Here is a 56,228-nt window from a genome sequence, read left to right on the forward strand (position 1 = left end):
GGCATCGTGCCAGCGCAACGCCATGCGCAGCCGCGCCGGCGAGAACGCCGCGCGGTAGCCCACCTTCTCGAACACCGCGTGCACGGCGCCGTGGCGATCCGCGCGCGGCAGGTGGAAGGCCACCATCAGCGGCCGCACCGGGCGTTGCAGGGTCTGCGCGAGCGGCTCGCGCCGGCCATCGGCCAGTTCGGCTTCGGCATCGAGGGCGAGCAGCACCGGGGCGGCGTCGCCCATCCCCCAGCCGATATTGCCGCCGAGCGTGCCGAGATGCCGCACGCCGAGCGCGCCAAGCTGGGCGATGGCCTCCGCCAGCAGCGGCGCGTGGGTGCCCACCAGCGGGTGCCGCCGCACCGCTTCGAGCCGCGCGCCGGCGCCGATGCGCAGGGTGCCCGCTTCCAGCGTGATCGGCCAGGTCTCGGGCCAGTGCTGGATATTGATATAGCAGACGTCGCGCGGCGCCAGCCGGGGCTCGTCCCATTCCTGCTGGATCAGCGTGCCGCCGGCGATGAAGCGCGCCCGGGGGCCAAGCTGGTCGGCCAGTGCCTGGGCGGCTTGTGGCGAGGCGGGCGTGACGAGTTCCATGACGATTGGCGGCCGGCGATGGGCAGACTATCGGCCAGCCCAGAAGCGGCGCTGCGCCTCGGCAATCTCGGGCTCCATCTCGGGCACCGGGCCGATCAGGTCCACGGCCTTCTGGCAGTGGTCGAACACATAGCGCGACGGCACGCTCATAGTCGGGTTCTCGGCGTGGCTGCCCGTGCATTGCAGCAGCGCGTGCTCGGTCATGCCGAACACCACCCGGCCGATATTGGCCCAGTAGGCCGTGCCGGCGCACATGCAGCACGGCTCCACCGTGGTGTAGAGCGTGCAGCCCCACAGGTAGTCGGCCGGGAAGTTGGTGGCGGCCACGCGCGCGAGTGTGGATTCGGCGTGGTTCACCGTGTCGATGTTGCACTGCTCGAGCAGCACGGTTTCCTGGTCCGGGCCGACCAGGATGGCGCCGAACGGGTGGTGACCCAGCGTCACGGCGCGCTCGGCCACCTGCTGGGCGCGGCGCAGGTGGCGGCGGATCTGTTCCGGCGTGGGTGGCAGGCCCTGGGCGGGCAGGGTGGTGGGTTCGGACATGGTCAGGGTCTCCGTGAGGGGATGGATCGTCGCTCAGGCCCGGTTGCCCTGGCTCCAGGGGAACAGCCGCTGGTACGCCAGCTGCACCAGCCCGTAGAGCGTGAGGCTGCTGATGACCAGCAGGATCAGCGCGGCAAAGGCGACCGGCACCTTGAACGACGAGGTGGTGAACAGTATGAGGTAGCCCAGCCCCTTCTCGGCGGCGACGAACTCTGCCACCACGGCCCCGACGATAGCCAGCGTGATCGACACCTTCAGCGCCGCGAACACATACGGCACCGCGAACGGCATGCGGATCTGCCAGTACTGGCGCGCGGTGGTGGCGCGCAGCGAGCGCGACAGCTCCACCAGCTCCGCCGGCACCGACGCCAGCCCCAGCGCCGTGGACACCACCAGCGGGAAGAAGGCGATCATCGTCGTGATGACCACGCGCGGCAGCACCCCGGCGCCGAGCGTGACCACGATGATCGGCGCCACGGCCACGATCGGCGTGGACTGGATCACCACCAGCCACGGCATGACGATGCGCGACAGCAGTGGCGAGCGCGTGATGGCCACGGCCAGCGGCAGCGCCAGGCAGATCGCCACGACATAGCCGGCCAGCGCCGCCTCCAGCGTGGCGGCCAGATGCTCGAACCAGCGCGCCGCGCCGAGTTCGGTGGCGGCCCGCGCGATCACGCTGGGCGCCGGGAGGATGTACTCGGGCACGTGCAGCAGGCGGCAGCCCGCCTCCCAGAGGATCAGCACGAGCACGAAGACGCACAGGCTGGCGTGGCGGTTCAGGAACGCTGTCATGGCGGGGGCGGGTTTAGGAAACCAGTTACTGGGGCTTGTGGCTGAAGACCTGCACGCGGATGTCGTTGGCCATCCGCGTGAAGACCGGGTCGGCCAGCGTGGCGAGGTTGCGCGGGCGCGGCAGCGGCACGTCGATGATGTCTGCCACGCGCCCGGGGCGCGCGCTCATGACCACGATGCGGTCCGAGAGCAGCAGTGCCTCCTGGATCGAATGGGTGACGAAGACCACCGTCTTGGGCCGCTCGTTCCAGATCCGCAGCAGCTCGAAGCTCATTTCGTCGCGCGTGAGGGCGTCCAGCGCCGAGAACGGCTCGTCCATCAGCAGGATGTCGGGGTCGTGCAGCAGCGAGCGGGCAATCGACACGCGCTGCTGCATGCCGCCGGAGAGCTCGTCCGGCCGCTTGTGGCCGAAGTCGCCCAGGCCGATCATCGCCAGCAGCTCGCGCGCCCGGGCCTGGTCGCGCGCATCCACGCGGCCGTACTTGTGGCGCATCGGGAAGGTGATGTTGTCCAGCACGCTGAGCCACGGCAGCAGCGTCGGCTTCTGGAACACGATGCCGATCTCGTCGCGCGGCTCGGTGACCGGCATGCCGAAGATCGACACCTCGCCGCTGCTTGGCCGCAGCAGCCCCGCAATCAGCCGCAGGATGGTGGACTTGCCGCACCCGGACGGCCCGATCAGCGAGACGAACTCGTGCCGGCGCAGGTGCAGGTCCACCCCTTGCAGCGCCGTGACGGGACTGCCATCGCTGGAGACAAAGGTTTGCGTGACCGTGTTCAGGTCGATGACAGTTTGCATGGGCCTCGGCGGTTGCCTTTACTGGGTCAGGAAGCGGCGGTCGACCAGGGTCTCGGGGTCTACCTTGGCCGGCGCGTACTGCATCGACTGCGCCACCCAGCCCCAGGTGGCGGCGAGCAGCTTGGGGTTGAACCTGCCGACGCCATCGCGCTTGCTGATGTCGTTGCGCAGCAGCGGGATCGACGATTCGAACTCGGCCTTGACCACGGCCACGTCCGCCTCGGGCACGGCTGCCTTGAGCGCCTCCGCCGCCTGCTGCGGGTGCTGGATCGAATAGTCGAGCGACTTGCTCAGCGCGCGCAGGTAGCGCTTGAGCACGTCCGGGCGCTCGGCGATGGTCTTGTCGCTGGCCAGCACGGACCAGCCGTAGCCGTCGAGGCCGAAGCGCGTCCACGGCAGCACCGACAGTTCCTGGTTGGCCTGCTTGAGCACCGCGCCGAAGGCCGGCGCCACGGTCACCCAGTTGATGGTGGCGTCCACGCGGCGCTGGGCCAGCATCGGCGCCAGCGTGGCCGGGTCGGCCTTGATGACCTTGATCCTGGCCGGGTCGATGCCGTTGCGTTGCAGCACCACCGGCCACAGCGCGTTGGAGGACGAGAACGTCGGCATGGCCACGGTCTTGCCTTCCATGTCCTTGAGCGACTGGATCTTGCTGTCCGCGCGCGTGAACAGCGCGTCCGGCTGGTTGGAGTAGAGCGACATCACGGCCTTGACCGGGATCTTGCCCTCGGCGGCGGCCGTCATCAGCGCGGCGATGCCGCCGAAGCCGACATCGGCGGCGCCGGAGGCGATCTTGGTCACGGCGTCGGCGGAGCCACGGCCCGGGAGGATCCTGACCTCCAGCCCTTCCTCCTTGAAGAAGCCCTGCTGTACGCCGGCATAGACGAAGGACTTGTCGCCGCCGGGCAGCCAGTCGAGCTGGACCGTGAGTTTGTCGGCGGCGTGGGCGGCGCCGGCACAGGCCAGCAGCAGCGAAGCGATCAGGGGGCGCAGGGTCATGGTCGAACTCCGGGGAACGGCATTGAGGAAAGGCGGGGCAGCAAGGCGTCGGTCAGGGCCTGGGGGCAGGCCACTTGCGGCACGTGGCCGCAGTCGAGCGAAATCCGGTGGGCGCCCGGCGTGAGCGCCTGCATGTGCCGCTGGAGCGGCAGCGTGACGGAGCGGTCCTGCAGGCATTCGACATAGACACGCGGCACGCGGCCGAAGCGCGCGGCGCTGAGCGTGTTGCGCATGTCGCGGCCTGTGTCGGGCTGGGGGCACAGCCGCGCGGCGGCGGCTTGCGCGGCCTCGGACGGGCAGTCGTGCAGGAAGATCTCGCGCGCGGCGGCGGGCGGCACGCGGCTGGTGGTGCCATCGGCATCCCATGCGAGATGCGGCACGATGCCGGTGTAGTGGAAGCCGGCATCGGCGGCGCGGCATTGGGCGATCACGTCGCCGAAGCTGATGCCGGCGGGCAGCATCATGCCGGCGAGGTAGACCAGCGCGCGCACGCGGTCCGGCAGGGCTTCGGCCACCTGCGAGGCGGTCAGGCCGCCGCCGCTGTGGCCGAGGACGACGGCCGGGGCGTCCAGCGCGGCCAGCCGTGCGCACACGTGGGCGGTGTAGCCGGCGAGGGTGGCATCGGCCCGCCTTTCGGGGCTGCGGTCGTTGCCGGGCAGGTCCACGGCGTGCACCTGCCAGCCGGCGGCTTCGAGCATCGGCTGCCAGGCGGCGAAGGCCCAGCTGCCTTGCCAGGCGCCATGGATCAGGACGATGTGGGGGCGGGGCATCGACATGACCGGCTCAGCCGTAGGTGCGCCGGTAGCAGTCCATCAGATGCTGCTCCACGGTCACGGACGGGTACTTGGCGGTCTCGCCTTCGGCACGGCAGGTCGGCAGGCAGGCCACCTCGTGCAGCGGGTTGCCGGTGAAGAAGAACGGTACCGAATAGCGCTCCCTGCCCGAGCGGTTGATCACCCGGTGCAGCGTGGAGACGTAGCGGTCATTGGTCCAGCGCGCGAACAGGTCACCGATATTGACGACGAAGGCGCCGGGCACGGGCGGGGCATCGATCCAGCTGGCCTGGAGGGCGTCCCAGACCTGTAGGCCGCCGGTCTCGTCCTGGAGCAACAGGGTCACGCCGCCGAAGTCGGTATGTTCGCCGCAACCCTTCTCGCCGGGCTGGGGCTGCGCGGGTTGGGGCGGGTAGTGCAGCAGCCGCAGCGTGGCGGAGGCGTCGTGCAGGTAGCCATCGAAATGGTCCTCGGGGAGGTCCAGCGCCAGCGCCAGCCCGCGCACGACGGTGGCGCCCAGCGCGTACGCCTGCTGGTAATACGCCTCCATCACGTCGCGGAAATCCGGCAGGGTGGCGGGCCACTGGTTCGGGCCGGTATTGAAGCGGCCGGCCAGCACGCGCGGGTCATCGGCGGCAATCTCGGCGCCGATATAGAAGCTCTCTTTCAGGTCGGGCGGCGCGCCGGCTTCCAGCGTCTGGGCGCGCAGCGGCTCATAGCCCCGGTTGCAGGGCGAGAGGCGCTTGTCCACGGCGAGCTTGTCGGCCATGCTCAGGTCGAAGAAGCGCTGGCTGGCCGCGAACACATCGCGTATCAGCACCGGGTCGATGCCGTGGTTCGTCAGGTAGAAGAAGCCGCGATGCGCGCAGGCATCGTGCAGCTGCATGGCCACGGCGCGGCGCGCGGCGGGGTCCGCGCTGCGCAGTCCGGCGATGTCGATCAGGGGCAGGCTAAGCGAGGCGGAGGAGGCGGGGGCGGTGGCAGTCACGGTGAGCGGCGGGCCTCGAAGGCTGGGCGACGGATGCAGCCCAGTCTAGAGACGCCCCCCTGCGCTGGATAGCGCCGATTTTTGCGCGGGGCGATGCCGAAGTTAGAGCACCCCGGCGGGTAGCGCGGCGGGGGACGGGGCGGCTATCCGCTCATGCACTCAAGGCGTGCGCGAACGGCTCCGGGGATGCCTCGCTTTGGCGCGCCGGGGCACGGTCGCGGTGCAGCGCGGCGGGCTTGCGCAGCGCGAGGGCTTCCTCGCGCTCGCGCGCCTCGATGGCCTCGGCGGCAATCCGGATAAAGGCGTCGAGCGCTGGCGGCGGCGTGCGGCCGGCGCGCACGTAGACGCCGAGTTCCGAGCAGATCGGCGCCGGGGTGTCCAAGGGCACGTGCACCAGCCGCCCGTCGCGCAGTTCGCGCTCCAGGCCCAGCCGGCTCTGGAAGAAGATGCCCACGCCACGCTCGACAAGGCCCTTCGCCAGTTCGATCGACGAGGTTTCCAGCAGCACCTGCAAGGCGCGCTTGTGATGGGCGAGCACGGGCTGGAGCAGCGCGTGCATCGACAACTCCGGCCGGGGCAGGATCAGCGGATAGGCCGCGCATTCGGCAAAGTCCACGTGTGGCAGGCCGGCCAGCGGATGGCCGGGCGGCACGATGGCGCCCAGCGCGAAACGCGACACCATGCACTGGCGCAGGCCGTCGTGGCGGCGGATGGAGAAGCCGATGCCAAGGTCCGCCTCGCCATCGATCACGGTCTGGGCGGCCTGTTCGGAGCCGCAGATGCGCACGTCGATCTGGATGGTGGGGTAGCGCCGGTGCATCTGCGTCAGCATGGCGGGCATCAGGTCGGCATTGAGCCCTTCCACGGCCGCCACGCTGAGCGAGCCGCGCCGCACGCCGCGCAGCAGCTCCAGCTCGGTGGCCAGGCGCTGCTCGTCCTGCAGCACGGTAATCACGTGGCGCGAGAACACCTCGCCGGCCGGGGTCAGGCGCAGGCCGGTAGCCATGCGCTCGAACAGCGGGCTGCCGATCTCTTCCTCGAGCTGCAACAGCTGGCGGTTGATGGCCGACGAGGCCACGTGCAGCCGCCGCGCGGCCTCGCGGATGGAGCCGCAGCGGCGGATCATGTCGAAATACTTGATGGCGCGGGCGTGGATGTGCATGCCCGGATCGAGCATGCACCGTGCCAGCACCAGGGGGCGGCGCGCGCGTCCGGTTCGCCCCCCTCCCTCCCGATCAGCGGTCGGCGCGGATCGGGCTGTACTCCACCGGCACCCAGCTGTAGCCGCGCGCATCCTTGCGGATGTGGCCCAGGCCCGGGAACGGCATGTGCGCGCCGGCAATCAGCCAGCCCTTGGCGGCGGCCTGCGCGAAGACGGCCTTGCGCGTCTTGATGGCCTGCTGCTGGTCCGAATCGAACTCGATCGACACCTCGGGGTGCGCCATCTGCACCGAATGGCTGTGGACGATGTCGCCCCAGAGCAGCAGCGTCTGGCCCTTCGACGTCACCAGGTAGGAGCTGTGCCCCGGCGTGTGGCCCGGCGTGCCGAGCACGCTGAAGCCGGGCAGCGGCTGCGCGCCGTCGGCGTAGGTGTGGAGCGCGCCCTTGGCCTTGTAGGGCGCCACGGCGTCCTGGGCCATCTTGAAGAACGGCTTGTTGTCCGCGGGGGCCTGCTGCGCGACGGCCTCGCTCAGCCAGTAATCGGCATCCTTCTGCGAGGCCCAGACCGTGGCATTGGGGAAGACCGCCGTGGTGCCCTGGGTCAGGCCGCAGGCGTGGTCGGGGTGCAGGTGGGTCAGCAGCACCGCGTCCACGTCCTCCGGCTTGTAGCCGGCGGCGCGGATATTGTTGACCAGCCCGCCCATGGTCGGGCCGAAGCACTGCGCCGCGCCGGCATCGACGAGCACGAGCTTGTCCTGCGTATGCACCAGGAAGCCGTTGACGGCGGTCTGCACGCCGTTCTTGTCGACCACGAACATGCGCGCCATCAGCGACTGGAGATCCTTGGCCTGCATGCCCTTGAGGAGCTTGCTGCCGATATCGATATAACCGTCATAGAGCGCGGTCACGACCACGTCGCCAACCTGCTGGCGATAGAAGCCGGGCACCTGCTCCTTGACCTGCGCGGGCGCGGCCGTGGCGGCAAGACTGGCGAACATCAGGCTGGCCAGCGCGGCACGAACCAGCCGGCGTGTGGCCTGGGGGGCAAAGGCGAGGGATTTCATGGGAGACAGATCCTTCCTGGATGGGAGTGGAAGCGAATAGGGCAGGGAAGTTGCCGGAGGCCCATTCTAATGATCTGTCGGAAAATGCGCGCTGAGGGCCACGCGGGGAGAGGAAGGCCAGGATGGAAGGCCGAAGGGCCGCCCAAAGCAAAAAGCCGCAATCCCGTGAAGGACTGCGGCTTTTCTAATAGATGGTGGCGAATCAGGGATTCGAACCCCGGACCTGCGGATTATGATTCCGTCGCTCTAACCGACTGAGCTAATTCGCCAACGAAGACCGCAATTATACCCACGCTTTGGAGCCTGTCAACACCCTCGTGACAGTTTTATGCAAGCTTCCGCAGGACCCCGGGCGGCTGCCCAAAAAAATGGCAGATCCGTGGATCTGCCTGAGAAGGAGTGACCGGCCGTGTACTGCCTTGCGGTGCCGGTCTATCCTGAGCGCGGTTGCGTAGCGCTGAACCTGAACTTGGCTCAGTCGTTGGCGTAGATATCCACGTCCTTGGTTTCGCGGACGAACAGCGCGCCGATCACGAAGGTCATGGCGGCGATGATGATCGGGTACCAGAGGCCGTAGTAGATGTTGCCGTTCTGGGCCACCAGCGCGAACGAGATGGTGGGCAGCAGGCCGCCGAACCAGCCGTTGCCGATGTGATATGGCAGCGACATCGACGAGTAGCGGATCCGCGTCGGGAACATCTCCACCAGCATCGCCGCGATCGGGCCGTACACCATTGTCACGTAGATCACCAGGATGACCAGGATCACCAGCACCATGATCGTGTTCATCTGGGCCGGGTCGGCCTTGGTCGGGTAGCCATGGGAGGCCATCGAGCCGGACACTTCCTTCTTGAACGCGGCGATCTTCGCCTTGCTCTCGTCGTCGAAGGCGCCCTTCACGACCGTGGCGTCGAACGCCTTGATCTCCTTGTCGCCGATCTTCACCGAGGCAGGCGTGCCGGCCGGGGCGTTGACCACCTCATAGCTGGCCGATGCCTGGGCCAGCGTGCGCTTGACGATGTCGCAGGAGCTGCGGAAGTCGATCTCGCGGGCGATCGGGCTGCCCTGGAACGAGCAGCTCTTCGGGTCGGCCGTGACCACGATCTGCGCGGACTGCTGGGCGCGCTCCAGCGCCGGGTTGGCGTAGTGCGTCAGCGCCTTGAACAGCGGGAAGTAGGTCAGCACGGCGATGGCGCAGCCGAGCATGATGATCCACTTGCGGCCGATCTTGTCCGACAGCGCGCCGAAGAAGATGAAGAACGGCGTGCCGATCACCAGTGCGCCGGCGATCAGCAGGTTGGCCGTCTTGGCGTCCACCTTCAGCACCTGCGTGAGGAAGAACAGCGCGTAGAACTGGCCCGTGTACCAGACCACAGCCTGGCCGGCGGTCAGGCCGATCAGCGCCAGGATCACGATCTTCAGGTTGCGCCACTGGCCGAAGGCCTCGGTCAGCGGGGCCTTGGAGGTCTTGCCCTCGGCCTTCATCTTCTGGAAGGCCGGCGATTCGCTCATCGACAGCCGGATGTAGACCGACGTGGCGAGCAGCAGGATCGAGAGCAGGAACGGGATACGCCAGCCCCAGGTGTCGAAGTTCGGGCCGGTCAGCTCGCGCGTCAGCAGGATCACGATCAGCGACAGGAACAGGCCCATCGTCGCAGTGGTCTGGATCCAGGCCGTGTACGCGCCACGCTTGCCGTGCGGGGCGTGCTCCGCCACGTAGGTGGCCGCGCCGCCGTACTCGCCGCCGAGCGCCAGGCCCTGCAGCATGCGCAGCGCGATCAGGATGATCGGGGCCGCCCAGCCGATGGTGGCGTAGCTGGGCAGCAGGCCCACCAGGAAGGTGGAGAAGCCCATGATCAGGATGGTGACCAGGAACGTGTACTTGCGGCCGATCATGTCGCCCAGGCGACCGAACACCAGCGCGCCGAACGGGCGCACCAGGAAGCCCGCCGCAAAGGCCAGCAGCGCGAAGATGAACGCCGAGGTGGGGTCCAGGCCCGCGAAGAACTGCTTGGCGATGACCGCCGCCAGCGAGCCGTACAGGTAGAAGTCGTACCACTCGAATACCGTGCCAAGCGACGAGGCCACGATGACCTTCCGCTCCTCGCGTGTCATTGGCGTGTTTTGTGCACTGCCCCCCGGCATTGCCACGTTTTGCGCGTTTGCCATTATTGTCTCCTCCGTCTCATCGAAAGGTTCCCCGTTGTCAGCGGCCACGCGTGTGCGGACCTCTGCATCGAAGTTGAGGAGGATTGTGGGAGGTGAAACTTACTGCGTTCTGACAGAAATGACGGGAATGGTGCCTAAATCGTCGGGGTATACGCTAGCGGGTGGCGTGGCTTGCGCGCCACCCCGTTTGCTGCACTGCGGCCCGGCGGAGCGCCGGGCGCGCCACGCAGCAGGTTACGCGGGCTTCTTGCTATGCAGCATCGGCCCCTGCAGAGCGTTGAGGGGTGGGCGGCGCGTTCCGTGGAGCGGCATCGGCATCGGCGCCGGCATCGGCGCCGGCTGTCGCGGCAGGGTGGCCGTCAGGCTCGAACTCATGGTCGGCGCGGTTCATGCGCCAGGCGTAGAGCGCGGCCATTCCCACGTAGACGATCAGCGCGCCCTGGGCGCCCATCCAGAACGAGAAGGGCCAGCCGAAGAAGTCGAAGCGCAGTTCCCGCGCGTACCAGCTCACCACGAACGACACCACGAACCAGACCACCAGCAGCGCGGCGATCCAGCGCCGGTTGTGCCGCCACGCGCGCCGCTCCTGCGGCGTCATGCGGTCGCGCGGGGTACGCCTCATGCCGCCTCCCCGGCGCCGGCGCCGGCGCGGCGCAGCGTCACGCGCAGCCGCGTGCCGGCCAGGCGGGGTGACGTCTGGTAGACGTGGTCGTCGATGGCCACCTCGCCGCCATGCTGCTGCACGATCTCGCGCACGATGGCGAGGCCCAGCCCGCTGCCCTCGGTATTGGTGCCCAGCACGCGGTAGAAGCGCTCCATCACCCGTTCGCGCTCGGCCGGGGCGATGCCGGGGCCGGTGTCCTCCACATCGAGATAGGCGAACGGCTCGAACGGATCGGCCGCCACGCGCACCGTGGCATGGCCGCCGGACGGCGTGTAGCGGATGGCATTGTCCAGCAGGTTGTTGAGCATCTCGGTCAGCATCAGGCGATTGCCGGTGATGGTCACCGGGTGGTCATCGGCTTCCAGCCCGAGGTCGATGCGGCGCGCCCAGGCCTGCGGCAGCCAGTCCTTGACCACCTCGCGCGCCAGCGCGGTGAGGTCCAGCGGCGCCATCCCGCCTGCGCCGGCCAGGTTCTCCATGCGCGCCAGCGAGAGCAGCTGCGTCACCAGGTGCGCGGTGCGCTCGGAACTGCCGGCGATCTGCGCCAGCGAACGGCGCAGCTCCTCGGGCGACTGCTCGCGCTGCGCCAGCTCGGCCTGCATGCGCAGCCCGGCCAGCGGCGTCTTCATCTGGTGCGCGGCATCGGCGATGAAGCGCTTCTGCGTCTGCACGGACAGGTCCAGCCGCGCCAGCAGGTCATTGAACGACGCCACCAGCGGCGTGATTTCCTGCGGCGCGGCGGTCTCGTCGATGGGGCTGGTATCGCCCGGGTTGCGCGCCCGGATGCGCTGCTGGATCGCCGTCAGCGGCGCCAGCCCGCGCGTGAGGCCGAACCAGACCAGCACCACGGCCAGCGGCAGGATCACGAACTGCGGCAGGATCACGCCCTTGATGATCTCGTTGGCCAGCCGCGCGCGCTTGTCCAGCGTCTCGGCCACCTGCACCAGCACCGGCTGGGAGCCGGCGCTCTTCAGGTCCACATAGGTATAGGCCACGCGCACGTCGTTGCCGGCCACGCGGTCGTCGCGCAGGGACACCAGCCCGGCATGGCCCTGGTCGTCCTCGGACGGCAGCGGCAGGTCGTGGTCGCCGGCCACGTACTCGCCGCGCTTGCCCACCACCTGGTAATAGATATTGTCGGTCTCGTCGGCACGCAGGATCTCGCGCGCGGAGAGCGGCAGCTGCAGCGTCACGCGCCCGTTCACTTCGCGCACCTGCTGGGAGAGCACGATGGCGCTGGCCTCCAGCGCGCGGTCGAACGGGCCGTTGGCGATGGACTTGGCGACGAGGTAGGTGACCGCGATGCTCATCGGCCAGAGCAGCAGCAGCGGGGCGAGCATCCAGTCGAGGATTTCGCCGAACAGCGAGCGCGGCGAGGGATGGGCGGACGATTCCTCCAGGTGCGGCAGGGCGTCCGCCAGCGCGGCGTCCTCGGCGGCGGCATCGGCCAGGGTCGGCAGAGGCGGTGGCGGTGGCGGGTCCGGAAGGGCAGGCGGGCGGCCCCAGGGCAGTTTCAGCAGGCGCATGCCGCCACCGGATCAGCCATGCACCGCCGCCACCGGCAGGAACTTCTCCAGGCAGTAACCCAGGCCGCGCACCGTGGCGATGCGGATGCCGCCCACTTCAATCTTCTTGCGCAGCCGGTGCACGTAGACCTCGATGGCGTTGTTGCTGACTTCCTCGCCCCACTCGCAGAGGTGGTCCACCAGCTGTTCCTTGGAGACCAGCCGCCCGCAGCGCGTGAGCAGGATCTCCAGCAGGCCGATCTCGCGCGCGGACAGGTCCAGCATCTGCTCGTTCAGATAGGCGATGCGGCCGACCTGGTCGAAGGCCAGCGGCCCGTGGCGCATCAGCGTGGCGCCGCCGCCCGCGCCACGCCGCACCAGCGCGCGCACGCGTGCCTCCAGCTCGGACAGCGCGAAGGGCTTGGCCATGTAGTCGTCGGCGCCCAGGTCCAGGCCCTTGACCCGCTCGTCCACGCCGTCGGCGGCGGTCAGGATCAGCACCGGCAGCATCGCGCCACGCGTGCGCAGGCGCTTGAGCACCTCCAGGCCGGGCATGCGAGGCAGGCCGAGATCCAGGATCAGCAGGTCGAAGTGCTGGGTGGACAGGGCCGAATCGGCTTCCACGCCGTTGGCAACGTGGTCAACGGCGTAGCCGGAATGCCGCAGCGAGCGCGTAAGCCCGTCTGCCAGCACGTCGTCATCTTCCGCAATCAGAATGCGCATGGTTGTCTCCACCCTGTTGCCAGCATCGCACGCCACGCGGTTGCGGAACCGGTGGGGCTTGCCAAGCATACTGTTTTTTTATACAGTACCCGACATTCCGCAGGCTGCCTTGTGGGCAGCCGGGTCGGGTCGCACGCCAGATCACTTTTCAGGCCGATTTCCGTCGGAAATCGCTTAAAAATCAGGCGTCGCGCCGCATGCGGCCTATTTATACACCATTGACTGAAGGACGACCATGGACGACAAGAAGGCCGGCGCCGGCGTGAGCGCTGAGAAGCAGAAGGCGCTTGCCGCCGCGCTCTCCCAGATCGAGAAGCAGTTCGGCAAGGGCTCGATCATGCGTCTGGGCGATGGCGAGATCGAAAAGGACATCGAGGTGGTGTCCACCGGCTCGCTGGGGCTCGATATCGCGCTGGGCGTCGGCGGCCTGCCGCGCGGCCGCGTGGTGGAGATCTATGGTCCGGAATCGTCGGGCAAGACCACGCTGACGCTGCAGGTAGTGGCCGAGATGCAGAAGCTGGGCGGCACCTGCGCCTTTATCGACGCGGAACACGCGCTGGACGTGAACTACGCCGGCAAGCTGGGCGTGAACGTGGGCGACCTGCTGATCTCGCAGCCGGACACCGGCGAGCAGGCCCTGGAAATTACCGACGCGCTGGTGCGCTCGGGCTCGATCGACCTGATCGTGATCGACTCGGTGGCCGCGCTGGTGCCGAAGGCCGAAATCGAGGGCGAGATGGGCGATTCGCTGCCCGGCCTGCAGGCCCGCCTGATGAGCCAGGCGCTGCGCAAGCTGACCGGCACCATCAAGCGCACCAACTGCCTGGTGATCTTCATCAACCAGATCCGCATGAAGATCGGTGTGATGTTTGGTTCACCTGAAACGACTACCGGCGGCAACGCGCTGAAGTTCTACGCCTCGGTGCGCCTGGACATCCGCCGCATCGGCTCGATCAAGAAGGGCGACGACGTCATCGGCAACGAGACCAAGGTCAAGGTGGTGAAGAACAAGGTGTCGCCGCCGTTCCGCGAGGCGTTCTTCGACATCCTCTACGGCCAGGGCATTTCCCGGCAGGGCGAGATCATCGACCTTGGCGTGGATGCCAAGATCGTCGAGAAGTCGGGCGCGTGGTACAGCTACAACGGCGAAAAGATCGGCCAGGGCAAGGACAACGCGCGCGAATACCTGCGCGAGAACCCTGACATCGCCGCTGAGATCGAGAACAAGGTCCGTGCGGCGCTGGGCGTGGTGGCAATGAACGCCGCGGCCGTGGCCGCACCGGCCGAAATCGAAGGCTGAGGCGGGTCTTTCTCCGCTCCTCGGAAGCCGTCGCAGATCGTGCGGCGGCTTTTTTTATTGGGACTCCATTGTCGATGACCCCCTGATGGCTGGCTTCCGCCCCCCGCTCTCGCTGAAGGCACGCGCCGTCGGCTACCTGTCGCGCCGCGAGCACAGCCGCGCCGAACTGCGGCGCAAGCTGGCGCCGCACGCCGAGACGCCCGAGGAAGTGGACACCCTGCTCGACGCGCTTGAGCGCGAGAACTGGCTGTCGAACGACCGGTTCGTCGATAGCCTGGTCCATCGCCGCGCCAGCCGCTATGGCGCCGCCCGGGTGATGCAGGAGGCCAAGACCCATCAGCTTGGCAACGAACAACTGCACGATCTTCAGGACCGACTGCGGGAAACCGAGGTCGAGCGGGCCCGGGAGGTCTGGCGCAAGCGCTTCGGCACAGCCCCGGATTCCCCGGAGGCGCGGGCCAAGCAGATCCGCTTCATGGTCGCGCGCGGCTTCTCGCGCGCCGTGGTCGGCAAGATCATCCGCGGCGCGGAAGATGACGAATGAGGTGACGATTGCGCCGCGTAGACCACTGTATACCTGCGTGCGCAACAGGGATTTTGTGATCCGGCGCCGGGCGTTGTGGCGCCGCACCACTGGCCGTGCCGCCGGGCACGATGGCGGCCCGCCAGCCCTTGTCGCGCCGTGGTTCGGCGTTGTTACCGGCGCAACAATTCGCCCCCGACATTCCATATCGCAGGATGTTCCCGGGCAAAGCGGCGCGGCATGTTAAACTCTCCCGGTTTTCCGGCCTTGGCGGCCGTGCGGCTGTCGGCCGTCCCGCCCCGGCCGTGACGTTTGCCCCCGGTCACAGCCTCAACATCCCGCGTCAGCCCCAGCTGTCATGCCACTTTCCCCGCCTGCCAACCGCACCTTGCGTCATCGCCGTGCCATCACGGCGGAAGCGTATGCGCGGGAAGACGGCCTGTGGGACATCGAGGCACGCCTCACCGACACCAAGCCACGTGACATCGAACTCGCCGGCGGCGGCATCCGCCCCAACGGCCAGCCGCTGCACGACCTCTGGCTGCGCGTGACGATCGACCTCCGCATGAACGTGGTGGACGCCGAGGCCTGCTCCGACTGGGTGCCGTATCCGACACATTGCGACACCATTGGCCCGGCCTACCGGAAACTGATCGGCCTGAACCTGATGAAGGGTTTCCGCAAGGCGGTGCGCGAGCGGCTGTCCGGCGTGGCCGGCTGCACCCACCTGACCGAGCTGGCCGGCGTGCTGCCGACTGCCGCCATCCAGGCCTTTGCCGGCGATGTCTTCAATGTGCGCGACGGCGCCACTGTCAACGATCCGAATCCCGAACCGCCTTACCAGCTCCATGGATGCCACGCGCTCCATTTCGAGGGCGAGGTGGTGCGCCAGTTTTACCCGCGCTGGTATGGCTACCAGCCGGCACCGAAGGCCGGCGCTGCGGCGTCATCGTCCCAGACCGCGTCACGCGCCGATGCTCCGGCATCGGGCGGCGACACCCTGGCCCACCGGCCCAACGGAACCTCGGGCTGACCGTCACGGTCCGCCCACAGGAACAGCGAGAGACGAATCGTCTCCCCATTTTTTCCCATCCCTTTACGCCTACCCGAAAGGAAACACGCATGAATATCCATGAGTATCAAGGCAAGGAAATCCTGCGCAAATACAATGTGCCGGTTCCGCGCGGCATCCCGGCTTTCTCGGTTGAAGAAGCCCTGAAGGCGGCTGAGCAGCTCGGCGGTCCGGTGTGGGTCGTCAAGGCACAGATCCACGCAGGCGGCCGCGGCAAGGGCGGCGGCGTGAAGGTGGCCAAGAGCATCGAGGACGTCAAGACCTACGCCACCAACATCCTGGGCATGCAACTGGTGACGCACCAGACCGGTCCGGAAGGCAAGAAGGTCAACCGCCTGCTGATCGAAGAAGGCGCTGACATCAAGAAGGAACTGTACGTGTCGCTGGTGGTGGACCGTGTCTCGCAAAAGGTGGCCCTGATGGCCTCCAGCGAAGGCGGCATGGACATCGAGGAAGTGGCCGCGCACAGCCCGGAAAAGATCCACACGCTGATCGTGGACCCGGCCGTGGGCCTGCAGGACGCCGAAGCCGACGACATCGCCCGCAAGATCGGCGTGCCGGATGCCAGCCTGCCGCAAGCGCGCCAGGCCCTGCAAGGCCTGTACAAGGCGTTCTGGGAAACCGACGCTTCGCTGGCCGAAATCAACCCGCTGATCCTGACCGGCGACGGCAAGGTGATCGCCCTGGACGCGAAGTTCAACTTCGACTCCAACGCGATGTTCCGTCACCCGGAAATCGTGGCCTACCGTGACCTGGACGAAGAAGACGCCAACGAAATCGAGGCCTCGAAGTTCGACCTGGCCTACATCTCGCTGGACGGCAACATCGGCTGCCTGGTGAACGGCGCCGGCCTGGCCATGGCCACCATGGACACCATCAAGCTGTTCGGCGGCGAGCCGGCCAACTTCCTGGACGTGGGCGGCGGTGCCACCACCGAGAAGGTGACCGAAGCCTTCAAGCTGATGCTGAGCAACCCGAACGTGGAGGCCATCCTGGTCAACATCTTCGGCGGCATCATGCGCTGCGACGTGATCGCCGAAGGCGTGATCTCGGCCTCGAAGGCCGTGCAGCTGGGCGTGCCGCTGGTCGTCCGCATGAAGGGCACCAACGAAGACCTGGGCAAGAAGATGCTGGCCGAGTCGGGCCTGCCGATCATCTCGGCGGACACGATGGAAGAAGCCGCCCAGAAGGTTGTGGCCGCTGCCGCCGGCAAGTAAGCCGAAGCCGATACGCCAACAAATGCAAGCGCGCGGTGCGCAGGCCCTGCCCGCGCCGCGCGACGCCAAGCAAAGGATTACAGCATGTCGATTCTGATCAACAAAGATACCAAGGTCATCACCCAGGGGATTACCGGCAAGACCGGCCAGTTCCACACCCGTGGCTGCCGCGACTACGCCAATGGCAAGAACGCCTTCGTGGCGGGCGTGAACCCGAAGAAGGCTGGCGAGGACTTCGAGGGCATTCCCATCTACGCGAGCGTGAAGGACGCCAAGCAGGCTACCGGCGCGACCGTGTCGGTGATCTACGTGCCGCCCGCCGGCGCTGCCGCCGCCATCTGGGAAGCCGTTGACGCCGATCTGGACCTCGTGGTCTGCATCACCGAAGGCATTCCCGTCCGCGACATGATGGAAGTCAAGGACAAGATGCGTAAGCAGAACAAGAAGACCCTGCTGCTGGGTCCGAACTGCCCGGGCCTGATCACGCCGGACGAGATCAAGATCGGCATCATGCCGGGTCACATCCACAAGAAGGGCCGCATCGGCGTGGTGTCGCGCTCGGGCACGCTGACGTACGAAGCCGTGGGCCAGCTGACCGCGCTGGGCCTGGGCCAGTCGTCGGCCGTGGGCATTGGTGGCGACCCCATCAACGGCCTGAAGCACATCGACGTGATGAAGATGTTCAACGACGATCCCGACACCGACGCCGTGGTCATGATCGGTGAGATCGGCGGCCCGGACGAGGCCAACGCCGCTTACTGGATCAAGGACAACATGAAGAAGCCGGTGGTTGGCTTCATCGCTGGCGTGACGGCGCCCCCGGGCAAGCGCATGGGCCACGCCGGCGCGCTGATCTCGGGTGGTGCGGACACCGCCCAGGCCAAGCTGGAAATCATGGAAGCCTGCGGTATCAAGGTGACCAAGAACCCGTCGGAGATGGGCCGCCTGCTGAAGGCGATGCTGTAAATCATGCGTCACATCCCGCGCCATGGCGTGCCGGATCTGGCGCCTGGCGTGTGGTGACTGCATCGCATTGCCCCCGCTTGCCGGGGGCAATGTCATTCTGGCGAGACGTTGACCTAGGGTATTTCCCGAGCCGCCTGCCGGAAGGTTGAAACCGAATCGAAAGGTTCGTGCGATACATCTCCATGTCTGTAAGTTCAGACATCCAAAAGTTCGCAGTGGCGCCGCCTGCCGGGCGGTCGGCGAACGTGGAATAAACCTAGAAATACGAGGAGTCTTGCCGTGGAATTGTTGTCGAGCAGCGCATTCTGGATTGCGCTGGGATCCATCATCCTGACCAATATCGTGCTGTCCGGCGACAACGCCGTGGTGATCGCGCTCGCCTCGCGCAACCTGCCGCCGGCCCAGCAGAAGAAAGCCATTTTCTGGGGCAGTGCCGCCGCCATCATCATGCGGGTGGTGCTGACCGTGGCGGCCGTGAAGCTGCTGACGCTGCCGTACCTGAAGATCGTCGGCGCCATCCTGCTGGTCTACATCGGCGTGCAACTGCTGACCGGCGATGACGACGAGGAAGGCCACGACGCCAAGGACAACATCTGGCAAGCCATCCGCACCATCCTGATTGCCGACCTGGTGATGTCGCTGGACAACGTGGTGGCCGTGGCCGCCGCCGCCCAGAAGGGCCCCGAGGGCAGCCAGCTGATGCTGCTGGTGCTGGGCCTGGGCCTGTCGATTCCGCTGATCGTGTTCGGCAGCACCATCCTGCTGAAGGTGATGGAGCGCTTCCCGATCATCATCGTGCTGGGCGCCGCGCTGCTGGGCTACCTGGCCGGCGAGATGCTGGTGAGCGATCCCGTGGACGCCGAGTGGTTCCAGGTACATGTGCCGCACGCCCATCTGGTGTTTGGCGTGGTGGGGGCCGTGCTGGTGGTGCTGGTGGGCAAGCTGCTCAAGCGCCGGAGCGCGCAGGTGGCCTGACACCCCTGACTCGCAGTCTCGTATTGCCTGAAACGGGCGGCCGATCTGGCCGCCCGTTTTTCTTTGGTGGCGCCGGCGCAACAGCGCCCTGTAGGCGCCCACGCCACGAATTCCTGCGGATTTCCAAGCAATTCCCACAAGCCTGTGGGAATTGTCGGAGATCAATCGGAGCAGGGGGCTGACCTCCCGATCATGGGTGCCGTGCCGGTGCGCAACGCCGCGCGGCACGGACATCAACCATCACCATGAAAAGGGTCAATATGCAACGCAAGCCTTACGCACGCCGCCATCGCGGCTTCACGCTGATCGAACTGATGATCGTGGTGGCGATCATCGGCATCCTCGCCGGGGTGGCCATTCCGCAGTACCAGGACTACGTGGCGCGCTCGCAGTTCGCCGAGGGACTGAGCCTGGCGTCAGGGCAGAAGCCGGCGGTGATCGAAACGTTCTCGTACGGCGGCACCTGCCCCAGCAACGCCAGCGGGGCGGCGGACGGGATTCCGCTGGCGACCAGCATCGCCGGGACGTACATCAAGAGCGTGGTCACGGGCGGCACCCCCACGGCGGCGGGCGGCTGCACCATCGTCGCCAACTTCAAGGACGCTGGCATCGCCAAGGGGCTGGTCGGCAAGTCCCTGACGCTGCGCATGACCGGCGCGGACCAGGGTGCCGTGGCGTGGCAGTGCGAATCGGGCGCTGAACGGAAGTACCTGCCCAAGGCGTGCAGCCACGTGGCGGCGGCTGCGGCGGCGCCGGCCTGATCTGATGACGGCGGCTGACCGCGGGTGAGACCGCTCCCATCCTCGGTCAGCATCGAAAAAATCGGGCTGAAATGCGCTAATTCTGGTGCATTTCCATCAGAGTGAATCAACGTCCGGCGGCTTGCGCGCGATCAAATTCATGGCGCGCAGCCCGCCACAGCATACGACCCCAGTCATCGCGTCGATGACGACAACCAAAGGGGGTCCTATGCAACACACCAACACCTATCCACGGCGGCTTGGCCGTCTTGTGCGCCGGGCCACGCGCGCCGGCTTCACGCTGATCGAACTGATGATCGTGGTGGCGATCATCGGCATTCTGGCCAGCCTTGCCATTCCGCAGTACCGCGACTACGTGGGGCGGGCCCAGTTTGCCGAGGCGCTGACGCTGGCGTCCGGCCTCAAGACGTCGCTGGTGGAGGCGTACGTGAGTTCCGGATCGTGCCCGGACAACAAGACCGCCAACAACTCCGGGCTGCCCCTGAGTTCGACCATCAATGGCCGTTACGTGGCATCGGTGGAAACCAAGGCCAATGGCGTGGTGGGTGACGCCGGCGGGTGTGTGATCACCGCCAGGTTCAGGAACGATGTGTCGCAGGCGCTGGCCGGCAAGCATGTGGAGTTGGAGCTGAAGGGCTCCGAGGGCTCGTTCACCTGGGACTGCTTCTCCAACGTGGACCACAAGCTGATGCCGAAGTCCTGCAGCGTGCGGGGATCGAGCTCGACCCCGGCCTGAGGCGGTGCGCCATGGACTGCCGCAAGCTTCGTCCACGGCAGGCAGGCTTTTCACTGATCGAGCTGATGATCGTGGTGGCGATCATCGGCATCCTGGCCAGCCTCGCCATGCCGCAGTACCGCGCCTATGTGGCGCGGGCCCAGTTTGCCGAGGGGCTGTACTTGCTGGGTGGGTTGAAGGTCTCGGTGTTGGAGACGTATGTGCTTTCCTCACAATGTCCCGACAACACCGGGGAGAACGATAGCGCCTTGCCGCCGGCTGCAACGATAAACGGAAAGTACGTGGAGCGCGTAGTTGCCCAGTCCATGGGCCAGATTTCAGATGGCGGCGGATGCTTTCTGCGGGCGTATTTCCGGGAGGATGCGTCGCCGCTGCTCCGGGGCAAGTTCGTGGAGCTTGAGCTGAGTGGGACCGGTAAGCAGTCCGAAGGCGGGTCTGGTGGAGGCGCGGCGTCTTGGGACTGTTATTCGAATGCTCGTGAAAATGTGCGCCCGAAGGCATGTCGATATCGGTGGGGCTATACGCCCGAGCCATAACCGTCGCGCCACCTGAAAGTGCAAAACTTTGGCAGTCCCCTAGACACAAAATGTGACAAATTTTGTTGATTAGCCGTCCCTTGGAATCATAAATCGGCCAAATTTTGTCACTCCCCCATGAGATTATCGGCATTTGCCTGCCTGGCACACTCCCTGCTTTAGGGGTAATGCATCACATGCAAGCAGATGTTTCTTTCTGTAACGAAAATCTCATCGAGGGGTCAATCCTTATGCAACGGGTACAACAAATCAAAAAACTGGGCCGCCAAGCTCAGAAGGGTTTCACGCTGATCGAACTGATGATCGTGGTTGCGATCATCGGTATTCTGGCTGCTATCGCGATTCCGCAGTACCAGGATTACACCGCGCGTACGCAAGTAGCGCGTGCCGTCAGCGAAATGGGTTCGTACAAGACAGCATTTGAAGATCGTCTCAGCAATGGCGCCGCAGTTGCCGACTTGGCTGCTGTCGGCTATGTGGCCTCGAGCCTGTACGCTGATCCTGCTGTGCCTGCCGCTGTGGATACGGGTGCGTTCATTTGGACGTCTACGCTGGCCACGGGTGGTAACCCGGCTAAGACCGCCAGCGCTTCTGTCGTGGGCGCTACGATCAACTGGCAACGTCAAGCTGCAGGCAACTGGCACTGCTTCGTAACCGCCGGCACGAATGCCGGTTGGAAGGACTCGTATGCACCGAGCGGTTGCCCGGTCGGCGCTGCATTGCCCTAATTGCAGCAGTTGCAACATGCCATCAGCGAGCCTTTCCCTCGCCTGATGCTGGAAAAAGCGCCTTCGGGCGCTTTTTCTTTTCCTGCTTCCGTAAGCCGCCAAGCTATCATGGCGCCTTTCCTTCCCCTCGCGCCCGCATGCCGCCTTCCAGGGCTTTGCTTCCGGGGTCGGCGATCATCGCCGCCTTTACCCTCCCGCTGCTGGTTTCGAAGCACACGCTTCCGCTCGCCACCTTTTATGGCGAATGGACGGCCGGCGTGCTCGGCGTTGCGCTGGTCTGCCTGCTGGCCTTTCGGCGTTCGCCAGACACCCCCCAAGTCCCCTGGATCGTCCTGCTGCCGCTCTGGCTGATCCTGACGACAATCATCCAGTCTGCCGCCGGCATGGCCGATATCACCGGCAGCCGCTTCACCACCCAGGTCGTCCTCGCCCTCGGCGCTGCCATGATGTTCGCCGCGTGGCGTCTCGGGCAGGGATTTTCCACCGAGGAACGGGCCGAGATTGTCGATGCCATCGCCATCACCTTCCTCGCTGCCGGGCTGCTCGGCACGCTGGCGCAGTGGATCCAGGTCTTCCATATGGAAGACCAGATGTTCGGCCTCGTTTCGGAATATTTCTACGACACCAACCGCCGGCTGTGGGGCAACCTGAACCAGCCCAACCATCAGGCGACGATCCACGGCTTTGGCCTCGTTGCCGCGATCTGGCTGGCGCGGCGGGCGCGGATTGGGTTTGCGGCGTGGCTGGCCGCCGTGCTGCTGCTCGAGTCGGGCATCGCGCTGACCGGCTCGCGCACCGGCCTTGTCCACGTTGGGCTGGCCGCCATCTATGCCCTGATCGCCGCCGCCATGGCGCGCGGCGAGCGGCGCGGCCCGAATCCGATGGCGCGTCCGCCCGGTCTGGTGCTTGCCGCCGTGCTGCTGATCGTCGGCATCGTGGTGCTGCAACCGGTCATCAAGAGCGCCGGTCAGGCGTTCGATTGGCGATTATTCGATACCGTCGCGCAACTGAAGGCCGGCGATCAGGTCTCGGCGCGCGGCGCGCTTTGGGCGCATGCCATCGCCATGTTCCGCTCGCATCCGCTGCTGGGCGTGGGCTACGGGGAGTTCGGCTGGGCGCAGTTCCAGCAGATGTCGCAACTGCGCGTGACGGCGGAGATGTCCCTGCACGCTCACAACGCCGTGCTCGATCTGCTGGCGAAGACCGGTTTGATGGGCACGGCGGGCGTCGGTGTGCTGCTCATGGCGTGGCTCTGGCGCGTGGTGCGAAGCCGGCTGTGGCGCGCGGCGTCGGCGGAGCGGCCGCAGACCGTGGTGATCCTGCTCTGGCTGGCGATGGTCGGCGCGCACTCGATGCTCGAATACCCGCTCCACTACCTCTACTTCTTCCTGCCGTTCTGTTTCCTGCTGGGATGGCTGGAGCCGGCCGGCTTCGGCAAATGGCGAGTCCCCAAGCCGGTGCCGATGGTCATCGGCATCGCCTTCGTCGCGCTCTCGGCCATCGTCCTGACCACGCTCTGGCAGGACTACCGCCGCGTGGAAGCGCGCGAGTATGCGAGCGATGAACGGCGCGATGGCCTGCCGATGCCGCGCCACTGGTTCCGCCAGCACGCCGCGTCGGAGGCCATCGAGCGGACCATCATCACGGCCCAGAATGCCGCCGAATTGCTACCCGCGCACCTCGATGCACTGCACCTGCTGCCCACCCCGAACCTGATCGGCCGCACCGCGTGGCTGCTGGCGCTGACCGGCCAGCCGGAGCGCGCGCGGCTGTGGATGGATCGCCTGCGCTATTACTATCAGGGCGACGAAACCGCGCAGTTCAACACGCTGGACAACGCCTGCGACGAAACGGCCGAGGCGCACCGTCCGCGCGACTTCTGCGCCTGGGTGCGCGTGCGCGCCCGCCAGGGCCACGGCTGAGCGCAAACCCAGCCAAGGCCGAAGCCGTCAGCGCACGTAGCCGGGCGGCGGAGGCGGGGGATAGTAGGGCTGGTAGTTCGGCGGCGGCGTCGCGTAGCTGGAGGCACGCGGCGAGGACACCATCTGGCCGTACACCGGCACGCGGTTGCCGCTGGCGTACATGCACTGGACGTAGGCGGCGTCGTACTGCCGTTGCGAGCCATATCCCGCGTTATACGAGTTGCCGGCCCCCACGGCAGCGCCGGTGAGCAGGCCCACGCCGGCCCCGACGGCCGCACCCGAACCCCCGTCGAATGCCGCTCCGGCCGCCGCGCCGAGCGCCGTGCCGATGGCCGCGCTGCCCACGGCGGCCGTGTTCGACGCCTGCTGGGCGCTCACCCCGCCCACCTGGCCGAGCGCGAACTGGCGGCAGTTGTAGTCATCGCCACGGAACTGGTCGAAGGTCTTGCCGGTGCCCGGCAGCGCCATCACGCTCGGGCCGGACGGCATGACCGCGCAGGCGCCAAGGCCCAGCGTGCCAGCCAGCAACAGGGGAACGAGGCGCAGATTCATGACGTCGCTCCCGGAACATGGCCCTGCGGCGTGGTGGACGAAGACGGCGTGGGCGGCACCCGCTGCCAGCCGGTGGGACACTCGCGGACGTAGGGGTAGAAGCCCTCGGGCGAGTCGCAGTGGTACCACCAGGCGTTCGGCGAGTCATTCGGCGCGCCGCTGGCCGATGGCGCGGGCACCGGATTGCCATCCGCGCCCTGTTCGATGTACTGCGGCGGATTCGGCGCCGGCACCGCGACGACGGCGGGCGGATAGTAGCCCGGCGCGTAGTACGGGCCGTAGGCATAGGGACCCCACCCTGGACCCCACCCTGGACCCCAGCCTGGACCCCAGCCGGGTCCCCATCCCCCCCAGCCCGGTCCCACGTAGACGCCCACGCCCACGCGCGAGCGCCCGTGGTAGTGCCCGCCGGCGATGGCCGATGTGCTGACGGCGGCCGTGGCCACCGCCGCGAAAGCCAGGGCGATCTGGCAAAGCTTGCGCCCGTTCATGATGTGTACCCCTACCCAATGTGCTGCATGCGTGCCGGCGACATCCCGAAAGCGGCGTTTCCGGCGTTGCGGCCTGTTACCTAACCCTCAACGCTCGACCCGCCCGATCCGTGGACGGGCGGCGTCGTGCCTTGCTGGTAATTCAATACCAATTTTCCGGAAGTGGCGCCGGCGCGGGGGGCTTGGAAATGCGGCGTTACCTTTATTACGGGCGGGACAACGGGGGACAATGGGGGGCACGGGGCGACAAATCAGCCCGCCACCCAGTCCCCCGACTTCCCGCCATGCTTCTCCAGCAGCTTCACGTTGCCGATCACCATGCCCCGGTCCACCGCCTTGCACATGTCGTAGATGGTCAGCAGGGCCACCTGCACGCCGGTCAGCGCCTCCATCTCCACCCCGGTCTGGCCGTGGGTTTCGGTGCGCACCACGCAGGCGATAGTGGAGCTGGGCCCGTCCAGCGCGAAATCGACGGCCACCTTGGTCAGGCCGATGGGATGGCAGAGGGGGATCAGGTCGGACGTGCGCTTGGTCGCCATGATCGCGGCCACCCGGGCGATGCCGAGCACGTCGCCCTTCTTGGCGGTGCCGTCGCGCACCAGCGCGAAGGTGTCCGGCAGCATGGTGATGGTGCCGGTGGCCACCGCCACGCGATGGGTGCTGGCCTTGTTGCCGACATCGACCATATGGGCTTGTCCGGCGGCGTCGAAGTGGGTGAGTTGGCTCATGGCGTCAGAATTCGAGGGATCAAATAGCGCTCGTCGCAATCCGGGAAGGCAACGCGAGGCAAGGGGTCTGCCGGATTGGGAACGCGCGGCGGAGGCCGCTATCATAGCAATATGCCCAAGACCTCCTGGCGCCGCCGCCTGCCCGCTCCGGCGCGCGCCGCCGACACCGCTCCCGCTGCTTTGGCCGCCCCCGCCATGCGCGCGTCACTTGCCCGTGCCGTGGCCGCCGCCCTCGTGCTGACCATGGCCGCGCCGGCCTGGCCGCAGGGCTTGACCGCGCCCGCCTCGCGGCTCGCGCCATCCTCGCAGCCGCCGGCGTCCGCGTTGGAGCCGGGGCCGGACGCCAGCGACCAGGTCTATGACAATCTCAACCGCAGTGTCAGGGCGGGTCAGAAATCCGAATTCGGATTGCGGACCAATAACCCGGTGGTGGAGGGCGGCAGCCTGCAACTGCCGGATCTGGGCGACCCCTCCACGGCATCGCTGTCGCCGGACATGGAGCGGCGGCTGGGCGACCGGATCATGCGCGATATCCGCCGCGACACCGACTACGTCTCGGACCCCCTGCTCAACGATTACCTCAACGCGCTCGGCTACCGGCTGGTGCAGGCCGCGCGCCGCCAGAACGTGGCCGGTTCGAATGGCGAGGGCACCTTCGCCACCGGCTTCGAGCTGTTTGGCGTGCGGGACCGCTCGATCAACGCCTTCGCGCTGCCGGGCGGCTATATCGGCGTGCATACCGGGCTGCTGGTGCAGTCGGAAACCGAATCGGAACTCGCTTCCGTGCTTGGCCATGAAATCGGCCACGTGATGCAGCGCCATATCGCGCGTGGCATCACCAAGCAGGATGAGTCGATGTGGATCGCGCTGGCGTCGATGGTGCTGGCCGGGCTGGCCGCCACCAAGAGCGGCGATGCGGCCGCGGCGCTGGCCATGGGCGGGCAGGGCGCGGCGGTGGCCAACCAGCTGTCGTTCTCGCGCGGGGCCGAGCGCGAGGCCGACCGCGTCGGCTTCCAGATCATGACCGCCGCCGGCTTCGACCCGCAGGGCATGCCCGATTTCTTCTCGCGGCTCCAGCGCGTGACCGGTATCTCGGACAACTCGATCCCGGCCTATGTGCGTACCCACCCGCTGACCTCCGAGCGTATCGCCGACATGCAGGACCGCGTGCGCCACGTGTCCGTGCGCAAGGTCGGCAACACGCCCGAGTACGAGTTCGCGCGGGCGCGGTCGCGCGTGATCCAGGCCACCACCCCCAACGACCAGCGCAACGTGCTGGAGACGTTCCAGTCGCAAGCGGCGAATGCCTCGCCGGTGCGGCAGCCGGCGATCTACTACGGTATCGCCTTCGCCAACCAGCGGCTGGGCCGCTACGCGGACGCCGACCGGGCGCTGGCCGAGGCGCGCCGGCTCTACGGCACGATTCCATCCGCCACCTCGGGCAGTCCGATGCTCGACGTCATGGCGATCGAGCTGGCGCGGGCCGAGGGCCGTCCGCAGGAGGCGCTGGCGCAGGCTCAGGCCTCGATGCGCGCGTTCCCGCTCTCCCATGCCGTGGCGCTGACCTATGCCGATTCGCTGGTCGCCGCCGGCAAGCTCGACGAGGCCGTGACCTTCCTGCGCGCCCGCACACGCGAGGAATCCGCGCGCGCCGAATGGTGGGAGTTGCTCGCGCGCGCCTACGCGGCACAGGGCAAGCGGCTCCAGCAGCATCAGGCGCTGGCCGAGAAATACGCGATGGACGGGTCCTACCAGGCGGCCATCGAGCAGTTGCAGATCGCCCGCAAGGCCAATGATGGCGATTTCTACTCGCTGTCCGAGGTCGATGCGCGGCTGCACCAGCTCCAGCTTCGCTTCCGCGAGGAGAAGCAGGACAACAAGGGCATGCCGAACTGAGGCTTGGCCTCAGCCAGCTTCGGCTTCCGGTGCGGGCGCGGGTGTTCGCACGAAGCCGAAGCGCGTCGGCACTTCGTCCTCGGCAATCGGTTCGATGTCGAAATCGCGCCCGGCGTGGTGGAACACCCCCAGCGCCGCGCCGCACGCCTCGCCATGCCAGGTGCAGGTGCTGCTGAAGGCGTCGAGATCATGGTCGTGCAGCAGCGCGGCCTGCACCGGCGCGCCAGCTTCCAGACCTTCCACCGTCCCCGCCAGCACCACGTTGCCGTGCTCGTCCGCATGGCAGGCCGTCAAGCTGAACGGCCGTCCGGTCGTGGTGGCCAGCGCGCCGTCATGCATCCGCACGATCCACGGCGCGTAGCCGAGCGCGACGAACACCCGCTGCGGCCCGTTCTGGAAGAACCAGGCGCCGCGCGCGTCGTGGGTGTAGTTGCGTTCGATGAAGTGGATCAGCGCCTCGTGGCGGATCGGGTCGCCGGACAGCCCGTGCTCCTGCGCGAACTCGTTGCGCAGGCGCCATTGCCCGCGCCGGTCCAGCGCCAGCCATCCGTACGCATTCGGTACATTGGGCCAGCGGGCCATCGCCTGCTTGACGATGTCATCCATGGTTGTCTCCTACGCCGTCTGGCGCGTGCCGCTCACACTGTCGAAGTAGTCGAGGATGCGCGTGGGCAGCCATTCGATATGGCCCGCGACCGGGAACAGCGGCAGGTGGCCCAGCACGCCGGCGCGCGGCGTCATGAAGCCGACGTGGCCGCCGTGCGCGGGCTGCTCCAGCAGCACGTCGGGGCTGACCTCGGCCTGGCTCGGCAGGTGCTGGCCGGGCAGGAAGGGGTCGTTGCGCGCGTTCAGCACCAGCGTGGGAATGCGGATCTCGCCCAGCACCGGCTTGCTGGCGGCGCGCTTCCAGTAGTCATCGGTATCGCGGAAGCCGTGCAGCGGCGCGGTGACCACGTTGTCGAACGCGTAGAGGTCGCGGCTCGCCAGCATCGTCGCACGGTCGAACAGGCCCGGAAACTGGTCGAGCTTGGCGAGCGACTTGCGCTTCAGCGTTTGCAGGAACATCCGGGTATAGATCAGGTTGAAGCCCTGGGAGAGCGCCGCGCCGCCGGCCGCGAGGTCGAGCGGGGCCGAGATGGCCGCCGCCGCCGAGAGGAAACTGGCGCCGTGGCCCTCTTCGCCGAGGTAGCGGAGCAGGGCGTTGCCGCCGAGCGAGATGCCGACCGCCAGCATGCGCTGTCCTTCCGCCTGCCCCGCCTGCACCTGCTGGCGCAGCCGCTCCAGCACCCAGCGGATCTCGGCGGAATCGCCCGAATGATAGAAGCGCGGCGCACGGTTCAGCTCGCCCGAGCAGCCCCGGAAATGCGGGATGGCGCCCTGCCAGCCGCGTGCGCGCAGCGCGTCCATCAGGGTCTGGGCGTAGTGGCTGTGCGAGTCGCCCTCGAGCCCGTGAAACATCACCACCAGCGGGGCGCCCGGCGCTACCGGGTGCGTGGTCCAGTCGACGTCGATGAAGTCGCCATCGGGGGTGTCCCAGCGTTCGCGCCGGAACGTGACGCGCCGGTGCCGCGTGAAGCGGGCCGCGAGGATGGTCTGGGCATGGCCACCGCGCAGCCACCACGGCGTGTGGAAGGTCTCGCCGAAGGGGGCGCCCAGCTTCAGGCCCATCACGTCGAAGTGGTCAGTGCAGCGCCTGGCCCGGGGCGGCGGCCACGGCGGCTACCTGCACCGCGTTGGCCGGGCTGCAGTGGATGTGGGCCAGGCGCCAGCCCTCGTGGTTCTGCATCAGCACGTAGGTGGTGTGCACGTAGAGGTCCGCTTCCACGCGGTCCGCGCCAAAGCGCAGCGCCTCGGTGACGTCGAAGATCGACACGCCGAGCGAGGCATGACTGCTGGTCTCGATGGCGTCGATCAGCACCGGCTGCTCCTCCAGCAGCAGCATGAAGGCCTGGCGCAGGTGGTCGTGGCCGATCAGGCGCTGGCCGTCGGGCATCACGCACGTGACCGAATCCTCGTCGAGCCAGAGGCGCAGCGCGCCGTCGGCATCGCGCAGTTTCATGGCTTCGCGGAAGGCATCGACGATGTCTTCGGCGGAATCGAACAGTCGGGCGAAACGGGGCATGTTGGCGTGGTCAGGGTCGATGCAGGAGCTTGCGCAACTCGACGAACACCATTTCGGGTTCGATGTCCTTCAGGCAGCGCAGGTGGCCCAGCGGGCACTCGCGTTTGAAGCAGGGGCTGCACTCGAGTTGCAGCCACATGATACTCGCAGCCTGTGACAGCGGGGGGGTATGGCGCGGGTCGCTGGAGCCGAAGACGGCCACCTGGGGGCGGTTCAGCGCGGCGGTCACGTGCATCAGGCCGGAGTCGTTGCAGACGGCCGCCTCGGACAGCGCGAGCAGGTCCACCGCGTCGTCGAGCGAGGTCTGGCCGCACAGGTTGCGCACGAACGGCGCCCCGGCGACGATCTCCGCCGCAATCTCCGCATCCTTGGCCGAACCGAGCGTGATGATCTGCGCGTACGGGAACGAGCGGCGCAGCATCTGCGCCAGTTCGGCGAAGTGGGCGGCGGGCCAGCGCTTGGCCGGGCCGAACTCCGCGCCCGGGCAGAACGCAATCACCCGGGTCTGCGGCGCGATGCCGAAGCGCTCGGCCGTGGCGGCCATGCGCTCGGGCTTCACGCGCAGTTGCGGGTCGGGAATGTGCTCGGGCAGGCGCCCGCCGGGCTTGAGGGCCAGCCGTGCGTAGTGCTCCACCATCGGCGGGCGCTTGTCGCGCGGCGGGTTGGCGTGGCGCACGTTGAGCATGCCGAAGCGCGCCTCGCCGCGATAGCCGATGCGCAGCGGAATGCCCGCCAGGAACGGAATCAGCGACGATTTGAGTGAATTCGGCAGCACATAGGCCACGTCGTAGCCTTCGTGCTTGAGTTGCTGCGCGAACATCAGCCGGGCCGAGAGCTGCAGCTTGCCGTGCGCGAGGTCGCTCGGGAACACGGTGCCGATCTCGGGCATGCGTGCGAGCACCGGCGCCACCCATTTCGGGGCGAGGGCGTCGATGACCATGCGGGGATGGCGCGCCTTGAGCAGCGCGAACAGCGGCTGCGCCATCAGCGCGTCGCCGATCCAGTTCGGGGCGATGACGAGGGCTTTTTTCATATTGTGGGTGATGCGTGGCCCGGACATGCCAACGCCCCGGGGCGCAACGCGGCCCGGGGCGGGAGGGGAGTGCGGCGGCGCGCGGCGCAGGCCGCGTGCCTCGGACGCGATCTCAGTGGTGGCCCTTCAGAACGGTGCCCGGCTTGAGCTTGTACACGGTGCCGCAGTACGGGCACTTCACCTCGCCGGTGTCGGCCACGTCCAGGAACACGCGGGGATGGTAGTTCCACGTCGGGGTGTTCCCCGTGGGGCAGTGGAGGGGCATGTCTTCAGCGCCGATTTCGACGACGGATGCGGTTTGCGTCATGGTGTTGCGTTTGGCTTGCAGGGTGCTTGTTTTTGATGATGCGGATGACGGCGCTCAGACCAGCGTCAGCCACTTCTTGTACTTCTCGTCCGTGCCGCCCACGGCGGCAAAGAACGCTTCCTGGATGCGCTGGGTAACCGGGCCGCGGCGGCCTTCGCCGATGACGCGGTCGTCCAGTTCGCGGATCGGCGTGACTTCGGCGGCGGTGCCGGTGAAGAACGCTTCGTCGGCGCAGTACATTTCGTCGCGCGTGATGCGCTTCTCGCGCACCTCGATGCCGAGGTCGCGGGCAATCGTCAGCGTGGCGTCACGGGTGATGCCGTCCAGGCACGAGGCCAGGTCCGGGGTGTAGATCACGCCATTGCGCACGATGAACACGTTCTCGCCCGAGCCCTCGCTCACGTAGCCGTCGGTGTCGAGCAGCAGCGCCTCGTCGTAGCCGAGGCCGGTGGCCTCCTGGTTGGCCAGGATCGAGTTGATGTAGTAGCCGCTCGCCTTGGCGCGCACCAGCGACACATTCACATGGTGGCGCGTGAACGACGAGGTCTTGACGCGGATGCCGCGCTCCAGCCCCTCTTCGCCCAGGTAGGCGCCCCACGGCCAGGCGGCGATGGCCACGTGGATGGTGTTGCCCTTGGCGGACACGCCGAGCTTCTCGGAGCCGATCCAGACCAGCGGGCGGATGTAGCACGACTCAAGGTTGTTGGCCCGCACCACCTCGCGCTGGGCGGCCTCGAGCGTCGCTTCGTCGAACGGCATGGCCATCTGGAAGATCTTGGCCGAGTTGAACAGGCGGCGCGTGTGCTCCTTGAGGCGGAAAATCGCGGGGCCGTCCGGCGTCTTGTAGGCGCGCACGCCCTCGAATACGCCCATGCCGTAGTGCAGGGTGTGCGTCAGCACGTGAATCTTGGCATCGCGCCATTCAATCAGCTTGCCATCCATCCAGATCTTGCCGTCGCGATCCGCCATCGACATGGTTGTCTCCCTCTGCACCAGAAATGTCACAAGGCCGCCATTGTAAGCCGCGCGCCCTGATGTGCCAACGCGGCCGGGCGGGGGGACTACAATCGCCGTTCCGATCCGCCAAGCCCCATTTTCCTCCCTTTGCCCCCTTTGCCATTGTCCGCGCTGCCCTCCACCCCCGATGACGATGACCGCTGGCAGGAAGCGTTGGGCGAGCTGGCGGCCCTGGCCGGCGCGGAAGCCCCCGTCGAGGACGGCCGACGCCGCCTGTTGTGGGCGCTGACTGTCGATGCCGACGGGGTTCCGGGACGGGTGGAGCCGCTGGAGCAGGCCTACGGCCCGCGCGGCTGGGGCAAGCCCCGCCCGATTCCGCTGGCGCGGGTGGCCGAGGACGACACCCTGGCGCCGTGGGACGCCCGCGTGGCCCGGGCCATCCGCCGTGACCGCTCGCGCAATCGTCGCCACGTGCTGGACCGCGCCGCCGCCGTGATGGCACTGGTCGGGCACCCCGGCGTGGTGCTGTCCCACGCGCCGACCGTGCCGATGGAGGTCACCGAGGCCGCCCCCACGCTGGAAGCGGTCCGGGAGGCTGGCAACGGCGGCGACCGCTACGTGCTCCGCATCGCCCCGCCGCTGCGCCCCGCGCCCGCCATGGAAGACCTCCTGCCCCCCGCCGCGCGCGAGGAAGCCGAGGCGCTGCGCCAGATCACGGTGCTCCAGGACGGCCCGCGCCGGCTCCGCGTGATCCGCTTCTCCGCCGCGCAGCAGCAGGCCGCCCGCCTGATTGCCGATGGGCTGGCCGTGCCTGCCGACGCCCACGCCCGGCTGGACACCACGTTGCGCGCGCTGGCCGGCCATTTCCAGATCCATGCCGACAGTTCGGGCGAAGCCCGCCTGCGCGAGCCGGAAACCCGCCTGCGTGCCGAAGTGGCGCCGGTGGGGCGCGGCATCGGCCTGCGGCTGGTGGTCACGCCGCTGGGCCCCATGGGCCCCCGGCTGGCGCCCGGCGCGGGCCGCGCGCAGCTGATGGCGACGGTTGCCGGCGAAGCGATGGCCACCGAGCGCGACCTGGACGCCGAGCTGGCCCACGTGGCCGAGGTCTTCGCCGCGCTGCCGTTCCTGGTCGAGACCGCGCCACCCGGCGGCGAATACACCTGGACGCTGGACGACCCCGAAGACGCCCTCACCGCCGTGGAGATGCTGCCCGGCCTTGCCGGCGTGATCGACCTCGAATGGCCGCGCGGCCGCGAGATCCGGCTGCTGCCCGCCGACCTCCCGCAACTGGCCGTCAGCGTGGAAACCGGCAGCGAGTGGTTCAAGCTGGTGGGCCATCTGCGCGTGGCCGAGGGGCTGGTGATGTCGCTCGAGAAGCTGGTGGCCTGGGCGCACGGCCACGCCGGGCGCTTCATGCCGATGGGGCAGGGCGTCTACGTGGCGCTGACCGGCCAGCTGCGCGCCCGCCTGCGCGACCTCGCCGGGGTGGGGGATGGGGTGCGCGACGGCATCCGCGTGCCGCTGGTGGCCGCGCCCTGGCTGGACGATGTGCTGGCCGGCGCCGGGGTGGACCCGGACGCGCACTTCCGCACGCGTGTGCGCCGGCTGCGCGCCGCGCGGGAGACGGACGCCGCCGTGCCCGCCACGCTGGCAACCGAACTGCGTCCCTATCAGGAAGAAGGCTTCCGCTGGATGATGGCGCTGGCCGAGGCCGGCTTCGGCGCCTGTCTGGCCGATGACATGGGGCTGGGCAAGACGCTCCAGTCGCTTGCGCTGCTGCTGGCCCGCGCCGCCGGCGGTGCGGCGCTGGTCGTGGCGCCGACCTCGGTGTGCGGCAACTGGGCCGCCGAGGCGCGCCGCTTTGCCCCCACACTCAACGTCCATCTCTATGCCGAAGGGGATCGCGCGGCCATGGTCGAGCAGGCCGGCGCCCATGATCTCGTGATCGTCTCGTACCAGCTGCTCCAGCAGGCGCGCAAGGATTTCGGCGCGCGGCGCTGGCACACGGTGGTCGCCGACGAGGCGCAATCGATCAAGAATCCGTCTTCGCGCCGCGCGCAGGCCATGTTCGCGCTGGCCGCTGACTGCCGCGTGGCGCTTTCCGGCACGCCGATCGAGAACCGGCTCTCCGAACTCTGGTCCGTGATGCGGTTCTGCAACCCGGGGCTGCTCGGGTCGCTGGTCCGCTTCAACGAACACTTTGCCAATCCGATCGAGCGCAATGGCGCACGGGAGCCGCGCGTGCGGCTGCGGCGCATGATCGCGCCGTTCGTGCTGCGGCGGACCAAGGCGCAGGTGCTGGACGAACTGCCGCCGCGCACGGAACTCGTGATCCGCGTGGAGCCCGAGCCGGCCGAGGCCGCCCACTACGAGGCGCTGCGCCGCCAGGCGCTGTCCGAGGCCGAGCGCGCGCTGCTGCGTCCGCCCGCCAGGAAGGGGCGCAAGGCACAGCCGGCAGCGCCGGCCGAACCCGACGCCCGCATCCACGTGCTGGCGCAGCTGATGCGCATGCGCCGGGCCGCGTGCGACCCGCGTCTGGCCACGCCCGAGGTGGCCGCGCCGGGCGCCAAGGTGCGCGCCTTCGCCGAACTGGCCGCCACGCTGGCCGCCAACGGGCACAAGACGCTGGTGTTCAGCCAGTTCGTCGATTTCCTGCAGCTGATGCGGCGCGCGCTGGATGAGGCCGGACTGGCCTACCAGTATCTGGACGGTGCCACGCCGGCCGGTGAACGCACGCGCCGCGTGGCCGCGTTCCAGGGCGGGGCGGGCGATGTCTTCCTGATCAGCCTGAAGGCCGGCGGCTTCGGCCTGAACCTGACGGCGGCCGACTACATCGTGATAGCCGACCCGTGGTGGAACCCCGCCGCCGAGGATCAGGCGATGGGCCGCGCGCACCGCATTGGCCAGCAGCGGCCGGTCACGGTCTACCGGCTGATCACCGCCGGCACCATCGAGGAACGCATCGTAGACCTCCATCAGGGCAAGCGCGCGCTGGCGGACGGCGTGCTCGACGCCACCGACGGCGAAGCCACGGGCCGCGCCGCCGCCTTGCCGGACATCGACGAACTGGTCGGCCTGCTGCGGCGCTGATCCCTCCTACGCACCAAACGGTATACCAAAGCGCTCCCGATGATGGTGCAGCGCACACGCACCCGCACGCGCCAATCCCCTGACAAGCCGCTTCCTGCCTTGTTGCGGTGCAAATCACCTTGGCACAAATACTGCCTTGTGATTTTCGGATTGGTGAATATAGTATACCGAACGCTGTAACCGCCGCCGTATCGATAGCGCCCCCTCAGGCCGCCGCACCCATGCGCCGGCCCAAGACAACACACGGAGCGAACGTGACCCTGCCTGACCTGCCGCCGGCCGACCCTGGCCGGCTGGACGACTGCTTTTTGCCGATCTGGCGAGCCGCCGAACAACTCGCCAGCGGCGAGACCACCGCGCAGGCGCTGGTTGCGTCCTGCCACGCCGCGTGGGTCGCCCATCATGCGACGATCAACGCACTTATCCTGCCGGACTTCGATGCCGCCTGCGCGGCGGCCCGCGAGAGTGACCGCCGCCGACAGGCCGGCGCCGCACTTGGGCCGCTGGACGGTGTGCCGTTCTCGATCAAGGAATCGTTCGACGTGGCCGGCTGGCCCACCACCTGCGGCAGCCCGGCGCGCGCCGATCATCGTGCCGAGCGCGATGCCGTGGTGGTGCAGCGCCTGCGCGCCCAGGGCGCCATCCTGCTCGGCAAGACCAATGTGCCGCTGGGCCTGCGCGACTGGCAAAGCTACAACGCGATCTACGGCACCACACGCAATCCGCACGATCCATCGCGCACGCCGGGCGGTTCCTCGGGCGGCAGCGCGGCGGCGGTTTGCGCCGGCATGAGCTTTTTCGATGTGGGCTCCGACATCGGCTCGTCGCTGCGCAACCCGGCGCACTACTGCGGCGTGTTCTCGCACAAGAGCAGTCACGGGCTGGTGCCGCTGCGCGGCCACGGCAACGCGCCGGCCGGGTTTGCCGAGCAGGACATCAACGTGGCGGGCCCGGTCGCCCGCAGCGCGCGCGACCTCGAACTGGTGCTGCGTGCCATCGCCGGCCCGGACGTGGACCTCGCGCCCGCCTGGCGGCTGGACTTGCCCGCCTGCCCGCACCAGCGTCTGGCCGACTTCCGCGTGGCGGTGCTGCCGACCCATCCGCTGGCCGATGTCGATGTCATGGTCAGCCAGCCCATCGAGGCGCTCGGCCACTGGCTGGCCGGGCAGGGCGCCCGGGTGGACTGGCACGTGCGCCCGGACTTCGACGCCGCCGCGCTGTGGCGCAGCTACGTGCTGCTGCTGCGCGCCACCACCTCCGTCTATATGGATGACGCCGCCTTCGCCGACGCGCTGGCGCGCACCCGCCCGGATTCGGGTGACGATTACGCCACGCTGCAATTCGCCGGCGCCACGCTGACGCACCGCGACTGGCTGCGCCTGCAAGCCGCCCGCGACCGCTTTGCCGAGAGCTGGCGCCGCTTCTTCGCCGACTACGACGTGCTGCTGTGTCCGGCCGCCGCCACCACCGCGTTCCCGCTCGACGAAGCCGGCGAGCCGTGGCAGCGCACGCTGCCGGTGAACGGCCAGCCGATGCCGCTGACCACGCAACTGTTCTGGGCCGGCCATTCGGGGCTGTGCGGGCTGCCGTCCACGGTGGCGCCGATCGGTCCCGCGCGGGACGGCCTGCCGTGCGGCGTGCAGATCGTGGCGCGGCGCTGGGGCGATCTCACGTCGCTGCGCTTCGCCCAACTGCTCGAGGCCGCCGGCTACGCCTGCCAACCGCCGCGCGGGCTGGCAGCGGCCGGCATCGATCGATAACAACACAACTGAAAGCTGGGAGGAAACCATCATGATGGACTGGTTCAGGGAGCTGTCCCGCGCCGAGCGCAAGGGGTTCTACGGCGCGTTTCTTGGTCATGCGGTCGATGTGTTCGACTTCATGATCTATTCCTTCCTCATCTCCACGCTGCTGGCGCAGTGGGGCATGAGCAAGTCGATGGCGGGCGCCATCGTCACCTGGACGCTGGTCTCGTCGCTGGTGGGCGCGGTGGGCGCCGGGCTGCTGGCGGACCGCTTCGGCCGCGTGCGCGTGCTGCGCTGGACCATCATCGTGTTCGCGGTGTCGTGCTTCCTGTGCGGCATGGCGAATTCGCCCGAGCAGCTGCTGGTATTCCGCATGCTGCAGGGGCTGGGCTTCGGCGGCGAATCGTCGCTGTGCATGGTGCTGGTGACCGAGCTGATCCGCAATCCGGCCCATCGCGGCAAGTACTCGGGCTTCACCGCCAGCAGCTATTCGTTCGGCTGGGGCGGGGCGGCCATCGCCTACGCCATCACGTTCAACCTGTTCGAGCCGGAAACGGCGTGGCGGGTCTGCTTCTTTCTCGGCATCCTGCCGGCGCTGGTGGTGATCTACCTGCGCCGCAACCTCCAGGAGCCGGAAGTCTTCCTCAAGAGCCGGGCCGCGCGCGGCAAGGTCTCGCCGGGGGCGGACCTGGCGCGCGTGTTCCGCGCCCCGCTGCTGCGCAAGACCTTGCTGTGCAGCCTGCTGTCGGGCGGCATGCTGGGCGCCTACTACGCCATCGCCACCTGGCTGCCCACCTTCCTGAAGACCGAGCGGGGGCTGTCGGTATTCGGCACCAGCTCCTATCTGGCCGTGACCATCCTCGGCTCGCTGGTGGGCTACGTGGCCGGCGCCTACGCCACGGACCGCTGGGGCCGCCGGGTGACCTATATGGCGTTCGCCGCCGGCGCCTTCGTCATGGCGATGATCTATATGGTGATTCCGGTCAGCAATACGTCGATGCTGTTCCTCGGCTTCCCACTCGGGGTGCTGATGCAGGGCGTGTTCTCGGGGATTGGCGCGACGATCTCGGAGTCGTACCCGAGTGCCGTGCGCGCCACGGGGTATGGCGTGTCGTACAACCTCGGCCGGGTGATCGGCTCGTTCTTCCCGCTCGCCGTGGGCTGGCTCAACAGCGGGCGGACCTCGCTGGCACTGGCCATCGCCATGGTGGCCGGGGTGGGCTACGCGCTGGTGATGGTGTCGGCGGCGCTGCTGCCGGAAACCTCGGGCATCGACCTGGGCCAGGCCGGCGGCGGGGATGACGAGACGGACCCGGCGCAGGCGCCGGCGACGGAAGCGGCGCCGCTGGCGCCCACGGGCCGCCCGGCATAGCGGCTGGGTGAGGGCGGAGGAGAGGCGGGGGGGCCGATTCTCCGTGAAACAACACTCGGTGCGTGCACTTTTAAGCCGCCGCTTACCAGCGGCGGTCGCCAGCCTATAATGTCTGCTTTGCCGTCGGCGCGATGCCGGCGGTGCCCCCGACGGCCCCGCTCCACGCGCTGGCCGTACCCTTCTCGCCCTCTGCTATGACACCCCGACAGTCGTCCCCGGTGTGGTTGCGCCTCTGGCATCGCTTTGCCGAGGTGGAGCGCAACGGTTTTCTCGACGGCGCACGCTATTTCGCGCCATCCCTGCCCGCCGTGTTCTCGTGGGGGCTGGTCACCGGGGTGGCCATGAGCAAGTCGGCGCTGACCGTGCCGGAGGCCATCGGCATGTCGCTGCTGGTCTATGCCGGCTCCGCCCAGCTGGCCGTGCTGCCGCTGTTCGCCGCCGGCCTGCCGATCTGGACCATCTGGCTGACCGCCGCCGTGGTCAACCTGCGCTTCGTCATCTTCAGCGCGGCGCTCCAGCCGCACTTCAGCTATCTGCCGATGGGCCGGCGCACCGTGCTGGGCTTCTTCAACGGCGACCTCCACTTCGTCTATTTCATGCAGAAATACGTCGAGCCGGGCTACGCGCCGGGCAAGGAGGGCTATTTCTGGGGGATGGCGCTGGTCAACTGCGCCACCTGGCAGGTCTCGTCGCTGCTCGGCATCCTGCTGGCCAGCGTGTTCCCGGACGCCTGGGGTCTCGGGCTGGCCGGCGTGATGGCGCTGATTCCGGTGATGATCGCCACGATCAACTCGCGCTCCACGCTGATGGCCGTGGTGGTGTCCGCCGTGCTGGCGCTGCTGTGCTTCGACCTCCCGTACCGGCTGGCGCTGGTGGTGGCCGTGGTGGGCGCGCTGGCGGCGGGCATGGCCAGCGACGAACTGGCGGCGCGCGCCACGCTGCGCGGCATCCGCGCGCGGAAGGACAAGGCCAAGGCCGAGGCCCGCGCGATATCCGAGCCGCAGCCGGCGCCCCAGACCGGAGACCGCGCATGAGCCATCTGGAAACCTGGATCGCCATCGTCGGCATGGCCGTGGTGACCGTGTTCACGCGGGCGCTGTTCCTGATGGCCGGCGAGCGCGTGAGCGTGCCGGACCGCCTCCAGCGCGCGCTGCGCTATGCCCCGGCGGCAGCGCTGGCGGCCATCATCGTGCCGGAATTCATGACCTGGCAGGGCCACTTCACCATCTCGCCGATGAACGCCAAGCTGATGGCCGGCATCGCGGCCACGGTGTTCTACCTGTTCACGCGCCGCATGGTCGGGATGATCGTGGTTGGCATGGCGGTGTACACCGCGCTGCGGCTGCTCACCTGAGCCTTCTGATCCCCACTGTTAACTAATAGCGCGATGGCTCGGTCAGCATCGTGCTGAGCCGGGTCAGCAGGTGCGCCAGTTGCGCCTGCGTGCTGGTGTGGGTCTTGTTGAAGATCGACTTGACCTGGGTGCGGCTGGTCTCGCGCTTGATGCCGAGCTGGACGCAGGCGTCCGGCAGGCCAACGCCCTGCGTCAGCAGCGCGGCCAGCCGCGTTTCCGCCGGCGTGAGGCCGAACAGGTCGCGCAGGATGGCCGGCATGGCGCGCGGCGTGCCGTAGCGTTCGTGGATGGCGGCCAGCACGGTATGGGTCTCCATGCCCGGCAGGCTCTGCGCCATCGGCGCCAGCGCCAGGGACACGATCTGCGCGGTGCGGCCATCCGGGCCGGCGGCCTGGATGGCCTGCGCGGCCTGCAGCGTGTCTGGCGCGGCCATGGCGCTGAGCACCTCGGCGAACGGCCGTGATAACTGCCAGAAGGCGCTGTCCGTCCACGGGCTGGCGCGCGGCCCCAGGAAGGCGGCCGGCATCAGGCGCCGCACCCACGGCTCGCCGGACTGGTTGGCGAACAGCGGCTTGCCGGCCAGATCGAACACCACCACGCCGAAGGGCAGCCGGTTCAGCATGTCTTCCGACAATCGGCCCCGCGCGACCAGCTCCTGCATGCGCTCGCGCAGGCCGATGGCATCGCGCAGGTGCGGAATCACCCAGTCCAGCGCGAGGGCGTCCGCCTCGGCATAGACATTGGCATCGAGCGGCCGTTGCAGCGACAGGTAAATCTCGTAGGTGGGATGCCGCTCGATCAGGCACGACATGACCGACGCGACATTCAGGCCGCGCAGGAACTCGCCATAGAACGGGCTGGTGCGCATGACCTGCTCGCCTACGTCGCGATGGTCGATATACCAGTCCCCCACGCCCAGGCGCTCGGCGAACGGCCGGCTCGGGTCGAACTGGTAGTAGTGCGAGGTGTAGGCCTCCATGGCGTCGGGCTTGTAGTCCACCGCGTGAGTGACCACCACGCGGTCCAGCGCCCGGTTGCGCACGACCAGCGACGCCTGCGAACTGCCGCTTGCGTCACACAGGGCGACCAGGCTCCGCTGCCAGGCGCCCGTTTCGAAAACACCTTGGTAGAGACCTCGGATGGTCTCGTGCATTTGTCCGTCGTTCATGCTTGAGTCCGGCGAGGTGCGCGGGGCGTGCGCCCGGTTCCGGTGAGGCGGGCGGCGCGTCAAGACTTCGCGTGCCTGCCACGGGGATCGCGGCAGGGGAAAGGGGCGATGCAGGGTGCTAGCCTCCCTCTAGTGTGGCGGCGAGCCGCGTCAGCATCTGCGTGAGGCGGGCCTGGCTGCCGCAGCCCGTCTTCAGGAAGATGGATTTGAGTTGCGTGCGCGCGGTCTCGTGGCGAATGCGCATCTGTCGGCTCGCCTCGGGCAGTCCTTCGCCGCAAGCCAGCCGCGTGGCCAGCCGGGTTTCGGCCGGCGTGAGCCCGTACAGCTCGCGCAGCACGGTATCGAGCAGCACGGTATCGAGCAGCACGGATGGGGCGCCGGCCTCGTGCACCACCACCAGCGCGGCGGGTTGCTGCCAGGAGGCGGCGAGGATGTGGGTGGGCGGCAGGGGCAGGACCAGCACCTCGGCCGTGGCGCCGGTCTTGTCGGTGGCGCGCGCGGCCTGCGCGGCCTGCGGCTGGTTGGGATGGCAGGCGGCCTGGACCATCTCGGCAAAGCCGCGCGAGAGGCGCCAGTCGCCGGTCTTGCCAGTGGGGTCGAGCCGGCGCGCCCAGCGCTCGCCGGCCGTATTGGCCAGCAGTAGGTGGCGCTCGGGTGTGTAGACGGCCACGGCGAAGGCGAGCCGCTCCAGCAGCCGCGCGGAGACAGACGCCAGCGCGGACAGCCCCAGGGTGCGTTCGCGCAGGGCGATGGCGCTGCGCATATGCGGCACCACCCAGTCGAGCGCGCGGGTGTCCTCGCCCGAGAAGGCGTCCTGGCTCAGCGCGCGCTGCATCGAAAAATAGACTTCGTAGTGCGGCTGCCGTTCCACCAGGCAGGCCACGTAGGAGCGCAGGTCGAAGCGGTTGAAGAAGTCGCAGTAGAAGGGGTGGCGCGCCATGCCCTGCGGGCCGAGATCGCGCGCATCGATATACCAGGCGCCGGGCACCAGCCGGGGGGCAAAGATCTTGGCCGGGTCGATGGCCTGGTATTCCTTCTCGTACGCGGTGAACAGCTCCGGCACCGGATTGACGATCTCGTTGACCGTGACCTGGTCGCGCACGGTGTCCCACACCATCATCGAGGCATGTGCGCTACCCGCCATATCGGTCAGGGCGCACAGGCTCTTGTGCCATGCCCCGGGGTCCAGAATGCCTTCGTAAAGCCCACGGATTGCCCCGTGCATGCTTGTTTGGTCCATCGGATTACCCCTGCATTCACGACAATGGACCATCCGGTCGCCGGCGCCTCGAAACGGAGCTGGTCAGGGGGATGGCTTTTTCGTTATTGCCGGTCGTTGCCGGCTCGCTGGCTGCAACTGATGATGCGATGTACCAAATATGCGAGGTTTGCTATGCGTGTCTGGCGGTGCATACGTTTAGTACATTAGGGCGTACATTAACCCAATAGGGGCGACCCGCCAGAGATACCTGTACCCTCCCTTCGAGGGGGTTTGTAGTGAAGTCCGATGCGCTCCTGGCACTTTCGCCCACAGGGTGAGTATTAGTGATTCATGCGGCATTTCTAGGGCCAATCGCATAAAACCGTGACGGCGATCAGGTAAAATGCCGGTTTCCCCGATTTCCAACGCGGCCGCGTGCTGTTGGCGTACCGCCCAGTCCCGTTTCTACTCGCCATGACCTCTGTCCTGCGTCTCACCGATCTCATCTCCCAAGGCAATCTCTCCGGCAAGCGCGTGTTTATCCGCGCCGATCTGAACGTGCCGCAGGACGATGCCGGCAAGATCACGGAAGACACCCGCATCCGTGCGTCGGTACCGGCCATCGAAGCCTGCCTGAAGGCGGGCGCGGCCGTCATGGTGACGTCCCACCTGGGCCGCCCGACCGAGGGTGAATTCAAGCCCGAGGACTCGCTGGCCCCGATCGCCGAACGCCTGTCCGAACTGCTCGGCAAGCCCGTGCGGCTGGTGCAGAACTGGATCGATGGCGTGGACGTGGCGCCCGGCCAGGTGGTGTTGCTCGAGAACTGCCGCGTGAACAAGGGCGAGAAGAAGAACAGCGACGAACTGGCCCAGAAGATGGCCCGGCTGTGCGATGTCTACGTCAACGACGCCTTCGGTACCGCGCACCGCGCCGAGGCCACCACCCACGGCATCGCCAAGTACGCGCCCGTGGCCTGCGCCGGCCCGCTGCTGGCCGCCGAGATCGACGCGCTGGGCCGCGCGCTGGGCCAGCCGGCCCGCCCGCTGGTCGCCATCGTGGCCGGTTCCAAGGTTTCCACCAAGCTGACCATCCTCAAGTCCCTGGCGGACAAGGTGGACCAGCTGATCGTCGGCGGCGGCATCGCCAACACCTTCATGCTGGCCGCCGGCCTGAAGATCGGCAAGTCGCTGGCCGAGCACGACCTGGTTGGCGACGCCCAGGCCATCATCGACATCATGGCCCGCCGCGGCGCCTCGGTGCCGATTCCGGTGGACGTGGTCTGCGCCAAGGAATTCAGCGCCACGGCCGCCGCCACGGTCAAGGACGTCAAGGACGTGGCCGACGACGACATGATCCTCGACATCGGCCCCAAGACCGCCGCCCAGCTGGCCAACCAGCTCCAGGCCGCCGGCACCATCGTCTGGAACGGCCCGGTGGGCGTGTTCGAGTTCGACCAGTTCGGCAACGGCACCAAGGTGCTGGCCGAGGCCATCGCCAACTCCAAGGGTTTCTCGATCGCGGGCGGCGGTGACACGCTGGCCGCCATCGCCAAGTACCACATCGCCGACCGCGTGGGCTATATCTCCACCGGCGGCGGTGCCTTCCTGGAGTTCCTGGAAGGCAAGACGCTGCCCGCGCTGGAAGTGCTCCAGCAGCGCGCCGCTGCCTGATTCGCCTGATTTCCCCCGATTGTTCCCGAGCCGCCCCTGTTCGTACCAGTTGCCACTGAGGAAACCGCCCGCATGACTCGTTCCACCAAGATCGTTGCCACCATCGGCCCGGCGTCGAGCACGCTGGACATGCTGACCCGCATGATTGCCGCCGGTGTCGACGTGGTGCGCCTGAACTTCTCCCACGGCACCGCGCAGGACCATATCGACCGTGCCGCAATGGTGCGCGAGGCAGCGGCGGCCTGTGGCCGCGAGGTGGCCATCATGGCGGACCTGCAGGGCCCGAAGATCCGCGTGGGCAAGTTCGAGAACGGCAAGATCACCCTGGCGCCGGGCGATCCGTTCGTGCTGGATGCCACCTGCCCGCTCGGCAACCAGGAGCGCGTGGGGCTGGACTACCAGGACCTGCCGCGCGACGTGGGCCCCGGCGACGTGCTGCTGCTCAACGACGGCCTGATCGTGCTGGTGGTGGAACGTGTCATCGGCAGCGAGATCTTCACCACGGTGCGCGTGGGCGGCGATCTCTCGAACAACAAGGGCATCAACCGCCAGGGCGGCGGGCTCTCGGCGCCCGCGCTGACCGCCAAGGACATGGAGGACATCAAGACCGCCATGGCCCTCGGCGCGGACTACGTGGCCGTGAGCTTCCCCAAGAACGCCACCGACATGGAAATGGCGCGCCAGCTGGCCGCCGTGGCCGGCCAGCCGCATGGCCACAAGGCGCGCATGATCGCCAAGATCGAGCGGGCCGAGGCCATCCGCCCGGGCGTGCTGGAGGAAATCCTCCAGGCGTCCGACGGCATCATGGTGGCCCGGGGCGACCTGGCCGTGGAAGTGGGCAACGCGGCGGTGCCGGCGCTGCAGAAGCGCATGATCCGCCTCGCGCGGGAGGCCAACAAGCTGACCATCACCGCCACGCAGATGATGGAAAGCATGATCGTGAACCCGGTGCCGACCCGCGCCGAGGTGTCCGACGTGGCCAACGCGGTGCTGGACGGCACCGACGCGGTGATGACCTCGGCCGAGACCGCCGCCGGGCGCTTCCCGGTGGAGACCGTCGAGGCCATGGCCGCCATCTGCCTGGAGGCCGAGAAGTCCGAGGTGGTGCAGCTGGACACCGACTTCCTGAACCAGACCTTCTCGCGCATCGACCAGTCGATTGCCATGGGTGCGCTGTTCACCGCCTATCATTTGGGAGTGAAGGCCATCGCGGCGCTGACCGACTCCGGCGCCACCGCGCTGTGGATGAGCCGCCACCGGATTCACGTGCCGATCTACGCCATGACGCCGAACCTGGCCTCCCAGCGCAAGATGCAGCTGTACCGCAACGTGGTGCCGTTGCCGCTGCAGTCGAGCACGGACCGCGATGTGGCGCTGGAGCAGGCCGAGGAGCTGCTGCTGGCCCAGGGCGTGGTGCAGCGCGGCGATTTCATCGTGCTGACCATCGGCGAGCCCATGGGGCAGCCGGGCGGCACGAATACCCTCAAGATCGTGAGGGTGGGCAGTTAAGGTTTAGGAATAAGCGCGCGATGTGGCGCGCCGGACAGACGCGGCACCCTGGTGGTGCGAACCTGCCGGCCCGGACATCCCCGATAAGAACCCCCCAAATTTTTCATTCAGGAGTTAGACATGCCACTCGTTTCCATGCGCCAGCTGCTGGACCATGCCGCCGAGAACAGCTACGGCCTGCCGGCCTTCAACGTGAACAACCTCGAACAGGTGCAGGCCATCATGCAGGCCGCCGACGAGGTCAACGCCCCGGTAATCATGCAGGCGTCGGCCGGCGCGCGTAAATACGCCGGCGAGCACTTCCTGCGTCACCTGATCGAAGCGGCCGTGGAAGCCTACCCGCACATCCCCGTGGTGATGCACCAGGATCACGGCCAGTCGCCGGCAATCTGCCAGGGCGCCATCGACCTTGGTTTCTCGTCGGTGATGATGGACGGCTCGCTGCGTGAAGACGGCAAGACCCCGGCCGAATACGAGTACAACGTCGACGTGACCCGCAAGGTGGTGGCGCTGGCCCACGCCGTGGGCGTGACCGTGGAAGGCGAACTGGGCTGCCTGGGCTCGCTGGAAACCGGCGAAGCGGGCGAGGAAGACGGCATCGGCGCCGAAGGCGTGCTGGACCACTCGATGCTGCTGACCGACCCGGAGCAGGCCGCCGACTTCGTCAAGGCCACCCAGCTGGACGCGCTGGCCATCGCCATCGGCACCTCGCACGGCGCCTACAAGTTCACGCGCAAGCCCACGGGCGACATCCTGGCCATCAGCCGTATCAAGGAAATCCACGCGCGCATCCCCAACACCCACCTGGTGATGCACGGTTCGTCGTCGGTGCCGCAGGAACTGCTGGAAGAGATCCGCAAGTTCGGTGGCGACATGAAGGAAACCTACGGCGTGCCCGTCGAGGAAATCCAGGAAGCGATCAAGTTCGGCGTGCGCAAGATCAACATCGACACCGACATCCGCCTGGCCATGACCGGCGCGATCCGCCGCTTCTTTGCCGAAAACCCGAGCAAGTTCGACCCGCGCGAGTACCTGAAGCCGGCCCGCGAGGCCGCCAAGCTGGTCTGCAAGGCCCGCTACGTGGCGTTTGGCTGCGAAGGCCAGGCCAGCAAGATCAAGCCGGTCGGCCTGACCGACATCGCCTCGGCATACAAGTCGGGCAAGCTCGCCCAGGTTGTGCAGTAATCACTGTCGTGACGGCGTCGTCCCCAGCATACGGGGGCGACGCTTTTTTGTTTCGTTTTCGCGTTTGGCTCTCCCGCCGGCCCAGACCCCACCATGTCCCAAGCTCTCTATCAGTCCTCCATCCAGTCCCTGCCGCTGCTCGGCCATGGCAAGGTCCGCGACAACTACGCCGTTGGCGACGACAAGCTGCTGATCGTCACCACCGACCGCCTCTCGGCGTTCGACGTTATCCTGGGCGAGCCGATCCCGGCCAAGGGCCGCGTGCTGAACCAGATGGCCAACTTCTGGTTCCGCAAGCTGGCGCACATCGTGCCGAACCATGAGACCGGTATCAGCGCCGAGAGCGTGGTGGCGCCCGAGGAAGTGGCGCAGGTGCAGGGCCGGGCCGTGGTGGTCAAGCGGCTGAAGCCGATCCTGGTGGAAGCCGTGGTGCGCGGCTACCTGGCCGGCAGCGGCTGGAAGGACTACCAGGCGACGGGCAAGGTGTGCGGCATCGAGCTGCCGGCCGGCCTGCAGAACGCGCAGAAGCTGCCCGAGCCGATCTTCACGCCGGCCGCCAAGGCCGAAATGGGCGAGCATGACGAGAACATCTCGTTCGCCGAGGTCGAGGCGCGGATCGGCAAGGAACTGGCTGCCCAGATGCGCGACATCTCGATCCGCCTGTACAAGGAAGCGGCCGACTTCGCCGCCACGCGCGGCATCATCATCGCCGATACCAAGTTCGAGTTCGGCCTGGACGAGAACGGCACGCTGACCCTGATGGACGAGGTGCTGACCGCCGATTCGTCGCGCTTCTGGCCGGCCGATTCGTACCAGGTGGGCACCAACCCGCCGTCGTTCGACAAGCAGTTCGTGCGCGACTGGCTCGAGGCCGTGCGCATCGACGGCAAGCCGTGGCCCAAGACCGCCCCGGCGCCCAAGCTGCCCGAGGACGTGGTGCAGAAGACCGCCGACAAGTACCGTGAGGCGCTGACCCGCCTGACCGGCGAAGCACTCGCCTAACCGCACTAGGAAGGACAGATCGTGAGCAACGCAGCAAAGCCGGTGGTCGGCGTGGTGATGGGCAGCAGTTCCGACTGGGACGTGATGCAGCACGCGGTGGCCATGCTCAAGGATTTCGGTGTGGCGTTCGAGGCACAGGTGGTCTCCGCCCACCGCATGGCCGACGACATGTTCCGCTACGCCGAGTCGGCGCGCGGCCGGGGCATCCGGGCGATCATCGCCGGCGCCGGCGGTGCCGCCCACCTGCCGGGCATGATCGCCGCCAAGACCATCGTCCCGGTGTTCGGCGTGCCTGTGCCGTCGAAGTACCTGCGCGGCGAGGATTCGCTGCTCTCCATCGTGCAGATGCCCAAGGGCGTGCCGGTGGCCACGTTCGCGATTGGCGAAGCCGGCGCGGCCAACGCGGCGCTGCACGCCATCGCCACGCTGGCCACCACGGACGACGCGCTGGCCAGCGCGCTCGAGGCGTTCCGCGCGAAGCAGACCGAGGCCGCGCGCGCCATGACGTTGCCGGCCTGAGTCTCAGTCCCTCTCTCTCTATATATAAGCAAGCCGCCGGAACCGATCCGCATGCCGACCGATATCCATCCCCACCTGTCCGAAGCCCACACGCCGGAGTCGCGCGCCGAGTTCGGCGTGGACAACCCGACCGCGCCGATCCTGCCCGGTGCCTGGCTCGGCATGCTCGGCGGCGGCCAGCTCGGCCGCATGTTCACCCATGCGGCGCAGGCCATGGGCTACCGCGTCTGCGTGCTGGACCCGGATCAGGACAGCCCGGCCGGCGCCGTGGCGGACCGGCATATCTGCGCGGTCTATACCGATGAGGCCGCGCTGGCCGAGATGGGCCAGCTTTGCGAGGCCGTGAGCACCGAGTTCGAGAACGTGCCGTCGCTGTCGCTGGACCGCCTGGAGCAGCTGGGCGCGTTCGTGGCGCCGCGCGGCTATTGCGTGTCGATCGCCCAGAACCGCATCGGCGAGAAGAAGTTCTTTGCCTCGTGCGCCGAGCGCACCGGCGTGCCGCCGGCCCCGCACTGGGTGATCCAGCACGATGCCGATGTCGACCAGATTCCGGACAACGTGCTGCCGGGCATCCTCAAGACCGCGCGCATGGGCTACGACGGCAAGGGCCAGGCCCGCGTGAAGACGCGCGAGGACGTGCGCGCCGCGTGGCGCGCCATGCAGCACGTGCCGTGCGTGCTGGAGCAGATGCTGCCGCTGGCCTACGAGGTGTCCGTGCTGGCCGCCCGCGCCGCCGACGGCAGTACCGCCACCTGGCCGCTGGCCGAGAACGTCCATCGGGACGGCATCCTGTTCTCGACCACCATGCCTTCGTCGAGCGTGTCTGACGACATCGCCAACCGTGCCCGCGCCGCCGCCGCCACCGTGGCGACGGAGATGGGCTACGTCGGCGTGCTCTGCATCGAATTCTTCGTGCTGACCGATGGCACGCTGGTCGCCAACGAAATGGCGCCGCGCCCGCACAACTCGGGCCACATCACCATGGACGCCTGCGAGACCAGCCAGTTCGAGCAGCAGGTGCGCGCCATGGCCCGCCTGCCGCTGGGCAGCACGCGCCAGCATTCGGCCGGCAAGATGCTGAACCTGCTGGGCGATGTCTGGTTCGAATTCGGCCTGGAGCGCACGCCGGCCTGGGACGCGGTGGTGGCCCAGCCGGGCGCCAAGCTGCATCTGTACGGCAAGAACGACGCGCGGCCGTCGCGCAAGATGGGCCATGTGAACTGCGTGGGCGAGCAGGCTGCTGCCGCCGATGCGGCGTTCAACGCCGCCGCGCAGGCGCTTCATATCCCGGTCTGAGGGTCGTCGATGTCTTCACGCATGCCCACGGCGGCCGAACTGGATGAGGCCGTCCGCCTGCTCGAGGCCGGCCAACTCGTCGCCTTTCCGACGGAAACGGTCTACGGGCTTGGCGCCGATGCCGAGAACCCCGAGGCCGTGGCGCGCATCTTCGCCGCCAAGGGCCGGCCGTCGAACCATCCGGTGATCGTCCACGTGGTGGATGGCGCCGATGTAGGCTACTGGGCTGCGGAAGTGCCGGAGGCGGCACAGAAGCTGATCGACGCCTTCTGGCCCGGTCCGCTGACGATCATTCTCAAGCGCGCCGCCCATATTCCGGCGGCGGTGGCGGGCGGGCAGGACAGCCTCGGGCTGCGCTGCCCCTCGCACCCGGTGGCGCAGGCGCTGCTGTCGCGCTTCCGGCGTGGCCGGGGCGGCATCGCCGCGCCTTCGGCCAACAAGTTCGGGCAGGTCAGCCCGACCACGGCCGAGCATGTGCGGGACGAATTCGCGGGCACGGTCTACGTGCTGGAGGGCGATGGGGTGGATATCGGCATTGAATCGTCGATCGTCGATCTGTCGCGCATCGACGAGGTGGGGCCGGTGCTGCTGCGCCCCGGCGCGATCACGGCGGCGATGATGGCCGACGTGCTCGGCACGATGCCGCTGGCCCCCGACGCCGCCGCGCCGCGCGCCTCGGGCACGCTGCGCGCCCACTACGCACCGCGCACGCCGCTGACGCTGGCCTCGCCGGATCAACTACCGCGTTTTCTGGCGACGCTGCCGGCCGATGGCCGGCTCGCCTGGGTCGGCGGGGCGCAGGTCAGCGACGACCCGCGCTGCGTATTCGTGCCAGCCCCGGCCACACCGGACGCCTATGCCCAGGCGCTCTACGGCCTGCTGCGCAAGCTCGACAAGGAAGGTTTCAGCCGGCTCGTGTTCGAGCCAGTCCCCGACGCCCACGACTGGGACGGGGTACGCGACCGCCTGGGCCGCGCGGCGGCGGCATTCGAAGCCTGATTGCGCCAGGGCCGCCCTGGCCCTACCGGCGCTACCAGGCGCTCAAGGCGCTCAAGGCGCTCAAGGCGCTCAAGGCGCTCAAGGCGCTCCGCGAAACACCCATTCCATCAGCGCATCGTGCGCTTCCTGCGCGGCGGAGGCGTTGGGGTGGTTGATGTACGCCACCACCACATAGCGGCTCCCGTTCGTCGCATCGACATAGCCGGCCAGCGCGCGCACATCGGCCAGCGTGCCGGTCTTCAGGTAGGCGTTGCCCGCCGCGTGGGCGCGCGTGAGCCGGTTGCGCAGCGTGCCGTCCACGCCGAGGATGGGCAGGGAATCGACCAGGGTATAGCCGACGTCGCTGGCCAGTGCCTGCTGGAGCAGCCGGGCCATGTCATAGGCGCTGATGCGCTCCTCGCGCGAGAGTCCCGAGCCGTTGTCGAGCACCAGCCCCGGCATGTCCAGCCCCTGGCGCGTCAGCCAGCGGCGGATCACCTGCGCGGAACGCGCCGTGCTGGCCGGGCCGCTGCGGTCCATCTCCGCGCCAATCGTCAGGAACAGCTGGCGCGCCATCACGTTGTTCGAGAACTTGTTGATGTCGCGCACCACGTCGCCAAGCGGCTGGCCGTAGTGGCGCGACAGCAGGAACGCGCCACGCGGCACCGCGCCGCTACGCAGGCCCGGCATGTGCGCGAAGCGGCCGCCGGCCGCCTGCCACTCGGCCACGAACCCACCCCAGATGAAATCACTGTGCGACAGCGTGGCGAGATTGACCACACGCTCGCCGCAGTCGCCCGAATAGGTGCCTTCGAAGGTGGCCACCACGGTGCCGTCCGGCTGCGGGGCGATGTTGGGCGTGGCGCGCGAGCGCCAGTCGCCGCAGCGGCCGTTGGTCAGGGTCAGGCGGTTCTCCACGCGCAGCTGCGCCAGCGCGGGCGTGACCGCCACGTCCACGGTGCGGCCGGCGGCGTCCGGGGTGATCGTGAACGACAGGGTCTTGAAGGCGTACAGCAGCGCGTCCGGATTGACGTTGTAGGCGCGCTGGGATTCGCCGTCGATCGTATAAGTGCCTTCGGCAGCATCCGCGAAGAAGCTGCGGTCGAGCACCACGTCGCCGTCGATGGTGGTGGCGCCCGCGTTGCGCGCCGTGGCCACCAGCTTGGCCATTTCCTCCGGCACCAGCTTGGGATCGCCGCGCCCGCGCAGGTAGACGTTGCCGCGGACGGTGCCGTCGGCGGTGGGCTCGCTATCGGCGTAGAGCGAGGTCAGCCAGCGGTAGTCCGGCCCCAGCAGCTGCAGGCCGGCGAAGGTGGTCACCACCTTCATGGTCGAGGCCGGGTTCATCGGCGTCTCGGCGTTCCAGCTCACGCGGGCCTGCGGTGCGCCGACCTTGACCACGTAGAAGCTGGCGGCAGAGAGCGGCACGTTGGCCCGGCGCAGCGCGGCCGTGACCGATGCCGGTAGCCCGGTGCGGGCGGCGGCCAGGTCGACGGTGTCGGCGCTCGCGCGGCGGACCGAGGCGGATTTCGAGGCGGTGGCTTTGACGGCCTGCGCCGCCTTGGCGGGCTTGGCGGGTTTGGCCTGGGCACCGGCGATGCCGGTGGTGAGCAGCACGGCGGCGGCGATGGCGGCCGTCAGCGGAAGGCGAAGCAGGGCAGGACGATTTGGCATGGCGAGCATGTTAACGCATGCCCGCCATCGGCTGGATGACGTAAAACAGCCGCTTCACGTGCCAGTTCACCCGTGAAGTCGGCTTGGCGTCTCAGCGACGCTCGGTTCGGTCAGGGGCAGTCGGCGGCGCAGTCGCGCGGCGTGGCGTTCGGGATCGGAAAGATCGCATCGTAGGCCCAGTTGTAGATCAGCGCGTAGACCATGTAGAAGCCGGCCACGGCGATGTCCATGATGAAGGCATCGATCAGGCTGATGTCGAGATACCACGCCACGGACGGCAGGAAGACCAGCAGCAGCCCGCCTTCGAACAGGATGGCGTGAAGCACGCGGATGGCCGGCGTCTTCCGCAGCTGCCCCCGGAAGCGCAGCATCGCCTTGTCGAACATCAGGTTGTAGACGTAGTTCCAGACCGCGGCGATCAGCGATGCCACCGCGCCAATCAGGCCCATCTGGTGCAGGGCGAAGCCGAACACCCAGCTGGCCAGCGGCGCGAAGGCCAGCAGGCCGATCAGCTCGAAGCCGACGGTATGGCGGATGCGGTCTCCGGTGGTGCGCATGAGGGGATCTCCTTGGGATCGATGGAGGCCATTCTATCGGCAGGACAACTTAGGACAAGTTGGATACCATCGGCAAAACAGATGGATTGATGCCAATCGGGCGCCGATCCAGCATCGATGTGACGGAAGGAGTACCCCATGAGCCTGTCCCTGGACCAGCTGCAAGCCTTCGTGGCCGCCGCCGAGAGCGGTTCGTTCTCGGGCGCGGCGCGCAAGCTCGGCAAGGCGCAGTCGGTAATCAGCGCGGCGGTGGCCAACCTGGAGATCGACCTCGGCAACGCGCTGTTCGACCGCACCGCGCGCTACCCGGTACTGACCCCGGCCGGCGAGCGCCTGCTGGTGGAGGCACGCGTGATCCTGGAGCGCTGCGAGCATTTCCGGGGCGTGGCGATGAGCCTGGGCGAGGGCGTGGAGTCGCGCCTGACGCTGGCCGTGGACGAGCTGTACCCCGAAGAAGTGCTCGGCGTGCTGCTGGACGAGTTCTCGCAACGCTTTCCCGCCGTGGAGCTGGAGCTGCTGTTCCCGCTGATGGAGGACGTCAGCCGGCTGGTGATGAGCCAGTGCGCGGACCTCGGCATCATGTGGCGGCAGGAGGTGCTGCCGCCCGAGCTGGCCTTCCACGCGCTGGGCTGGGTGCCGATGCCGGTGATCTGCGCGCCCGACCATCCACTGGCCGCCCATGCGCAGGTCGATTTCGAGGAGTTGAAGCGCCATCGCCAGCTGATGGTGGCCACGCGCAGCGACAGCGAGGAGAAGAAGCGGCTGCGCGTGGCGGCCGAGGTCTGGTGGGTGGAGAGCCAGTGGGTGATTGTCGAACTGGTCAAGCGGCGGCTGGGCTGGGCCTTCGTGCCGTGGCACATCGCCGCGAGTTCGCCGGCGGCGGCCACGCTGGTATCGCCCCGGCTGGCCTTCCAGGACCAGGACTGGCCCGTGGCGATGGAACTGGTCTGGCACAAGCAGCGGTCGCTCGGCAAGGCCGCGACGTGGCTGCGCGAACGCGTGAGGCGGCAGCCGTTGCCGGCGGCGCCGGCGCGATAGGACATTTGCACGCGAATGCAAACGCCGAAATCGGATGGATCTGACCGTCCGCAAGAAATATCGCAATTGAGTGAAATCGCAAATACGGCACGGCATCCGCCCGTATATAACCGACAGCATTTCCACGTCGGGAGGTTTCGATGCGAGTCGCTGTGTTGTCGTATGCGCGCGCCGCCATGCTTGCGGCCATGGTGTTACTGATGGGCATGGCGGGCCCGGCGGGTGCGGTGCCGCCCAGCTTTGTCTATCGCGGCACCGCTACCCTGAGTCCGGACGAGGTATTTGCCCACGGCATTCCCAACGCCGGCACCAATGACGATCTCTATGATCACGTGAACGGCGGATCCTGCTCGCGTGGGGATACCGCCTTCGTCCCCACCTCGGCATCGGAGACCTTTGCCTACGAACGTGCGATGTATGCGCTGATCACGAATCCCGCGGCGACGTTCTATGTGTACCGCATCCGCGCGGCCGGCAACTTCTATAGCGCGGATGCGTCGCTGCGCGCCGCGTACCGCGCCACGGGCGACCAGCGCTATCTCTCCACCGCGAATCACTTCCAGCATCAGGAAGAATGGCTGGCCTTTCATGGCGTGCAAGCCAATCAGGTCGAGTCTGTCGTGGCCTACCGGCGCAACGCACAGACGCTCCAGATCGAGCAGGTCGAATCGCGCAGGAATCCCAACTACATTGCCGCCAACACCCGGGGCAACGAGGCGATCTTTGTGGCCCGGCCACCCCGGGGAAATATTCGCGTTCTCCGGCCCTCCTTCCGTTATTCGCACGTGTCCGCGTGCTTTGGCTGCTTTCCCCAGCAACGCAGCGCGCGGTCCGTCGACGGGGCCAGTACGGCGCAGTGCGAGTTCTTCTCGGTGCCGATCAACGACAAGAAGGTCACGGTGATCGACCCGATTGTCGGCGACAGGACCCAGCGCTTCGTGCCCTGGACGACCAGGAACACCAAGCGCAATGCGGCAACGACCACGGGGCCGGCGGCGTGCGTGATCACGCCGGGATCCCCATTGACGGTGGATTGCAGCCGCTTTCGCCATGCCGACAAGTTCTCGGTGGCCCTGCGTGCGGGGGGAAGCGCGAACACGTGGGTTGACACATCGTTCAGCGGCGGCGATGTGTTGACGGGGTGGGCGCGCACGAGCGGGCAGATTCCGGTATCGAACACGACCCGCACGCTGGGCAGCTATGGCTATTCCACTTCCACCGTATTCAGCGGCTTCGACAAGAGCTGGTGGTCCGAGGTGACCGTGATGCCCGTGTACCCCAGGCTGCCGAAGAATCCCGTGCCAATCTGCCTGTATCGCGGTAACGGTTTTCAGGATCGTCTGGACTGTGTACCGGCCGGGGGCGAATGGCCGACCATGCAAGGCGCGGCGAATGACGCGACATCCTCGATCGACGCGCCAGCCGGTCAGCGATATCAAGTGTGCGAGCACTTCGAATTCAAGGGACGCTGCAGTTTCCTTATCGGACGCGCAGACACTGTCGATCTGAATCGTATTGGCATGAACTCGACCATTTCCAGTATCCGCGTCTGCCGCAAGCCGGTGCCGAACACCTGGAGGGCACCCCCTGACAACCGGGGCGTCATTGGCGACATCTATGCCTACGACAATCCCGGCACCGGCGCGCGCGAGTACTTCAGGCTGAACAAGACCACCTACGGCCAGTTTTACCCGGGGTGGATCTCTCACGCAGAGGAATGGACGCGTCTGCCCGGCTACCAGGAATGCTAGTCAGTCGATTGGGCCGATCCGGTCGATCGGGTCGATTGGGCCGATTGGGTCGATGAGAGGGCGGACACCGGCGGCTGCGCCGCCTCGGCACTCGGGTCATGCCAGCCGCCGCCCAGCGCCGCGATCAGCGTGACGGCCGCCGTGTACTGGCGGCCCGTGATCGACAGCGCCGTGCGTTCCGCCGTATAGGCGGCGGTCTGCGCGGTCAGCACATCGAGCAGCCCGGCCGTACCGGCCTTGTAGCGGTTGTTGACCAGCGCCAGCGCCTCGCGCGCGGAGCGCAGGGCATCGTTCTGCACGGTGGCTTCCTGCCCCAGCAGCCGCGCGGCGGCGAGGTTGTCTTCCACCTCCTGGAATGCGCCCAGCACGGTCTGGCGGTAGTTGGCCACGGTCTGGTCGTAGGCCGCCACGGCCTGGGCCTTGGCCGCGCCGCGCAGGCCGCCGTCGAACACGGTGCCGGCCAGCCCGGCGCCCACCGACCACACGCGGTCCGGCAAGGACAGCCAGCGCGCCAGCGTGCCCGCCGTCAGCCCACCCGTGGCCGACAGCGACAGCGTGGGGTAGTACGCCGCCTGCGCCACGCCGATATCGGCATTGGCCGAGGCCATGCGCCGCTCTGCCGCCGCGATATCGGGCCGGCGCTCCAGCAGCGTGGAGGGCACGGCCACCGGCACGTTGGGAATCGCATCGTCCACTTCCACCACGGCCATGGTCAGGTCCGCCGGCGGCTTGCCAACCAGCACCGCGATGGCGTGTTCCAGCTGCGCGCGCGTGATCTGGATGTCGATCTGCTGCGCCTGCGCGCTCTTCAGCTGGGTTTCCGACTGCAGCACGTCTGAGCGCTGCGCCGTGCCGGCCTGGTACTGGTTGCGCACCAGCAGCAGCGACTTCTCGTAGTCGGCCACGGTGCGGTCGAGCAGCGCGCGCTGCGAATCGGCAATGCGCAGCAGGAAGTAGCTCTGCGCCAGCGTGGCCTGCGTGGAGAGCAGCGTGGCGGCCAGGTCGGCCTGGCTGGCCTGCGCGCCGGCCTGGGCGCTTTCCACCTGACGGCGGATGCGGCCCCAGACGTCGATCTCCCAACTGGCGGACAGCGTGGCGTTCTGGCCATTGGTGATACGGCCGCCGGTGCTGCTGGCGCCGCGCGAGAGGCCGGCGGACGCACCGATCACCGGGAAGAAGCCCGCGCGCGCGGCCTGCAGCGAGGCGGTGGCCTGCCGGTACTGCGCCTCGGCCGCCTTGATGTTCTGGTTCGAGATCTGCACCTGCGCCATCAGGTCGTCCAGCGCCGGGTCGCCGAACACGCGCCACCAGTCGGCGCGCGCCGTGGCGTCCTGCGGCTCGGCAGTCTTCCAGTCGCCGGTCCAGGCCGGCATGGCCTCGCTGGCCTCCTTGAACGCCTTGGGGACGGGCGCATCGGGGCGCTGGTAGTCGGGGCCGACGGCGCAGCCGGCCAGGACCAAGCAAGCGAGGGCGATGGCGGAGGCGCCTCGCAGCGAAAGAGGGCGGTTCATCTTCATCATGGATGTCAGGA

Annotated in this window: 54 protein-coding genes and 1 tRNA gene (1 of these 55 running past the window's edge); 26 read left to right on the forward strand and 29 right to left on the reverse strand. The window is 67.9% G+C overall.

From position 1 onward, the window contains the following. From KHO18_RS17180 to KHO18_RS17245, 14 genes are all read right to left on the reverse strand, one after another. Positions 1–582, reverse strand: a 582-nt coding sequence (locus tag KHO18_RS17180) for an FAD binding domain-containing protein (protein WP_211943615.1), incomplete at its 3' end; no start/stop codon positions are given. 27 nt (positions 583–609) lie between these two features. After that, positions 610–1,125, reverse strand: coding sequence for a nucleoside deaminase (locus KHO18_RS17185; RefSeq protein ID WP_144197261.1), 516 nt, complete (start codon positions 1,123–1,125; stop codon positions 610–612). 33 nt (positions 1,126–1,158) lie between these two features. Next, complete coding sequence (locus tag KHO18_RS17190; protein ID WP_144197262.1) at positions 1,159–1,920, reverse strand: ABC transporter permease; 762 nt, start codon at positions 1,918–1,920, stop codon at positions 1,159–1,161. A 25-nt stretch (positions 1,921–1,945) separates the two neighbouring features. After that, the gene (locus tag KHO18_RS17195; RefSeq protein WP_144197263.1) at positions 1,946–2,719 is read right to left on the reverse strand and encodes an ABC transporter ATP-binding protein; all 774 of its coding nucleotides are present in this window, start codon (positions 2,717–2,719) and stop codon (positions 1,946–1,948) included. 18 nt (positions 2,720–2,737) lie between these two features. Beyond that, entirely contained in the window at positions 2,738–3,718 is a 981-nt protein-coding gene (locus KHO18_RS17200; protein WP_211943616.1) for an ABC transporter substrate-binding protein, read from the reverse strand. Further along, positions 3,715–4,494, reverse strand: a complete 780-nt coding sequence (locus KHO18_RS17205) for an alpha/beta fold hydrolase (RefSeq protein ID WP_144197265.1) — start codon at positions 4,492–4,494, stop codon at positions 3,715–3,717. Before KHO18_RS17205 ends, KHO18_RS17200 begins: the two co-directional genes overlap by 4 nt. A gap of 7 nt (positions 4,495–4,501) precedes the next feature. Continuing rightward, the gene (locus KHO18_RS17210) at positions 4,502–5,479 is read right to left on the reverse strand and encodes an isopenicillin N synthase family dioxygenase (RefSeq protein ID WP_244844878.1); all 978 of its coding nucleotides are present in this window, start codon (positions 5,477–5,479) and stop codon (positions 4,502–4,504) included. A gap of 151 nt (positions 5,480–5,630) precedes the next feature. Continuing rightward, complete coding sequence (locus tag KHO18_RS17215) at positions 5,631–6,641, reverse strand: LysR family transcriptional regulator (RefSeq protein WP_211943617.1); 1,011 nt, start codon at positions 6,639–6,641, stop codon at positions 5,631–5,633. 73 nt (positions 6,642–6,714) lie between these two features. Next, on the reverse strand, positions 6,715–7,704 hold the full coding sequence (locus KHO18_RS17220) for an MBL fold metallo-hydrolase (RefSeq protein WP_144197267.1): 990 nt from the start codon (positions 7,702–7,704) through the stop codon (positions 6,715–6,717). A 192-nt stretch (positions 7,705–7,896) separates the two neighbouring features. Then, positions 7,897–7,973 (reverse strand) — tRNA-Met (locus tag KHO18_RS17225). A 205-nt stretch (positions 7,974–8,178) separates the two neighbouring features. Then, a complete protein-coding gene (locus KHO18_RS17230) occupies positions 8,179–9,873 on the reverse strand; it encodes an MFS transporter (protein ID WP_144197268.1) in 1,695 nt (564 codons plus the stop codon). 250 nt (positions 9,874–10,123) lie between these two features. Next, positions 10,124–10,495, reverse strand: a complete 372-nt coding sequence (locus tag KHO18_RS17235) for a DUF4212 domain-containing protein (RefSeq protein WP_211943618.1) — start codon at positions 10,493–10,495, stop codon at positions 10,124–10,126. Next, complete coding sequence (locus KHO18_RS17240) at positions 10,492–12,063, reverse strand: sensor histidine kinase (protein ID WP_211943619.1); 1,572 nt, start codon at positions 12,061–12,063, stop codon at positions 10,492–10,494. The genes KHO18_RS17235 and KHO18_RS17240 overlap by 4 nt, the downstream gene beginning before the upstream one ends. A 12-nt stretch (positions 12,064–12,075) precedes the next feature. Beyond that, positions 12,076–12,765 (reverse strand): response regulator, encoded by a 690-nt coding sequence (locus tag KHO18_RS17245; RefSeq protein ID WP_144197271.1) that lies wholly within the window; start codon positions 12,763–12,765, stop codon positions 12,076–12,078. A 235-nt stretch (positions 12,766–13,000) separates the two neighbouring features. Between KHO18_RS17245 and recA the strand changes: the two genes are divergently transcribed. The 11 genes from recA to KHO18_RS17300 all read left to right on the forward strand — a co-directional run bounded on the left by recA (position 13,001) and on the right by KHO18_RS17300 (position 23,501). Then, positions 13,001–14,065: a recombinase RecA gene (gene recA / locus KHO18_RS17250; protein ID WP_144197272.1), complete on the forward strand. Its 1,065-nt coding sequence runs from the start codon at positions 13,001–13,003 to the stop codon at positions 14,063–14,065. Positions 14,066–14,150: 85 nt separating this feature from the next. Continuing rightward, positions 14,151–14,609 carry a recombination regulator RecX gene (gene recX / locus KHO18_RS17255; RefSeq protein WP_144197273.1) on the forward strand — a complete coding sequence of 153 codons (459 nt, stop codon included), beginning with the start codon at positions 14,151–14,153 and terminating at the stop codon, positions 14,607–14,609. 337 nt (positions 14,610–14,946) lie between these two features. Next, positions 14,947–15,621, forward strand: a complete 675-nt coding sequence (locus tag KHO18_RS17260) for a DUF2889 domain-containing protein (RefSeq protein ID WP_144197274.1) — start codon at positions 14,947–14,949, stop codon at positions 15,619–15,621. A gap of 89 nt (positions 15,622–15,710) precedes the next feature. Then, a complete protein-coding gene (sucC, locus tag KHO18_RS17265) occupies positions 15,711–16,877 on the forward strand; it encodes an ADP-forming succinate--CoA ligase subunit beta (RefSeq protein WP_144197275.1) in 1,167 nt (388 codons plus the stop codon). An 84-nt stretch (positions 16,878–16,961) separates the two neighbouring features. Next, the gene (gene sucD / locus KHO18_RS17270; RefSeq protein ID WP_144197276.1) at positions 16,962–17,843 is read left to right on the forward strand and encodes a succinate--CoA ligase subunit alpha; all 882 of its coding nucleotides are present in this window, start codon (positions 16,962–16,964) and stop codon (positions 17,841–17,843) included. Positions 17,844–18,122: 279 nt separating this feature from the next. Beyond that, complete coding sequence (locus tag KHO18_RS17275) at positions 18,123–18,818, forward strand: TerC family protein (protein WP_144197277.1); 696 nt, start codon at positions 18,123–18,125, stop codon at positions 18,816–18,818. A gap of 260 nt (positions 18,819–19,078) precedes the next feature. Beyond that, positions 19,079–19,579 (forward strand): pilin, encoded by a 501-nt coding sequence (locus tag KHO18_RS17280; RefSeq protein WP_144197278.1) that lies wholly within the window; start codon positions 19,079–19,081, stop codon positions 19,577–19,579. Between the two features lie 208 nt (positions 19,580–19,787). After that, entirely contained in the window at positions 19,788–20,315 is a 528-nt protein-coding gene (locus KHO18_RS17285; protein ID WP_211943620.1) for a pilin, read from the forward strand. Between the two features lie 11 nt (positions 20,316–20,326). Further along, complete coding sequence (locus KHO18_RS17290) at positions 20,327–20,851, forward strand: pilin (protein ID WP_144197280.1); 525 nt, start codon at positions 20,327–20,329, stop codon at positions 20,849–20,851. A 230-nt stretch (positions 20,852–21,081) separates the two neighbouring features. Next, positions 21,082–21,579, forward strand: a complete 498-nt coding sequence (locus KHO18_RS17295; protein WP_211943635.1) for a pilin — start codon at positions 21,082–21,084, stop codon at positions 21,577–21,579. 137 nt (positions 21,580–21,716) lie between these two features. Continuing rightward, positions 21,717–23,501, forward strand: coding sequence for a PglL family O-oligosaccharyltransferase (locus KHO18_RS17300; protein ID WP_211943621.1), 1,785 nt, complete (start codon positions 21,717–21,719; stop codon positions 23,499–23,501). A 27-nt stretch (positions 23,502–23,528) separates the two neighbouring features. On the opposite strand, the gene KHO18_RS17305 is transcribed toward KHO18_RS17300, so the two are convergent. The 3 genes from KHO18_RS17305 to moaC all read right to left on the reverse strand — a co-directional run bounded on the left by KHO18_RS17305 (position 23,529) and on the right by moaC (position 25,272). Then, positions 23,529–24,053 (reverse strand): YMGG-like glycine zipper-containing protein, encoded by a 525-nt coding sequence (locus KHO18_RS17305; protein ID WP_211943622.1) that lies wholly within the window; start codon positions 24,051–24,053, stop codon positions 23,529–23,531. Further along, positions 24,050–24,544 carry a hypothetical protein gene (locus tag KHO18_RS17310; protein ID WP_211943623.1) on the reverse strand — a complete coding sequence of 165 codons (495 nt, stop codon included), beginning with the start codon at positions 24,542–24,544 and terminating at the stop codon, positions 24,050–24,052. The genes KHO18_RS17305 and KHO18_RS17310 overlap by 4 nt, the downstream gene beginning before the upstream one ends. 251 nt (positions 24,545–24,795) lie before the next feature. Then, positions 24,796–25,272 (reverse strand): cyclic pyranopterin monophosphate synthase MoaC, encoded by a 477-nt coding sequence (gene moaC / locus KHO18_RS17315; RefSeq protein ID WP_144197285.1) that lies wholly within the window; start codon positions 25,270–25,272, stop codon positions 24,796–24,798. Positions 25,273–25,383: 111 nt separating this feature from the next. On the opposite strand from moaC, the gene KHO18_RS17320 reads away from it, so the two are divergent. Beyond that, the gene (locus KHO18_RS17320) at positions 25,384–27,168 is read left to right on the forward strand and encodes a beta-barrel assembly-enhancing protease (protein ID WP_144197286.1); all 1,785 of its coding nucleotides are present in this window, start codon (positions 25,384–25,386) and stop codon (positions 27,166–27,168) included. Between the two features lie 9 nt (positions 27,169–27,177). Here KHO18_RS17320 and KHO18_RS17325 read toward each other — a convergent pair whose 3' ends face one another. The 6 genes from KHO18_RS17325 to KHO18_RS17350 all read right to left on the reverse strand — a co-directional run bounded on the left by KHO18_RS17325 (position 27,178) and on the right by KHO18_RS17350 (position 31,605). Further along, positions 27,178–27,774 (reverse strand): DUF2946 family protein, encoded by a 597-nt coding sequence (locus KHO18_RS17325; RefSeq protein ID WP_211943624.1) that lies wholly within the window; start codon positions 27,772–27,774, stop codon positions 27,178–27,180. A 9-nt stretch (positions 27,775–27,783) separates the two neighbouring features. Beyond that, complete coding sequence (locus tag KHO18_RS17330; protein WP_144197515.1) at positions 27,784–28,836, reverse strand: YheT family hydrolase; 1,053 nt, start codon at positions 28,834–28,836, stop codon at positions 27,784–27,786. Positions 28,837–28,849: 13 nt separating this feature from the next. Next, positions 28,850–29,290 carry a YybH family protein gene (locus KHO18_RS17335; protein WP_092292023.1) on the reverse strand — a complete coding sequence of 147 codons (441 nt, stop codon included), beginning with the start codon at positions 29,288–29,290 and terminating at the stop codon, positions 28,850–28,852. A 10-nt stretch (positions 29,291–29,300) separates the two neighbouring features. Beyond that, complete coding sequence (gene waaF / locus KHO18_RS17340; protein WP_092292025.1) at positions 29,301–30,323, reverse strand: lipopolysaccharide heptosyltransferase II; 1,023 nt, start codon at positions 30,321–30,323, stop codon at positions 29,301–29,303. 112 nt (positions 30,324–30,435) lie between these two features. Further along, a complete protein-coding gene (locus KHO18_RS17345; protein ID WP_092292027.1) occupies positions 30,436–30,630 on the reverse strand; it encodes a zinc-finger domain-containing protein in 195 nt (64 codons plus the stop codon). Positions 30,631–30,684: 54 nt separating this feature from the next. After that, positions 30,685–31,605 carry a branched-chain amino acid transaminase gene (locus KHO18_RS17350; protein WP_211943625.1) on the reverse strand — a complete coding sequence of 307 codons (921 nt, stop codon included), beginning with the start codon at positions 31,603–31,605 and terminating at the stop codon, positions 30,685–30,687. Between the two features lie 144 nt (positions 31,606–31,749). Between KHO18_RS17350 and KHO18_RS17355 the strand changes: the two genes are divergently transcribed. From KHO18_RS17355 to KHO18_RS17375, 5 genes are all read left to right on the forward strand, one after another. Next, on the forward strand, positions 31,750–34,677 hold the full coding sequence (locus KHO18_RS17355) for a DEAD/DEAH box helicase (RefSeq protein ID WP_244844879.1): 2,928 nt from the start codon (positions 31,750–31,752) through the stop codon (positions 34,675–34,677). 221 nt (positions 34,678–34,898) lie between these two features. Next, complete coding sequence (locus KHO18_RS17360) at positions 34,899–36,437, forward strand: amidase (RefSeq protein WP_211943627.1); 1,539 nt, start codon at positions 34,899–34,901, stop codon at positions 36,435–36,437. Between the two features lie 31 nt (positions 36,438–36,468). Further along, positions 36,469–37,794, forward strand: a complete 1,326-nt coding sequence (locus tag KHO18_RS17365) for an MFS transporter (protein WP_144197290.1) — start codon at positions 36,469–36,471, stop codon at positions 37,792–37,794. Between the two features lie 194 nt (positions 37,795–37,988). Then, positions 37,989–38,828 carry an AzlC family ABC transporter permease gene (locus KHO18_RS17370; RefSeq protein WP_211943628.1) on the forward strand — a complete coding sequence of 280 codons (840 nt, stop codon included), beginning with the start codon at positions 37,989–37,991 and terminating at the stop codon, positions 38,826–38,828. After that, positions 38,825–39,148, forward strand: coding sequence for an AzlD domain-containing protein (locus KHO18_RS17375; RefSeq protein WP_144197292.1), 324 nt, complete (start codon positions 38,825–38,827; stop codon positions 39,146–39,148). The genes KHO18_RS17370 and KHO18_RS17375 overlap by 4 nt, the downstream gene beginning before the upstream one ends. Positions 39,149–39,170: 22 nt before the next feature. Here KHO18_RS17375 and KHO18_RS17380 read toward each other — a convergent pair whose 3' ends face one another. Next, positions 39,171–40,316, reverse strand: coding sequence for a helix-turn-helix transcriptional regulator (locus KHO18_RS17380; protein WP_211943629.1), 1,146 nt, complete (start codon positions 40,314–40,316; stop codon positions 39,171–39,173). Positions 40,317–40,434: 118 nt separating this feature from the next. Then, positions 40,435–41,556 carry a helix-turn-helix transcriptional regulator gene (locus KHO18_RS17385; protein WP_211943630.1) on the reverse strand — a complete coding sequence of 374 codons (1,122 nt, stop codon included), beginning with the start codon at positions 41,554–41,556 and terminating at the stop codon, positions 40,435–40,437. A 435-nt stretch (positions 41,557–41,991) separates the two neighbouring features. Between KHO18_RS17385 and KHO18_RS17390 the strand changes: the two genes are divergently transcribed. From KHO18_RS17390 to KHO18_RS17420, 7 genes are all read left to right on the forward strand, one after another. Next, the gene (locus KHO18_RS17390; protein WP_144197295.1) at positions 41,992–43,188 is read left to right on the forward strand and encodes a phosphoglycerate kinase; all 1,197 of its coding nucleotides are present in this window, start codon (positions 41,992–41,994) and stop codon (positions 43,186–43,188) included. A gap of 72 nt (positions 43,189–43,260) precedes the next feature. Then, the gene (pyk, locus tag KHO18_RS17395) at positions 43,261–44,697 is read left to right on the forward strand and encodes a pyruvate kinase (protein WP_211943631.1); all 1,437 of its coding nucleotides are present in this window, start codon (positions 43,261–43,263) and stop codon (positions 44,695–44,697) included. Positions 44,698–44,817: 120 nt separating this feature from the next. Continuing rightward, positions 44,818–45,882, forward strand: a complete 1,065-nt coding sequence (fba, locus tag KHO18_RS17400) for a class II fructose-bisphosphate aldolase (protein ID WP_144197297.1) — start codon at positions 44,818–44,820, stop codon at positions 45,880–45,882. Between the two features lie 93 nt (positions 45,883–45,975). Continuing rightward, positions 45,976–46,884: a phosphoribosylaminoimidazolesuccinocarboxamide synthase gene (locus tag KHO18_RS17405; RefSeq protein WP_144197298.1), complete on the forward strand. Its 909-nt coding sequence runs from the start codon at positions 45,976–45,978 to the stop codon at positions 46,882–46,884. A gap of 21 nt (positions 46,885–46,905) precedes the next feature. Beyond that, positions 46,906–47,403, forward strand: a complete 498-nt coding sequence (gene purE / locus KHO18_RS17410) for a 5-(carboxyamino)imidazole ribonucleotide mutase (RefSeq protein WP_092292053.1) — start codon at positions 46,906–46,908, stop codon at positions 47,401–47,403. Positions 47,404–47,454: 51 nt separating this feature from the next. Continuing rightward, complete coding sequence (locus tag KHO18_RS17415; protein WP_144197300.1) at positions 47,455–48,699, forward strand: 5-(carboxyamino)imidazole ribonucleotide synthase; 1,245 nt, start codon at positions 47,455–47,457, stop codon at positions 48,697–48,699. 9 nt (positions 48,700–48,708) lie between these two features. Beyond that, the gene (locus KHO18_RS17420) at positions 48,709–49,698 is read left to right on the forward strand and encodes an L-threonylcarbamoyladenylate synthase (protein ID WP_144197301.1); all 990 of its coding nucleotides are present in this window, start codon (positions 48,709–48,711) and stop codon (positions 49,696–49,698) included. Positions 49,699–49,776: 78 nt separating this feature from the next. On the opposite strand, the gene dacB is transcribed toward KHO18_RS17420, so the two are convergent. Together dacB and KHO18_RS17430 are read right to left on the reverse strand one after the other, a co-directional pair. Next, positions 49,777–51,360 carry a D-alanyl-D-alanine carboxypeptidase/D-alanyl-D-alanine endopeptidase gene (gene dacB / locus KHO18_RS17425; protein WP_144197302.1) on the reverse strand — a complete coding sequence of 528 codons (1,584 nt, stop codon included), beginning with the start codon at positions 51,358–51,360 and terminating at the stop codon, positions 49,777–49,779. Positions 51,361–51,461: 101 nt separating this feature from the next. Then, a complete protein-coding gene (locus KHO18_RS17430) occupies positions 51,462–51,908 on the reverse strand; it encodes a PACE efflux transporter (protein WP_092298000.1) in 447 nt (148 codons plus the stop codon). Positions 51,909–52,046: 138 nt separating this feature from the next. Between KHO18_RS17430 and KHO18_RS17435 the strand changes: the two genes are divergently transcribed. Together KHO18_RS17435 and KHO18_RS17440 are read left to right on the forward strand one after the other, a co-directional pair. After that, entirely contained in the window at positions 52,047–52,946 is a 900-nt protein-coding gene (locus tag KHO18_RS17435; RefSeq protein WP_144197303.1) for a LysR family transcriptional regulator, read from the forward strand. A 140-nt stretch (positions 52,947–53,086) separates the two neighbouring features. Further along, positions 53,087–54,697: a hypothetical protein gene (locus tag KHO18_RS17440; protein WP_211943632.1), complete on the forward strand. Its 1,611-nt coding sequence runs from the start codon at positions 53,087–53,089 to the stop codon at positions 54,695–54,697. On the opposite strand, the gene KHO18_RS17445 is transcribed toward KHO18_RS17440, so the two are convergent. Together KHO18_RS17445 and KHO18_RS17450 are read right to left on the reverse strand one after the other, a co-directional pair. Beyond that, complete coding sequence (locus KHO18_RS17445) at positions 54,694–56,217, reverse strand: efflux transporter outer membrane subunit (RefSeq protein WP_211943633.1); 1,524 nt, start codon at positions 56,215–56,217, stop codon at positions 54,694–54,696. The two genes, KHO18_RS17440 and KHO18_RS17445, sit on opposite strands and share 4 nt — an antisense overlap. A gap of 5 nt (positions 56,218–56,222) precedes the next feature. Continuing rightward, positions 56,223–56,228, reverse strand: the 3' end of a protein-coding gene (locus KHO18_RS17450; protein ID WP_144197306.1) for an efflux RND transporter permease subunit. It continues 3,309 nt past the right edge of the window; the window shows 6 of its 3,315 coding nt (coding positions 3,310–3,315); its start codon lies off the right edge, out of view — the gene reads right to left on this strand; its stop codon occupies positions 56,223–56,225.

It is taken from the genome of Cupriavidus campinensis (assembly GCF_905397395.1).
In the GTDB taxonomy this organism is placed as follows: domain Bacteria; phylum Pseudomonadota; class Gammaproteobacteria; order Burkholderiales; family Burkholderiaceae; genus Cupriavidus; species Cupriavidus campinensis.

Bases quoted from the DNA above. Each gene is read 5' to 3' on its own strand.
- KHO18_RS17260 (WP_144197274.1), top strand. From the start codon at position 14,947: ATGCCACTTTCCCCGCCTGCCAACCGCACCTTGCGTCATCGCCGTGCC.
- KHO18_RS17185 (WP_144197261.1), bottom strand. From the start codon at position 1,125: ATGTCCGAACCCACCACCCTGCCCGCCCAGGGCCTGCCACCCACGCCG.
- KHO18_RS17235 (WP_211943618.1), bottom strand. From the start codon at position 10,495: ATGAGGCGTACCCCGCGCGACCGCATGACGCCGCAGGAGCGGCGCGCG.
- KHO18_RS17205 (WP_144197265.1), bottom strand. From the start codon at position 4,494: ATGTCGATGCCCCGCCCCCACATCGTCCTGATCCATGGCGCCTGGCAA.
- KHO18_RS17305 (WP_211943622.1), bottom strand. From the start codon at position 24,053: ATGAATCTGCGCCTCGTTCCCCTGTTGCTGGCTGGCACGCTGGGCCTT.
- KHO18_RS17370 (WP_211943628.1), top strand. From the start codon at position 37,989: ATGACACCCCGACAGTCGTCCCCGGTGTGGTTGCGCCTCTGGCATCGC.
- KHO18_RS17320 (WP_144197286.1), top strand. From the start codon at position 25,384: ATGCCCAAGACCTCCTGGCGCCGCCGCCTGCCCGCTCCGGCGCGCGCC.
- moaC (WP_144197285.1), bottom strand. From the start codon at position 25,272: ATGAGCCAACTCACCCACTTCGACGCCGCCGGACAAGCCCATATGGTC.
- KHO18_RS17445 (WP_211943633.1), bottom strand. From the start codon at position 56,217: ATGATGAAGATGAACCGCCCTCTTTCGCTGCGAGGCGCCTCCGCCATC.
- pyk (WP_211943631.1), top strand. From the start codon at position 43,261: ATGACTCGTTCCACCAAGATCGTTGCCACCATCGGCCCGGCGTCGAGC.
- KHO18_RS17290 (WP_144197280.1), top strand. From the start codon at position 20,327: ATGGACTGCCGCAAGCTTCGTCCACGGCAGGCAGGCTTTTCACTGATC.
- KHO18_RS17195 (WP_144197263.1), bottom strand. From the start codon at position 2,719: ATGCAAACTGTCATCGACCTGAACACGGTCACGCAAACCTTTGTCTCC.
- waaF (WP_092292025.1), bottom strand. From the start codon at position 30,323: ATGAAAAAAGCCCTCGTCATCGCCCCGAACTGGATCGGCGACGCGCTG.
- KHO18_RS17420 (WP_144197301.1), top strand. From the start codon at position 48,709: ATGTCTTCACGCATGCCCACGGCGGCCGAACTGGATGAGGCCGTCCGC.
- KHO18_RS17200 (WP_211943616.1), bottom strand. From the start codon at position 3,718: ATGACCCTGCGCCCCCTGATCGCTTCGCTGCTGCTGGCCTGTGCCGGC.
- KHO18_RS17310 (WP_211943623.1), bottom strand. From the start codon at position 24,544: ATGAACGGGCGCAAGCTTTGCCAGATCGCCCTGGCTTTCGCGGCGGTG.
- KHO18_RS17245 (WP_144197271.1), bottom strand. From the start codon at position 12,765: ATGCGCATTCTGATTGCGGAAGATGACGACGTGCTGGCAGACGGGCTT.
- KHO18_RS17405 (WP_144197298.1), top strand. From the start codon at position 45,976: ATGTCCCAAGCTCTCTATCAGTCCTCCATCCAGTCCCTGCCGCTGCTC.
- KHO18_RS17285 (WP_211943620.1), top strand. From the start codon at position 19,788: ATGCAACACACCAACACCTATCCACGGCGGCTTGGCCGTCTTGTGCGC.
- KHO18_RS17190 (WP_144197262.1), bottom strand. From the start codon at position 1,920: ATGACAGCGTTCCTGAACCGCCACGCCAGCCTGTGCGTCTTCGTGCTC.
- KHO18_RS17295 (WP_211943635.1), top strand. From the start codon at position 21,082: ATGCAACGGGTACAACAAATCAAAAAACTGGGCCGCCAAGCTCAGAAG.
- KHO18_RS17215 (WP_211943617.1), bottom strand. From the start codon at position 6,641: ATGCACATCCACGCCCGCGCCATCAAGTATTTCGACATGATCCGCCGC.
- KHO18_RS17440 (WP_211943632.1), top strand. From the start codon at position 53,087: ATGCGAGTCGCTGTGTTGTCGTATGCGCGCGCCGCCATGCTTGCGGCC.
- KHO18_RS17230 (WP_144197268.1), bottom strand. From the start codon at position 9,873: ATGGCAAACGCGCAAAACGTGGCAATGCCGGGGGGCAGTGCACAAAAC.
- KHO18_RS17350 (WP_211943625.1), bottom strand. From the start codon at position 31,605: ATGTCGATGGCGGATCGCGACGGCAAGATCTGGATGGATGGCAAGCTG.
- KHO18_RS17330 (WP_144197515.1), bottom strand. From the start codon at position 28,836: ATGGGCCTGAAGCTGGGCGCCCCCTTCGGCGAGACCTTCCACACGCCG.
- KHO18_RS17380 (WP_211943629.1), bottom strand. From the start codon at position 40,316: ATGAACGACGGACAAATGCACGAGACCATCCGAGGTCTCTACCAAGGT.
- sucD (WP_144197276.1), top strand. From the start codon at position 16,962: ATGTCGATTCTGATCAACAAAGATACCAAGGTCATCACCCAGGGGATT.
- recX (WP_144197273.1), top strand. From the start codon at position 14,151: ATGGCTGGCTTCCGCCCCCCGCTCTCGCTGAAGGCACGCGCCGTCGGC.
- KHO18_RS17375 (WP_144197292.1), top strand. From the start codon at position 38,825: ATGAGCCATCTGGAAACCTGGATCGCCATCGTCGGCATGGCCGTGGTG.
- KHO18_RS17385 (WP_211943630.1), bottom strand. From the start codon at position 41,556: ATGGACCAAACAAGCATGCACGGGGCAATCCGTGGGCTTTACGAAGGC.
- fba (WP_144197297.1), top strand. From the start codon at position 44,818: ATGCCACTCGTTTCCATGCGCCAGCTGCTGGACCATGCCGCCGAGAAC.
- KHO18_RS17335 (WP_092292023.1), bottom strand. From the start codon at position 29,290: ATGCCCCGTTTCGCCCGACTGTTCGATTCCGCCGAAGACATCGTCGAT.
- KHO18_RS17430 (WP_092298000.1), bottom strand. From the start codon at position 51,908: ATGCGCACCACCGGAGACCGCATCCGCCATACCGTCGGCTTCGAGCTG.
- KHO18_RS17435 (WP_144197303.1), top strand. From the start codon at position 52,047: ATGAGCCTGTCCCTGGACCAGCTGCAAGCCTTCGTGGCCGCCGCCGAG.
- KHO18_RS17415 (WP_144197300.1), top strand. From the start codon at position 47,455: ATGCCGACCGATATCCATCCCCACCTGTCCGAAGCCCACACGCCGGAG.
- KHO18_RS17300 (WP_211943621.1), top strand. From the start codon at position 21,717: ATGCCGCCTTCCAGGGCTTTGCTTCCGGGGTCGGCGATCATCGCCGCC.
- KHO18_RS17345 (WP_092292027.1), bottom strand. From the start codon at position 30,630: ATGACGCAAACCGCATCCGTCGTCGAAATCGGCGCTGAAGACATGCCC.
- sucC (WP_144197275.1), top strand. From the start codon at position 15,711: ATGAATATCCATGAGTATCAAGGCAAGGAAATCCTGCGCAAATACAAT.
- KHO18_RS17365 (WP_144197290.1), top strand. From the start codon at position 36,469: ATGATGGACTGGTTCAGGGAGCTGTCCCGCGCCGAGCGCAAGGGGTTC.
- KHO18_RS17360 (WP_211943627.1), top strand. From the start codon at position 34,899: ATGCGCCGGCCCAAGACAACACACGGAGCGAACGTGACCCTGCCTGAC.
- KHO18_RS17280 (WP_144197278.1), top strand. From the start codon at position 19,079: ATGCAACGCAAGCCTTACGCACGCCGCCATCGCGGCTTCACGCTGATC.
- recA (WP_144197272.1), top strand. From the start codon at position 13,001: ATGGACGACAAGAAGGCCGGCGCCGGCGTGAGCGCTGAGAAGCAGAAG.
- dacB (WP_144197302.1), bottom strand. From the start codon at position 51,360: ATGCTCGCCATGCCAAATCGTCCTGCCCTGCTTCGCCTTCCGCTGACG.
- KHO18_RS17240 (WP_211943619.1), bottom strand. From the start codon at position 12,063: ATGCGCCTGCTGAAACTGCCCTGGGGCCGCCCGCCTGCCCTTCCGGAC.
- KHO18_RS17390 (WP_144197295.1), top strand. From the start codon at position 41,992: ATGACCTCTGTCCTGCGTCTCACCGATCTCATCTCCCAAGGCAATCTC.
- KHO18_RS17220 (WP_144197267.1), bottom strand. From the start codon at position 7,704: ATGAAATCCCTCGCCTTTGCCCCCCAGGCCACACGCCGGCTGGTTCGT.
- KHO18_RS17325 (WP_211943624.1), bottom strand. From the start codon at position 27,774: ATGGATGACATCGTCAAGCAGGCGATGGCCCGCTGGCCCAATGTACCG.